The following is a 54,176-nucleotide window of genomic DNA, read 5'->3' as shown; positions in this document are numbered from 1 at the left end:
GTAGCGAATGCGACTTTCATGTCGTCGGTCCTTTCTCCTGAAACGTCAATGCAGTGGCGCCACGACGGCGGTGTCGATCGATGCCTGTTCGAGGTCCTTCCAGGGATCGAGCCAGGTGTCGGGCGTCGGCTGATGGTTGTCCTCGCGATCGGCGATGATCAGATTGGCGAGCGCAAAGATCAGATCGCGCGTGCCGCGATAGCCGACCGTCAGGAGATGCCCTGCCCCGAGCCGATCGAACATCGGAAAGCCGATCCGGTAGAACGGGATCTTGAGGCGGGCGGCGGCCTGGCGGCCGTGCGAATGCGTGAGCATCAAGCCGCAGTCGCGCTCCTTTGCCAAGTTTTCGAGATCCTCGAGATCGCCGATCAGCACTTCATCGCAGGGCATCCGCTCGAGCACCGGCGACTGCGTCGTGGTGACCGCCACCGACACATGCGCGCCCATGTCGTGCAGCATGCTCGCGACGTCGAACAACAGATCCGGCTCGGCGCCAACAGCGAGCTTGCGGCCGCCAATGTGGAAATGCGCATCCAGCATCGCGTCTGCGAGCTGGCCGCGCTGCCGGCGATATTTCGCCGGCACCGGGCGTCCCGAGATCTCGCTGAGGAACGTCATGAACTCGTCGTTCGGCAGCAGCCCGCAGAGCCGCTCGAACAGCCGATACGGCACGCCGGTCCTGGCCTGCATCGCTTCCGCCGCTCGCTTCATTTGCGCCCCGATCGCGATCGTCCAGGACGCGCTGCCCATGGTCGCAATCTCTTCCAGGCCGATGCCGCCGATCGTTGTCGGCGTGAACTCGTCGGGGATGTGGCCGTCGAGCGAGCCGCCGATGTCCGGCAGGAACGACGGCTCCAGACCGAAATCCTCGATGATGGTGCGCAGCTCCTCGATATCCCCCGGCGTCAGATGGCAGCCCGGCAGCACGTTGACCCGCGCCGGGTCGCGACGGGTCGAGGTCGGCTTGTCGACGAGCACCTCGACCATCTTGGCGACGGTCTTGTCCCAACCGTCCTGGAACGCGTCCTTGAAGTCCGGCGTCGAGACATAGACCAGCGGATAGGTCGCAAGCTCCGGATGTTTCTCGCGGATCAGCCTGATGTAGCCGTCGACGTCGTCGCCCTTGGTCTCGGTGACGCCGGTCGAGCAGATGCCGATGATCTCCGGCTTTTGTCGCTTGTAGATGTTGAGGATCGCCTGCTCGACATTCTCATAGCCGCCGAGCACGGTGGCGACCTCGCTCATCGCCGTCGTCTGCATCGGCACCGCTTCCTTGAAGTGGCGCACGAACAAGGTCAGGCCGAACGAGGTGCAGCCCTGCGAACCATGCAGCAGCGGCATCGCGCCGCGCAGGCCGAGGAAGGCGAACGAGCCGCCGATCGGCTGGCTCATCTTGAGCGGATTGACCGCGCAGGCCTTCTTTCCAATGGTGACCTTGGCCATGAGCGCCGCCCTACTCCGCCGCCTGCAGCAGCTCGGCCGGCGCCTTGAACGTCGCCAGGATGTCCTCGACCCGCCCGGCGCAGGCGCCGCAGCCGCCCGAGGCGTTGGTGTGCTCGCGAACGCCGGCGACATCGGCGAGGCCATGGGCCTTGATCGCGTCCTCGATGGTGCCGAGATCGACCGACTTGCAGTGGCAGATCTTCTTGGCGCGTCGCGCGGCTTCCGCGGCGACCGGATCGGCCGCCAGCGCCGCCGCTTCTGCATTGACCTGGGCAATCGCCCTGGCCTGCCAGTTGCTGTCGGCCTGCTCCCAGGGCGCCCGCTTGCGCAGCTGCTCCCACATCGGGTTGTAGATCGCCTTGTCGATCTCCGCGACCAGCTTCACCATCCCGATATAGCCCATAAAGGCGTGGGAGCGCTCCTGGTTGATGTCGAGCCAGGGCATCGCCGCCTTCAGCGCCACGAATTGCGACTTGCCGCCCGAGAGCATGATGTCGGCCTTGGCGTCCTTGAGCATCTTGTACATTTCGCGCGGCGCCATATCGTCGATCATGTGCGCGTCCTGGCCCATCAGCTCCTTGATGCGCTCCTTGTCCTCCTTGGTGGACTTCTTGACGGAGGTGCCGACCAGCTCCATGCCGGCCTCCTGCAGCGCCGCTACGACTGACCACGACTTCACGCCGCCGGTGATCAGCAGCACCTTCTTGCCGGTGAGCCGCTTCTTGAACGGCTCGATCGCCGCCCAGGCCTTGGCCTCCTCGCGCGCGATCACCGCCTCGGTGCGGTCCAGCAGATCGGCCGGCGCGCCGCGCTCGACCAGGAGGCGCGCGATCTCGCGCAACGAGTCCGAGGAGTCCTGGATGCCGTAGAACGATCCCTCGAAGAACGGAATGCCGTAGCGTTCCTCCATCTTGCGGGCGACGTTGATCATCGCCTTGGAGCACACCATCATCGCGGCGCGGGCGCGGTGCGACGAGGCGACGTCCTTGTAGCGGCCGTCGCCGGAGATGCAGGCGGAGATGCGGATGCCGAGTTCGTCGAACAGCGGCTTCACCTGCCAGAGCTCGCCGGAGAGATTGTATTCGCCGATGATGTTGAGGTCGTAGGGCGTTGTGACCTCCGGCTCGACGGTGCCGATGACGTGGTCGAGCAGCGCCTCGCCGGCGAGCTTGTTGCCGAGATTCTTCGGGCCGACGAAGCCGGGCGAGTTGACGGGGATGCAGGGCTTGCCAAATTTGGCCGAGGCCGCCTTGCAGACGGCATTGATGTCGTCGCCGGTCATGGCGGGCACGCACGTCTGGTAGACGAAGACCGCCGGCGGATCGTACTTCTCGATGATTTCCTTGATCGCCTTGTACAGCCGCTTCTCGCCGCCGAACACGACGTCGGTCTCGTTGATGTCGGTGGTGAACCCGGTGCGCCAGATCTGCGAGCCCGACGAGGCCGCGCCGCGGTTGTCCCAGGAATTCCCCTCGCAGGCGATCGGCCCGTGCACGAGATGCGCGACGTCGGTCATCGGCTGCAGGGCGACCTTGGCGCCGTCGAACGCGCAGCCACCGGCCGCACCGCCCGGCTGAAGCTGCTTGGTACAGCCCTTCTTGCGCTCGGCCTCGGACTTGTTGGCGTTCTTGCCGCAACCCGGCTCGTTGAAGACGTTCTGGATCGTGGCAGACAGCGAGCTCATCGGCTTCTCCTGTTGACGGACCTTCTGCGCGTCTTTTGGCCGAGGAGGCTCAGGCTTTCAGTGCCTTCCCCATGAGCCTCGTCGTCCAGATCGAGACGCGGCGGCCCTTAAGGGACCGCCGCGCGCCGTGTCCTAGCGGATGATGTCGAAGCTGTAGTCCGACTTGGCGGGCACGTTGGTGTTGCGGTCGATCTCGTCGAAGATCTTATCGAGGATCGTGACCAGCACGTTCAGACCGCCTTGATAGCCCCACACCGGATAGCGGTGCTTGTGGTGACGATCGAAGATCGGGAAGCCGATGCGGATCAGCGGCGTGCCGGTGTCGCGCTCGAGATACTTGCCGTAGGTATTGCCGATCAGGAAATCGACCGGCTCGGTGAACAGCAGCGAGCGCATGTGCCAGAGATCCTTGCCGGGATACACTTGGCAGTTCTTGCCGAACGGCGAGGAGTCGAACACCGCCTGGACCTTCTCGGCCCAGTCCTTGTTGCCGTTGGTGGCGAGCACGTGGGTCGGCTCGGCGCCGAGCTCGAGCAGGAACGCTGCGAGCCCGAGGCAGAGATCCGGATCGCCGTAGATCGCGAACTTCTTGCCGTGGATGTGAGCGCTGGAGTCGGCGATCGCGTCGACCAGGCGGCCACGCTCGAGCGCGAGCTGCTCCGGAATCTCCTTGCCGGTGATGCGTGACAGCGCCATCACAAAGGCGTCGGTGCCGGTCACGCCGACCGGATGGTTGAAGGAGACGACCTCCTGACCGTGGTTCTTGATGAACGGCAGGGTCTTCTCGGTGCAGAAGTGCTGCATCGAGATCGTCGCCTTGGCGTGAATCGCGTTGGCCGCGTCCTCCAGCGTAGTGCCGCCATCATACATACGGAACTCGCCGTCGGTCGGCGTGTCGAACACGTTCGAATTGTCGCCGAGGATCGTGTACTCGATCCCCATCGCCTCGAAGATGTGCTTCACTTCCTTAATGTTGCCGACGGTGTAGCCATCGAAACCGCCGATGAAGTTGATCTTCTCGTTGGGAACGCGCTCCAGCTTCGGCGCGGTGCCGGCCTTGCCGTCCCAGAAGTGCTCGAGAATGCCCTTCATTGCATTGTCGTAGCCGGTGACATGGCTGCCGACGAAGGCAGGCGTATGGGCGAAAGGCACATCGAACTCGGCGGGAACCGAGCCCTTCTCCTTGGAGGTCTTGATGAAGGCGTTGAGGTCGTCGCCGATGACTTCCGCCATGCAGGTGGTGGAGACCGCGATCATCGACGGCTTGTACATGTTGTAGGCGTTCGCAAGGCCGTCGATCATGTTGTTGAGGCCGCCGAAGACGGCTGCGTCCTCGGTCATCGACGACGACACGCAGGAGCTCGGCTCCTTGAAGTGGCGCGACAGATGGCTGCGATAATAGGCAACGCAGCCCTGCGAGCCGTGCACGAACGGCAGCGTCTTTTCGAAGCCGACGGCAACGAACACGGCGCCGAGCGGCTGGCAGGCCTTCGCCGGGTTGACGGTCAGCGCCTCGCGGGCGAAATTCTTCTCGCGATATTCGGGTGTCTTGGCCCATTCGCGGATGCGCTCGACCTCGGCGGGATCGCGCGGATTCTCGAACATCTTCTTCTTGTTCGCCAGCATCTGCTGGTATTCGGGACCACGGAAAAGCTCGAAGTGATCGAGCACATGTTCGGCACTCTGCGTCATGGGATAACCCTCTCTATGTTCCTGTGTCGATCAGGGAGCACTGGCTCTCCGCCGAAGGAGAGCCAGGCCGTGGGTGGTGGTGCTTACTCGGCCGCCTGAAGCAACGGCTTGGGCGCCTGCTTCCAGGGCGCCTTGGCCATCTTCCAGACCGGCGAGTTGATGGCCATGTCCATGTCGCGGGCGAAGATCGCGAACCCGTCATAGCCATGGTAGGGACCCGAGTAGTCCCAGGAATGCATCTGGCGGAACGGCACGCCCATCTTCTGGAACACGTACTTTTCCTTGATGCCCGAGCCGACCAGGTCCGGCTGGACCTTCTCGACGAACTTCTCGAACTCGTAGCCGGTGACGTCGTCGTAGATCAGCGTGCCATCCTTGACGTAGTGCTGGGCGGTGCGCTGATAGTCGTCGTTGTGGCCGAACTCATAGCCGGTTCCGACGACCTCCATGCCGAGATCCTCGTAGGCGCCGATCACGTGGCGCGGACGCAGACCGCCGACGAACAGCATCACGGTCTTGCCTTCGAGGCGCGGCCGATACTTGGCGATCACGGCGTCCATCAGGGGCTGGTACTTGGCGATGACCCGCTCGGCACCTTCCTTGATCTTGTCGTCGAAATAGCTGGCGATCTTGCGCAGCGATTCGGCGATCTTGCTCGGTCCGAAGAAGTTGTATTCGCACCACGGAATACCGTACTTCTCTTCCATGTGGCGCGAGATGTAGTTCATCGAGCGGTAGCAGTGCAGCACGTTGAGCTTCGCCTTCGGCGTCGCCTCGAGCTCTGCCAGCGAGCCGTCGCCCGACCACTGGGCGATCACGCGCAGGCCCATCTCCTCGAGCAGGATCCGGGACGACCAGGCGTCGCCGCCGATGTTGTAGTCGCCGATGATCGCGACGTCGTAGGCCGACGGCTCGAAGCGCGGCGCGGCATCGGCCGGGAGCTTGTCGAACACCCAGTCCCGGATGGCGTCGTTGGCGATATGGTGACCCAAGGACTGGGAGACGCCGCGGAAGCCTTCGCAACGCACGGGGACGATGGTCTTGCCGTCATACTCCTTCGACTTGACCTTGGAGACCGCCTCGATGTCGTCGCCGATCAGGCCAATCGGGCATTCCGACTGCACGGTGATGCCGTTGTTCAGCGGGAACAGCTCCTGGATCTCGTCCATGATCTTGGCGAGCTTCTTGTCACCGCCGAAGACGATGTCCTTCTCCTGGAAGTCGGAGGTGAACTGCATCGTCACGAAGGTGTCGATGCCGGTCGTCCCGATGTAGTAGTTGCGGCGCGCCGCCCAGGAGTACTGGCCGCAGCCGACCGGGCCATGGCTGATGTGGATCATGTCCTTGATTGGGCCCCACACCACGCCCTTCGATCCGGCGTAGGCGCAACCGCGGATGGTCATGACGCCGGGGATCGACTTGATGTTCGACTTGACGCCGCAATCCGACTTGCCGTTCTCATGCACGTTGAGATGCTTGGCGCGGCGCTTGGCGGTCTTTTCCGGATAGACCTTCAGGACCTCGGCGATCAGTTCCTTGTTGCGCGCCTTGATCTCGGCGACGCTTTGTTTCTCGGTGACGCTCATCTGGCTTTCCTCGATGATCGGTTGCGGAGGTGATCCGGCCCTTGGAGATGAAGGGCCGGAGCACCGGTGGCGGTTACGCCGTTGCGGCGAGCTCGGCGGCAGTCTTTCCGATCTGGGTCTCGTCGACGGCCTTCATGATGCCGTGCTCCATCAGCATGTCCTCGAGCTCGTCCATCGTGATCGGGGTCGGGATGATGCCCTTGCCGCCGTTGTTGTGGATCTTCTGCGCCAGCGAGCGGTAGTGCCCGGCCTGGACCGAATCCGGCGCATATTCCAGCACGGTCATGCGGCGCAGCTCGGCGTGCTGCACGATGTTGTCGCGCGGCACGAAGTAGATCAGCTGGGTGCCGAGCTTCTTGGCGAGAGCCTCCGCCAGCTCCAGCTCCTTGTCGGTCTGACGCTCGTTGCAGACCAGGCCGCCCAGGCGCACGCCGCCGGAATTCGCATATTTCAGAATGCCCTTGGAGATGTTGTTGGCGGCATACATCGCCATCATCTCGCCGGACATCACGATGTAGATCTCCTGCGCCTTGTTCTCACGGATCGGCATCGCGAAGCCGCCGCACACGACGTCGCCGAGCACGTCGTAGGACACGTAGTCGATGTCCTCGTAGGCGCCGTTCTCCTCCAGGAAGTTGATCGAGGTGATGACGCCGCGGCCGGCGCAGCCGACGCCCGGCTCCGGACCGCCGGACTCGACGCAGCGGATGTCGCGATAGCCGACCTTCATGACCTCCTCGATCTCGAGGTCCTCGACGCTGCCCGCGGCAGCGGCCAGGCTCAGGATCGTGTCCTGCGCCTTGGCGTGCAGGATCAGGCGGGTCGAATCCGCCTTGGGGTCGCAGCCGACGATCAGGATCCGATGACCCATCTCGGCGAGCGCCGCGAGCGTGTTCTGCGACGTCGTCGATTTGCCGATGCCGCCCTTGCCGTAGAATGCGATTTGTCGAAGTGATGACATTCTGCTCTCCATCAACCGATTGCCAATGTCCCGCATGCGCCTTGCATCGCGAGACCGCGTCCTCTCTCCAGAACCGGCAGACGGGTTATTGGGAAGGAGAGCATCGCTCGTCCGAAGCGTCGGCGTGCACTCAGCCCTCAACCATTGCCTGAGCCCAGTTTTGCAACGGCTGTGCCAGAGCTTTGGAATCGTTAAAAAGGCCATGTTTTGAAAGAGATGCGGCCAAGCTCGGCGCTAGGATGGACTTGTTGCAAATCCGACATCGGGGGATTTCACCCGACGCTCCCGCGCCGTGCTGTCCGAAACGACACATGCCGCCGCGGCTCCGAGCGGCGCTTCCGTAGAGAACACCGCGGAGCGCTCGCGTGGGGCCGGTCAGGAGCGGCGGTACGGAGTTTGCTTGATGCAGATCAAACCCGCTTTCGAACGGGCCAGCAGGAGTACTTTTGATGGCGAGCAAGGCGCGCGTCTTTGTCATTGAAGCCGATCAGGTGATCCGCTCGGCGCTGGGCTACATTCTCAGTGAGCGTCACGAGACCTTCACCTTCGCGGAGACCGCCGACGCTTTGACCAAGGCGGCACGGACCTCGCCCGACGCCGTCCTCATCGGGATGAGCATCCTGGAGGACGACGGCGCCGAGACGGTCGGCATGCTCGCCCGGAAGATGCATCAGGCCGGCATCATCGTGGTCGCGGGATCGACCCGGTCGCCGCTCGCGCTGGCCGGCCTACGGCAGGGCGCGGAAGCCATCATCGCCAAGCCGATCACCTTCGACGGCGTCACGCACGCGGTCGATTCCGTGCTGGCGCGGCGCGGCAGCGAGCCGGACATGACGGCATAGCTGGCCGCCGCATCTACGGAGATCTGCCGATGACGAGGAGAGGATGATGTTGAGGACGACCCAGACTGCGACGCCGGGGATACCGGACATCGAGGACATCGTCGAGAATTTCGCGCTGCTCGACGACTGGGACGACCGCTACCGCTACGTGATCGAGCTCGGCCGCGGCCTGCCGCCGCTGTCTGACATCGACCGCAATGATGGCAACAAGGTGCAGGGCTGCACCAGCCAGGTCTGGCTCGCCACCGCCGTGCGGCACGACGCCGCAGCGCCGGTGCTGCATTTCGTCGGCGACAGCGACGCGCACATCGTGCGTGGCCTGGTCGCGATCCTCCTGGCGATGGTCTCCGGCCGCACCGCGCCGGACGTTCTCGCCGCCGATCCGATCGCCCTGTTCGAGAAGCTGGGCCTGCGCGAGCATCTCACGCCCCAGCGCTCCAACGGCTTCCGCTCGATGGTCAGCCGCATCAAGGCGGATGCGCAGGCGGCGCTGGCGTCGGCGGCATAGGTTTTGATTTGTTGCTTTGATGAAGCCGCTAAAGCGCGGCACATTCAGTCTTCGCCTCTCCCCGCGTGCGGGGAGAGGCCTGATTGCATCGAAGATGCAATCAGGGTGAGGGGGACTCTCCGCAAGTCTGGTGCGTGTGGAGAGTCCCCCTCACCCCAACCCTCTCCCGCACGCGGCGCGAGGGAGCGCACCGCCAGCTTGGCGAATGCTCGATTCCGACTCGCCAGATGCGAGTCAGTAGGAACTCTGCCAGGACGGCGCGAGTGCTCTTAAGAGAAAAACTCCTGTGCCTTCTTCAGCGCACGTACCAGCACATCCACCTCTTCGCGCGTGTTGTACATCGCGAACGACGCGCGGCAGGTTGCGGTGACGCCAAAACGCTCCAGCAGCGGCATGGCGCAATGGGTGCCGGCGCGGACCGCGACGCCGGAGCGGTCGATGACGGTGGCGAAGTCGTGGGCGTGGGCGCCCTGCATCTCGAACGAGACGATGGCGCCCTTGTCGGCGGCGTTGCCGATGATGCGCAGCGAGTTGATTTCGCGCAGCTGCTCGGTGGCGTAGGTGACGAGATCATGCTCATGCGCCGCGATGCGCTGCTTGCCGATCGAGGCAACGTAGTCGATCGCGGCGCCCAGCCCGGCGGCCTCCACGATCGGCGGCGTGCCCGCCTCGAAGCGGTGCGGCGGATCGCCATAGGTGACCCAGTCCCGCGAGACCTCGCGGATCATCTCGCCGCCGCCGTTGAACGGCGGCATCGCTGCCAGCAGCTCGCGCTTGCCGTAGAGCGCGCCGATGCCGGTGGGGCCGTAGATCTTGTGGCCGGTGATGCAGTAGAAATCCGCATCGAGATCGCTAACGTCGACCTCCATGTGCACGGCCGCCTGCGAACCGTCGACCAGCACGGGAATGCCGCGCGCATGCGCGATGCGGATGACCTTCTTGACCGGGACGACGGTGCCGAGCACGTTCGACATCTGCGTCATCGCCACCATCCTGGTGCGCGGCGTCAGCAGCTTCTCGAATTCGTCGAGCAGGAAGTTGCCGTCGTCGTCGACGGGAGCCCATTTGATCACCGCGCCCTGGCGCTCCCGGAGGAAATGCCAGGGAATGATGTTGGCGTGGTGCTCCATGATCGACAGCACGATCTCGTCGCCCGGACCGATCCGCTCGCGGCCGAAGGTCTGCGCCACCAGATTGACCGCCTCGGTGGCGCCGCGCGTGAAGATGATCTGCTCCGGACTTTCGGCATTGAGGAACGCCGCGACCTTGGCGCGGGCGCCCTCATAGGCCTCGGTCGCGGCGTTCGCGAGATAATGCAGCCCCCGATGCACGTTGGCGTATTCGGACGTATAAACCTGGTTCATCCGGTCGAGCACCGCCTGCGGCTTCTGCGCGGACGCGGCGTTGTCGAGATAGACCAGCGGCTTGCCGTGGACCTGCATGCCGAGGATCGGGAAATCCGCGCGGATGCGGCCAACGTCGTAGCCGCTTCCCTGCACCGCTGCATGCATCACCTACTCCCGTTGTCCGAGCCAGCCCAGCATCGCCTCCGTCAGCGCCGCCCGCACGCTCTCATTGGCGGCGCCCTCGATGATCTCGCCGACGAAGGCCTGGATCAGCAGCGCCTTGGCTTCCTTCGGCGGAATGCCGCGCGCCATCAGATAGAACAGCAGGCCGTCGTCGATCGCGCCGGTCGTGGTGCCGTGGCCGCACTGCACGTCGTCGGCGAAGATCTCGAGCTCCGGCTTGCTGTCGGCTTCGGCCTCGTCGGACAACAGCAGCGCCCGTGACATCATCTTGGCGTCGGTCTTCTGCGCGCCGGGGCTGACCGTGATCTTGCCCTGGAACACCGCGCGCGCGGTGTCGCCGACGACGGCCTTGAAGGTCTCGCGGCTCTGGCAGTTTTCCGCGGCATGCTCGATCGCGAGCGTCGTGTCGGCATGCTGGGTGCCCGACAGCAGCGTTCCGCCGCGGATATCCGCAACAGTGCCCTCACCCGCGATGTGCACGAACAGCTGATTGCGCACAAGGCTGCCGCCGGCGACGAAGCCGAGCTGATTGAAGGTCGCTCGCGCGCCGATATTCGCGAGCAGCGAGGAGACGTGCAGCGCGCTGTTGCCCTCCCGGGTCACCTTGACATGGTCGATCCGCGCCTCGTCGCCGACGACGAGCTGCATCGCGGTGTTGACCTGATATTCGCTGCCGTCGGGCCCCTGATGCGACTCGACGATGGTGGCGCTGGCCCCAGTTCCGATATTGACCAGCGACCGCGTGTACATCGAGGTTGCGACCCAGTTCGTCGTGACGAACGCGACGTGGATTGGCCGGCTCAGCGCCGTGCCCGGCGCCACCAGGATCACGACGCCATTGGCAGCCAGCGCGGTGTTGAGCGCCAGCGCCGGATCGTCGTCCGGCACGACCGGACCGAGCCGCTGCGACAGCAGCGGCTTGTCGGCCGCGAGCGCGTCGGCCATCGGCTGGATGGTGAGGCCGGGCTCGAGATCGGCGAGGTCGGACAGCTCGGGCACGAAGGCACCGTCAACGATCATCAGCTTGCGGAAGCCGGTGCCCGCGAACAGGTCGCTCGCCTCGCGCGCCTTGGTCTTGGCGGCGTCATCGGGCAGTGAGGCCAGCCGCTTGGCCTCCTTCATCTGCGTGCGCAGATCGGTGTAGCGCCAGGCCTCGACGCGCCGATGCGGCAGGCCGACCGCGTTGAAGCGGTCAAAAGCGGCGGCGCGCACCGCCGTGATCTCCTCGCCGCCCGGCAGATAACGGCGGGCGCCCTGGTACAGATCGGCCAGCCCGAGCTCGGCCTTGGTCTTGCGGATCGCGACGCCCATGCTCATGCTCCGCCCTACGCCGCTTCGCTCTGATACTGGGCGTAACCGGTCGCCTCGAGCTCGCGCGCGAGGTCCGCGGTCCCGGTGCGGACGATGCGGCCCGCCGCGAAGACGTGAACGATGTCGGGCACGATGTAGTCGAGCAGCCGCTGATAGTGGGTGATGACGATCATGCCCCGCTCGGCCGAGCGCAGCGCATTGACGCCGCTGGCGACGACCTTCAGGGCGTCGATGTCGAGACCGGAGTCAGTCTCGTCGAGCACGCAGAGCGAGGGCTGCAGCAGCGCCATCTGCAGGGTCTCGTTGCGCTTCTTCTCGCCGCCGGAGAAGCCGACATTGAGCGGCCGCTTCAGCATGTCGGCGTCAATGTTGAGCGTCTTGGCGATCTCGCGCACGCGCTTGATAAGATCCGGCGACGACAGCTCCTCTTCGCCGCGCGCCTTGCGCTGGGCGTTGAAGGCGGCCCGCAGGAACGTCAAGGTCGCGACACCCGGGATCTCCAGCGGATATTGGAACGCCAGGAACACGCCCTTGGCGGCGCGCTCATCGGCCTCCATTGCCAAGAGGTCCTCGCCGTTGAGATAGACCTCACCGGCGGTGACCTCGTAGCCGGGCTTGCCGGCGAGCACGTAGGACAGCGTCGACTTGCCGGCACCGTTCGGCCCCATGATGGCGTGGATCTCGCCCTTGTTCACGGTCAGGTCCAGGCCCTGGATGATCTTGCGCCCCCCGGAGATCTCGGCATGGAGCCCCTTGATTTCGAGCAAGGCCGTCATCGAACACTCCTTGTGATGTTGTTGCCGCGCGACGCCGTCATCCAACCGAACCTTCGAGCGAGATCGAGATCAGCTTCTGCGCCTCGACCGCGAACTCCATCGGCAGCTGCTGCAGCACGTCCTTGACGAAGCCGTTGACGACGAGCCCAACCGCCTCTTCCTGCGACAGACCGCGCTGGATGCAGTAGAACAGCACGTCCTCGGAGATCTTGGACGTCGTCGCCTCGTGCTCGAACACCGCCGACGAGTTCTTGGCCTCGATGTAGGGCACGGTGTGCGCGCCGCATTTGTCGCCGATCAGCAGCGAATCGCAGGCGGTGAAGTTGCGGGCGCCAGAGGCCTTGCGATGAGCGCTGACGAGGCCGCGATAGGTGTTCTGCGACTTTCCGGCGGCGATGCCCTTGGAGATGATCCGGCTCGACGTGTTCTTGCCGAGATGGATCATCTTGGTGCCGCTGTCGACCTGCTGGAAGCCGTTGGAGATCGCAATCGAGTAGAACTCGCCGCTGGAATTGTCGCCGCGCAGGATGCAGCTCGGATACTTCCAAGTAATCGCGGAGCCGGTCTCGACCTGGGTCCAGGAGATCTTCGAATTGGTGCCGCGGCAGTCGCCGCGCTTGGTGACGAAATTGTAGATGCCGCCGACGCCCTCCGAATTGCCAGGGTACCAGTTCTGCACCGTCGAGTACTTGATCTCGGCATCATCCAGCGCGACCAGCTCGACGACGGCGGCGTGCAGCTGGTTCTCGTCGCGCTGGGGTGCCGTGCAGCCTTCGAGATAGGAGACGTAGGCGCCCTTGTCGGCGATGATCAGCGTCCGCTCGAACTGGCCGGTGTTGCGCTCGTTGATGCGGAAATACGTGGACAGCTCCATCGGGCAGCGGACGCCCGGCGGGATGTAGACGAACGAGCCGTCCGAGAACACCGCCGAGTTCAGCGTCGCGAAATAATTGTCGGTCGTCGGCACGACCGTTCCGAGATATTTCTGCACCAGGTCCGGATGCTCGCGCAGCGCCTCGGAGATTGGCATGAAGATCACGCCGGCCTTCTTCAGCTCCTCCTTGAAGGTCGTCGCCACCGAGACCGAATCGAACACGGCATCGACCGCGATCTTGCTGCGCGGCGTGGCCGCCTCGCCATCGGCGTCGGCTTCCGCGCCTCCAGCCGGGCGCTCGACGCCTTCGAGGATCTCGACCTCGCGCAGGGGAATGCCGAGCTTCTCGTAGGTCTTGAGGATCTCCGGGTCGATCTCGTCGAGCGAGGCCACCTTCTTCTTCGGCTTCGGCGCCGCGTAGTAATAGAGATCCTGATAGTCGATCTTCGGGTATCCGACACGCGCCCAGCTCGGCTCCGTCATGGTCAGCCAGCGGCGATACGCCTCCAGCCGCCATTCCAGCATCCAGGCCGGCTCGTTCTTCTTGGCCGAGATGAAGCGGATGGTGTCTTCCGACAGCCCCTTCGGAGCCTTCTCGGATTCGATGACGGTCTCGAACCCGTAGCGATATTGATCGACGTCGATGCCCTTGACCCGATCAATGGTCTCCTGAACCGCTGCCATCTCTCACTCCGCTTGCAATGTTTCCGCCGCGGCCCGCGTCAAGCGGGGACGCAGGTGTCCGGCACCGGACAGACGGCGGCGCATTGCGGCGCATCGAAGTGGCCCTCGCACTCCGTGCACTTCTTCGGATCGATGATGTACATGTCGTTCTTGAGCCGAATGGCCGCATTCGGGCACTCGAACTCGCAGGCCCCGCAGACCGTGCATTGTGAGGCGATGATCTTGTAGGCCATGTGCAGCTCCCCGCGATCCGTGCGACATCGAGCGATGTCATTCGCGCGATATCTTTCAAGCGCCGTGCCAGAGAGCATTTGGTTGATTTCTAAGGAGGATTCTAAACGTCGCAGGTCGCGGCGAGCTGTCGCTCTCCCGACAGCATGTCGCAAGTGCGACAGGGCGGGAGCAGCGTGTCGTCGGAGTCGAGGTCTCACTGCGCAATTGTCCGATGTCACCTCGCGCGCGAACGCCGGTCGTGACCCAGGTCGCTCCTCCGTCATTCCGGGGCGTGCGCAGCACGAGCCCGGAATCCACCGTGCGGCAGATCGCGCGGCGAAATGGATTCCGGCTCGTCGCGCTTCGCGCGTGCGTCGCCCCGGAATGACGGAGGAGATTGGGGCAACGCCGGAGCGTCAAAGTCCAAACGAAGAAGGGCGCGCTACTGCGCGCCCTTCGATCCCATCAAGCCGCGCCGCTCAGAACCGCTTGACCTCGATGTTGTGCTTCTTCAGCGCGTAGCCGATCTGACGCGGCGTGAGGCCGAGCAGGCGGGCGGCCTTGGCCTGGACCCAGCCGGACCGCTCCATCGCCTGCACGATTCGGTCGCGCTCCGGCACGGCGCCGCCCTCCGAACTATCGGAATACTCGCCGTCATCGGCATCGATCGCCGGCAACTCGACGGGAGCCTCGACCGGCGCCGAGGTCCGCGGCAGGATCGGCAGCGGCACGATCGGCTGGCCGCGCGGCGGCGGCGGGGTCACCGTGTTGCCCTTCCACAGGATCGCCGACATGCACTCGTTGCGGCTGCAGGCGAAGTCGTCCATACCGATCGCCGAGCCCGTCGCCATGGTCGCGGTCCGTTGCACGCAGTTCTCCAGCTCGCGCACGTTGCCGGGGAAGCCGCAATGCATCAGCACCTCGATCGCGCTGACGTCGAACGTCAGATCGCGCTCGTTCTCGCAATTGAAGCGGCGCAGGAACTCGCGCGCCAGCTGCGGAATGTCGCTGCGACGCTCGCGCAGCGGCGGCAGTTTGATGGGCACCACGCTGATCCGGTAGTAGAGGTCGGCGCGGAACTCGTTGCGCGACACCGCCTCCTCGAGGTTGCGGTTGGTGGCGGTGACGATGCGGACATCGACCTTGATGGTCTGGTTGCCGCCGACGCGCTCGAACTCCTGCTCCTGCAACACCCGCAAGAGCTTGGCCTGGAACGCCGGCGAGATCTCGCCGATCTCGTCGAGGAACAAGGTGCCCTTGTCGGCCAGCTCGAAGCGGCCTTTGCGCGCGTTGATCGCACCGGTGAAGGCGCCCTTCTCGTGGCCGAACAGCTCCGACTCCAGCACCGTCTCCGGCAATGCGGCGCAGTTGATCTTGATGAACGGCCGCTTCGCGCGATTGGACAGTTCATGGATCGCCTTCGCCACCAGCTCCTTGCCGGTGCCGGATTCGCCCCGCAACAGCACCGGCGCATTCGACTTGGCGACGACGTTGATCTTTTCCAACAGTGCGCGCAGCGCCGGGCTGTCGCCGACGATGCCGTCGACCAGCACCTTCTTGCGATCCTTCGGCGCCGGCTTCAGCTCCGACAGCTCCTTCTGCAGCCGGTGGCTTTCCGCCATCAGCCGCTCGCGGTCCCGCGCGACGACCCGATGAAGCTTGATGGTCTGGCCGATCAGGTTGGCGACCATGGTCAGAAAGCGGACGTCGGAATCGAGCCGGAACACGGCGCGGCCGTCCCAGACACGGTCGATCGTCAGCGTGCCGACGACGCGCTGGTCGATGCGGATGGGAACGCCGAGGAAGGAGACGCGGGTGTCGGCGCAGGCGCCGAGCGTGACCGCGTCGGCGGCGCTGAAGGCGGGATGATCGGCGACGTTCTCCGCGATCAGCGGCACGGCGGTGGCGACGATCTGGTCGATCGCCTTCTGCGGCAGACGTTCGCGATAGCGCTGATCGCTGCCTTCGCTCCACCCGGCCCCGACTGCGAGATCGGGAATGCCGTCATCGGCGAGCAGCGACACCACGCCGTGGCGCATCTGCATGAAGGACTGCAGCAGGTTGACGACGTTGGCGAGGGTGATCTCCAGCCGCGTCGGCGCGGCGAGGATTTTCGAGATTTCGAAAATTCCGGTCAGCGCGATCTCGCTGAGCGGGATCGGCACGGCGTTGGACCTGACGTCCTGAGCTTCGACCTGACGTGTTTCCGTTTGGACCATGGTCGCTTCTCTGATCGTCACGAACGCCTTGGTGAAGCCGCCCGTGATTGTAGGTGTTCTAACATCCTCCCTTAACTGCAGATGATTGTCGTGCCTAACTTTGCTGCATTGCCGCAGAAGTAGTGTGCAACGGACAGGCCAGAAAAGCTGCAGGCTTTCATGATGTTAACAAATTAGTTTACACCCGTCGCGATGCGTGCATTGCACGTCCGCACGGGCGGCAAAACGGTGCGCCTGACGATTTCGCGTTGTCTACTCGACACCTGATAGCTGCGCATCCGCCGGCCTGTTTGCGACCGGATCGCAACGGACGACACCTGAACACCAACTTTCCACTTGCGGCCCGCCGCTCGTCTCCTTGCGGCCAGCCAAGGCATGACGCGTTCACATCCGCGTGTCGGCCGCGCGCGGCGGTGATCAACCTAGAGGTGCTGCCCCCCATTGATCTGAATCTCCTCGCCGGTCACGTAGCTCGCCGCATCCGAGCACAGGAAGAACAGCACCTTGGCGACCTCTTCCGGCGCGCCGATCCGGCGCATCGGAATCAGCGGCGAGAACCGCGCCTCGGTCTCCGGCGACACCATCTCGGTCTTGATCTCGCCTGGGGCGATGGCGTTGACGCGGATGCCATGCGGCGCGAAATCGTGCGCCATCTCGCGGGTCAGGCAGGCGAGCGCCGCCTTCGAGGTCGCATAGGCAGTGCCCGCAAACGGATGGACGCGGGTGCCGACGATCGACGTCACGTTGACGACCGCGCCCTGCCCGCGCTTCAGCTCCTCGAACAGCCCGCGCGCGAGCAGGATCGGTCCGAGAAAGTTGACGTGAAAGACGGTCATCCAGGTCTCGACCGAGGTCGCGAGCGAATCCAGCCGGCCACCGTCCTCGGCCTTCGGCGAGATCGCCGCATTGTTGATCAAGGCATGCAGCGGCGCGCCGTCGAGCCGCTGCTTGATGTCGGCAATCGCACGCGGGATCGCCTTGCGATCGCTGAGATCGACCTGGACGTGGTTGTCGGGACCGGCGTCCCACGGACAGCGGCCGCCGTCGAACGGCTGGCGCGAGCAGGTGATGATGCGCCAGCCGGCGTCGGAGAAAAGCTTTGCGGTCGCATGACCGATGCCGCGCGAGCCGCCGGTCAGCACGAGCGTTTTCTGCTCGGCGCGCGCGGGCCGCTCGGCGGCCGCCACGTCTCGATGGAACGGGCACGCCGCGATGGTCTGAGCCGCCTCCATGACGGGTTCGCGGACGTCCTGGTCGAGATCGAGGCTCACCTCATCCGTCCTGATCCTGCGCCGCAACGCCACCAGGACGCCGGCTGCCAAGCTTCGGCTGCTGCCTTTACCTCAGACGTGATCTGGGCGCAGGCTCCGTAACGATCGGAAATACCAGGGGTATCGCCATGCGCCGGTTGTGCAGATTCCGGGCCAGCGAAAACGGCGGGCAAAGCAGCTTTTCCTGTCGGGTTCGCGACAGATTGGCGGGTTCTGGACACATCCAGCGTCGGCTTTTGTGCCGCGTCCTTTGCAGGACCTTCACAGAGCGATCGTTTTCAGAACGATGCCTGATGGTCCAACTCTTGCTCGACGGATCTGATCATTCGAACTGGAAGACCGCTTGTCAGTCGCACGACCGACAGCCACGAGACGCCAACACCGTATGGACCAGGACATGGGGACGAATGCAGTGCGCTTCGCCGTGGTCCTCGGGACCAACGATGTCGCGTCGGCGATCGGCGTGCATCTGCATCGTGCGGGCTTCTGCGTGGTGCTGTCGCATGATCCCAATCCGCCGGTCATGCGCCGTAAGATGGCGTTTCACGACGCCCTGTTCGGCGACACGGTCCGCATCGAGAACGTGACGGGCGAGCGCATCGAGAGCACGATGGAGGTGTTCAAGGCGCTCGGCAATCCCCGGCACGTCCTTGTCACTCCACTCGGGTTGCTCGATCTCCTGCCGGTCCGTACCATCGACGTCCTGATCGACGCGCGGATGCAGCGGCGCGCGGTGACCCCGAATTTGCGCGGCATGACGCGGCTCTCGATCGGCATCGGTCCGGGCTTCTCGCCATCAGCCAATTGCGATATCGCAATCGAGACCCGGCCGGGCCGGCTCGGCCAGATCGTGCGCGAGGGCTGGACGCTGGCAGCGGATGAAGTCGGCGCGCTCGTCGGTGTCGAGCGCCTGGTGCATTCGCCGCATGAGGGCCGATGGCATACCCCGATCGAGATCGGCACGCGCATCTACAAGGGCTTCGTGATCGGCCATCTCTCCGGCGCACCGGTCACGGCCCCCTATGACGGCATCCTGCGCGGCATCGTCCGCGACGGCAGCGACGTGCCGGCCGGCGTCGCGCTCGCCGAGATCGATGCCCGCGGCCGTCATGCGCAGTGGACCGGGATCGATGCGCAGGGACAGGCGCTCGCCCAGGCGACGTTGGCCGCAATACGGCTGCACGCCGCGAACCGCATCGGGACGACCGCAAGCGTGCCCGCGCATCAGGTCGCTTCGAACGATTCTGACTAGCCCGCGCCGTGCGCGCCGACCTTGGCATCCCGGTTGCTTATCGTTTGCAGGAGCGAGCAACAGCCATGATCATCTGTTCCTGCAACGTCATCAGCGACACGGCCATTCGCGACATCGTCACGGCGGCCGACATCGTCTTCGGCTCGCCGGCGCAAGTGTATGATTGTCTCGGCTGCACGGTCCAATGCGGCCTCTGCTCGCGCTCGGTGAAGCGGATTCTCGACGAGCGACAGGGTGATACGGCCGCTGCGGCGGTGTGGCCGGTGCAGGCCGAGCCCGCGCCGTGCGCGATGATGTCCGCCGCGTAGCACCGGCATGCGTATGACGTGCCGACGCACGGACTTGTCGGATGTCGGACAAATGCGACAGCAGACGATGTGCACTGGTCCTCAGATGACCGGCTTGCCGCCGGTGACGGCGACCGTCGTCCCCGACGTGTAGCTCGACAGGGGATCGGCGAGCATCACATAGGCGGTGGCCAGCTCGGCCGGCTGGCCGGGGCGCTTCATCGGCACCTGCTGGCCAAACGTCTTCACCTTTTCCTCCGGCATGGTCGAGGGGATCAATGGCGTCCAGATCGGACCAGGCGCCACCGCGTTGGCGCGGATGCCCTTATCGGCCAGCATCTGGGCGAGACCCGCGGTGAAGTTCTGGATCGCGCCCTTGGTGGTGGCGTAGGCGAGCAGCGTCGGATTGGGCATGTCGGAATTGACCGAGGCCGTGTTGACGATCGCGCTCCCCGGCTTCATATGCGGCACGGCCGCCTTGGCGAGATAGAACATCGCATGGATGTTGGTGCGGAACGTCATCTCCCATTCTTCGTCCGAGATGTCGCCGACGTCGCTGAACGTCGCCTGATGGGCGGCGTTGTTGACGAGAATGTCGACGCCACCGAGCTCATCGACGGCGCGCCGGATGATGGCCCTGCAATGCGCGGGGTCCTGGATGTCGCCGGGCATCAGCACCGCCTTGCGGCCCTCCTTCTCGACCAGCGCTTTCACCTCCCTGGCATCATCGTGCTCCTGCAGGTAGGCGATCAGGATGTCGGCGCCCTCGCGCGCATAGGCGATCGCGACCGCACGGCCGATGCCGCTGTCGCCGCCGGTGATGACGGCCTTCTTGCCGGTCAGTTTTCCCGAGCCCTTGTAGCTGGCCTCGCCATGGTCGGGCCGCGGCTGCATCGCCGCGGTCGTTCCCGGCATGGCCTGTGACTGCGGCGGAAACGGCGGTTTGGGATGATGATCGGACATCTTGATCTCCTGCAGGTTGCTGCAGCTTCAATCGCAGCGCCGGGGCGGCGTTCCTGCCGCCGCGGCGCGCGGATCGCGCGGAACGTGAGCACACCGCGCGCATTGCCCTGATGCGAACAGCGAGAGGATCAGGCGATGGCAAAAGACCTCCCCATCAACGGACGCGAGCCCGACCGCTCGGAGGACGACATCCAGCGCGATCAGCTCGGCCCGCGCGGCGTGCCGGGCGCGAAGGATCCGGCGAAGATGACGCCGCAGCGCGACAAGAAGACGCCGGATGATGTCGATCCGGGTCACACCGCGTGACGGCACGGGTCCCCGTCAACGGAGAGACGCCTTCATCTCGGCGTTGTTCATCTCATCCTTGCTGAGGCGATACGGACCATGGTCCCGGCTGCGGCCGGCCCCTCCCTCCTTCCCTTGAAGGGCAGAGAGAGGCAGCGCTGCGGCTCGCAACGACGGCCGGGTTGAACGAGGCCTTCCTCGACACTGCCGGAGTTCATCGATCGCGCGAGAGCGGCCACCTCCGCCCACCTCAATGCGTTTTGCTCTCGCCCCACTTCTCGAGGTCCTTCGCCGCTTCCGAGCGCTGCTCCTTCTCGGGCTTCTCGGCCCAGGGCTTGTCGGTCTGCTTCATCGAGCCCCAGTCGCTTTCCTGGCGCGGATCGTCCTTCGGCGTTTCCTTGCTCATCAGTTCGTCCTTTTTTCTGCTCGCACTCACCCCGGCAGGATCGTCGGCGGCGGCGCCGTCGCCTCGTCGTGAAGCTCGCTCATCTCGCCGATCTCACGCTCGGCCTGATACCAGAACTCATCCTCGCGGCCGTCAGGCCGGCCGGCCTGCTCCCAGAGCTGGTGAGCGCGCCTGCGAATCCTCTCCTGAAGTTCAGTGTCGCTGGTCCGGTCCATGGTTCTCCCTCGCATGAGGCTGCGTCGGCGGCGTGACCTTGCGTGGCAATCATCCGAACGAGACGAAGTTCCAAGGCACGGCGCGCACGGGCGATCCGCCGCAGCGGCGCGGCGAGAGAACGCGGCGCACCGCCTCTTCAGCTCAGATTGCCCGGCATGAAGCAGCGGATGGAAGTGCCGAGCGATCCCTTGATCGGCCACACCATGGTGCGCCCGGCACGGTTGGGCTCCGTGATGACGGCATCGTCCGGCACGACGATCCATTGACCGTCGAGCCGCACCCGGTAATGCGTGCCTTCGAGGTCCCAATCCGGATCGGACACCGCGAAGCCGTCGGCGTCCGAACAGCACGGGCCGCGACCGCTTCTGAGGCTGTCGAACCAGCCCTTGAGTGGCGAGTTGGCGTAGCGGCCGTCGTCACGCGCGACGGCATTGTGGAACGACAGCGCGGCCAGCAAGGCTGCGCCGCTCAGCATAGGCAAGGTTCTGGACATCTGATCACCGCGAGCTGCCGGCGCGTGCTCCGGATTGCGGCTCACGCCCATCGCAAGTAGCTCGTTGAATGCGCCGTCCGATCGTTGGTTCCTAGCCCACGGCTCACGCTGCATCCGCCGGCACCATGGCCTCGATCGTGACGCCCGTGCCGGTAGAAGCCACCGTGAGGGTGCCGCCGAGCGCCAGCAGCCGCTCGCGCATGCCGGTGAGGCCGAATCCGAGCTTGTGCTCCGGGCTGAACCCGCGGCCGTCGTCGCGGACGCGCACCCGCGTGTAGCTGCGGCGATGACCGGCCGTGGTCTGCTGCAGCGGCTCGATGGTGACGTCGACCGTGGTGGCCTCGGCGTGGCGGAACACGTTGGTCAGCGCTTCCTGCACCACCCGGTAGATCGTCAGCTCCGCCGTCTCATTGCTGCGCGCGACCGTGTCGGTGAACCTGGTCTCGATCGCGACCTCGGGCCGCGACTCCCGCCACAGCCGCACCAATGCGCCGAGCGCTTCGCGCAGGCCCAGCTCGGCGAGACCGACGGGCCGCAGCCGCTCGAGGATGCGGCGGTTGAACTGCTGCACGGCGTTGACCTGGTCGAGGATCGCCTGGCCGTGCCGGCGCATCGCCGCGACGTCGAGCGTCGCAGCGTCCGGCAATCGCATCAGCGCGCTGGCATGGGCGCGCAGCGCGAACAGATGCGGCCCGAACTCGTCGTGCAGCTCGCGCGCGATCTCCTTGCGCTCGTGGTCCTGCAGCGACACCGTGCGCTCGGCCAGGCGGCGCTTCTCCTCCACCGCCTCACCGAGCGCGCCGGCGAGATGGTTGAGCTTGGCGCAGAGCGCCGCGAGCTCGGGCGCGCCGCCCGGCTTGACGCGGGTATCGTAGGCGCCGGCCTCGATCTGGCTCATCGCGTCCGACAGATCCGAAAGCGGCGCCAGCGCGCGACCGACCACGAGCATGGTGATCGCAAACAGCGCCAGCCCGACCAGCGAGCCGACGACGAGCTGGGTGACGATGCCGTCCCAGATTTCCGCGATCTCGTCGTCGGGGTGCGACGTGATCACCAGCGTTTCGCTCCGCCCCGCGACGATGACCGGCATGCTCACCGAGGTCTTGTCGGGATGCACCAGTGCGATGAACCATGCCGGCGCCGCGCGGCCGACGCCCGGAGAGGGCGGGGTCTGCACCGGCATGCCCTGCCGTCTCACGCTGACGTGACGAAGCTGTCGGAGATCGCCGACGATCCGATCGAGGCGCGCGCTCGGATCCGGCGCGTCGTTGACCTCGTCCATGATGGTCTCGACAAAGGCCCGCGTCAGGCGGATGACGCTCTGGTCCTCCGCCAGCACGCGCGGCGCCGCCTCCAGCACGAGACGGCCGATGTTGATGGCGAGGCCCAGCGTCAGCAGCAGCGCCAGCAGCACGTTGATGCGGGTCCGCAACGACCAATTCTGCCACATTCTCTCCGCCTCACGGCCACCGTGTTTCATGCGCACTCACATTGACAGACAAATCCGCCGGCGATCTAATTGCAACATCATGCAATATCGCGCAGCATGCATCCATGATGCATCGCAACAATGACGCGAGTTGGAAGTCCGGGACCCCAAGGCCATGCGCGTACTGATCGTCGATGACCATCCCATTGTGGCATCAGGCTGCCGGGCCCTGCTCTCGACCGATCCGGACCTCGAGCTGCTCGAAGCCGCCGATGCCGAGAGCGGCGAAGCCAGCTTCATCGCGCGCCGGCCGGACGTCTGCGTCGTCGACATCAACCTGCCGACCGTCTCCGGCTTCGAGCTCGCGCGGCGCATCCTCGCCCACGATGCCAATGCCCGGCTGATCATGTTCAGCATGAACGACGATCCGGTGTTCGCCGCGCGCGCCATCGACATCGGCGCCAAGGGCTACGTCTCGAAGAGCGGTGATCCGAACGATCTCGCCGAGGCGATCCGCGAGGTCGCCCGCGGCGGCAGCTATCTGCCGCCTGCGATCGCGCGCAGCATCGCCTTCGCGGGCGCCGCGGTCGCGCAGAGCCCGCTGGCGAAACTGACCTCGCGGGAGCTCGAGATCCTTCGCCTGCTCAGCGCCGGCAAGAGCCTGTCGGAGATTGCCTGGCTGATCCACTCGTCCTACAAGACCGTCGCCAACACCTCCTCGATCATCCGCCAGAAGCTCGGCGTGCGAACATCCGGCGAGTTGGTGCGTTTGGCGATCGAGAACGGCGTCGCTTGACTCGTCCCGATTGAACGACGCAGCCTGACACGCGTTGGCGGCACGCGCGCCAGCGGCCCGACATCATTGCCGAACAGGTGATCCCATGACCCTCACGACCGTCTCCCAGAACAAGTCCCATGGCGGCGTCCAGGGCGTCTACCGCCACGCCAGCCAGGAGACCAAGACCGAGATGACGTTCTCGGTGTTCGTGCCGCCGCATGCCGACGGCGCGAAGCTGCCGGTCGTCTGGTATCTCTCCGGCCTGACCTGCACCCACGCCAACGTCACCGAGAAGGGCGAGTTTCGTGCCGCCTGCGCCGAGCTCGGCCTGGTCTTCGTGGCGCCCGACACCTCGCCGCGCGGCGACGGCGTGCCGGGCGATCCCAACAATGCCTATGATTTCGGCCTCGGTGCCGGCTTCTATGTCGACGCGACCGAGGCGCCGTTCGCGAAGAACTACCGGATGTGGAGCTACGTCACCGAGGAGCTGCCGAGCGTGGTCGCGGCGAACTTCCCGGTCGATCCGCGCCGCCAGTCGGTGATGGGCCACTCGATGGGCGGCCATGGCGCGCTCACGGTGGCGCTGCGCAACCCGGACCGCTACCGCGCGGCCAGCGCGTTCTCGCCGATCGTCGCGCCCTCGCAGGTGCCGTGGGGCGAGAAGGCCTTGGGCGGCTATCTCGGCGCCGACAAGGCGGCGTGGCGCAAGCACGACGCGGTGGCGCTGATCGAGGACGGCGCGCGCGTCTCCGACCTGCTGGTCGATGTCGGCACCGCCGATCAGTTCCTGACGCAGCAGTTGCGCCCGGAGCTGCTCAAGGCGGCCTGCGACAAGGCCCACATCCCGCTGCTGCTGCGCAAGCAGGAGGGCTACGACCACAGCTACTACTTCATCTCGACCTATATGGCCGATCATCTGCGCTGGCACGCGGCGCGGCTCGCACGCTGATATCAGCCGCGGACGTGATTTGCCCGACGGGTGCGATGACGCGCCCGTCGAGGCGATCTTGTCGTGCCCGGTGCCCGGATTCCACGTGCGCGACGACGGGGATTTCGCTCGGCGCCACAAGGCGATCCCAGTATCCAGCCCGGCGGCAACAAAAATTTCACTTTCGTTTTTCCGGAAATCGTGATTGTTTAGCGCCATCCCGCCTCGTCGAGAGGGCGTATCGCGGTCGTCACGAACGTGGAGGTGGGATGCGGTGGACGCCGGCGGCGCGCAGCATGCTCAGGGCATCACATGCCCCGTGAGAGCGTGCGGACGAACGCGTCACGGCGTACGGCCAAGTCGCGTGGTCCTGGCATCCCGATGCCGATGCCTCCGCGGCGGCGCGCTCACAGCCTGTCGTCGCGCACGGTGACCAGAACGCCCGGCGCACCGGGGAGAACGCGAAGCAACCGTTAAGACCATCCGCGCAGGGAGGGCCGGGATGTCCCAGCCGAACCTGTGGTACCTGCCGCCTGCATTTCTTGTCGCAGGCGGGCCATGGGGGCGGCAGGCTCCCGGCCTTCCCTGCGCCTCTTGTTTTCCAAGGGGCGACCGGCACGCAAAGCTCGGGCGTCATCCGCCGCGAGAATGCACCGTCATATCTCGTCGGCTACTGCGCCTGCGGCGCACCGTAGTTCGGCGCCAGCAGGCGGTTGCGGACCAGCCAAGCCATGGTGCGCGTCCAGGATTCGTCGGTGTTGCCGCGCATATCCGCAGTCATCGCCGCGACCGGCTTGCCGGTGTGAACGTCGCGCAGATAGATGTTCATGTTGAGGATGAGATTGGAGACCTTCTGCACCGTCCCGGTGATGGCGAGATCGGCGCCGATGTCGCCCGCGAGCTTGACGTCGCAGCCGCCGCAAGCCTGCAGATTGCTGTGGTGCGCCGCATCGTTGACGGGAGCGATGTCGAGCACGCGAAAACGTCCGGAGTCCTGCAGCGCCGCGCGCAGTTGCTCCGCCGCATGCGCCAGCCTGTTCTGCTCGTCCTGGCGCGGGCCCTGCACCTCGCCCTGCAGGCTCGTGTCGATCAGCTCGAAGTCGAACACCGCCACCTTGGTCGGCTCGGCATGCACTGATGTCGCAGACATCAGGATCAGGAACGCGGGGAGAACGGCAGGTTTCAAGGTCGTGATCCGAAATGACGCGACAGCGGCCAAAAGTGGGGTTGAAAGCTAGGCCAATTCGTTCATCTTGCAAGACGAAACCTCGCCGGACAAGGACGAGGGAACAATGGGAGGACGTGTGGTCCTGGGAGTTCTGGCCCGATCTCTGATGGGCGCGATCGGCCTCATCGCCGCCGCAATTGCCGCCAGCGCGGCGGATCCGGTCGACATCGCGATCGGCTATCTCGGCCGCGCGAGCGTGCCGCAGACCTTGTCGCCGCTCGACCAGCCTGCGGCCGATGATGGCGTGGCCGGCGCGAGGCTCGCGATCGAGGACAACAACACCACCGGCAAGTTCCTCAACCAGCGCTTCACTTTGATCGACCGCCGCGTCAAGGATGACGAGGACGCCGCGCAGGCCGCCAATGAGCTCGCCGGCAAGACGGGATTCGTCCTCGTGGACCTGCCGGCGGATGCGGTGCTGAAGGTCGCAGATGCGTTGCGGGGCCGCGGCGTCACCCTGCTCAATGTCGGCGCCACCGACGACCGCCTGCGTGAGCAGGACTGCCGCGCCAACGTCATCCATGTCGCACCGACGCGCTCGATGCTCGCCGACGGCCTGGCGCAATATCTGGTCTGGAAGCAGTGGAAGCGCTGGCTGCTCGTCACCGGCTCGCACGACAACGACAGACTGTTCGCCGACGCGCTGCGCCGCGCCGCCACCCGCTTCGGCGCCAAGATCGTCGAGGAGCGGACCTTCGAGGACACCGGCGGCGCGCGCCGCACCGACAGCGGCGTGACCTTGATCCAGCGCCAGATGCCGGTGTTCACGCAGAAGGCGCCGGCCTATGACGTGCTGGTCACCGCCGACGAGAGCGAGGTGTTCGCCAACTATCTGCCCTACCGCACCTGGGATCCGCGCCCGGTCGCGGGCTCCGCCGGCCTGCGGCCGACGAGCTGGGATCCGGCGCAGGACCAGTGGGGGGCGACGCAGTTGCAGAACCGCTTCATGAAGCTCGCCTCGCGCCGCATGCACGCCTTGGACATGCAGGCCTGGATGGCCGTGCGCATGGTCGGCGAGGCCGCCTCGCGCACCAACTCCGGCGACGCCAAGACGATGGCCGACTACCTCAAGGGCCCGAACTTCACCATCGCCGCCTTCAAGGGCACCCGCCTCTCCCTGCGCGACTGGAACCTGCAATTGCGCCAGCCGATCCTTCTGGCCGACGGCCGCATGATCGTCTCGGTCTCGCCGCAGGAGGGCTTCCTGCACCAGGTCTCCGAACTCGACACCCTCGGTGTCGACCGCCCCGAAACCAAGTGCAAGCTGCAATGATGTCGGATCGAACCATGCTGATGAGAATGCCTAGTCCGACATGCCGGGCCGACATGCGTGCTGGTGTGGAGCCTTCCGCACACGCGCGTCCCGAAGGGCGATCGCAGCTTTGCAAGCGCTTCGGCACAGCAGTCAGCCTGCTCATCGCCGCACTCGTCATGGCCCATGCAGCCCCCGCCTCCGCCTACGTCGCCTTCGTCTCCAACGAGAAGGGCAACACCGTCTCCGTCATCGACACCGACACCTGGACGGTCACCAAGACCATCAAGGTCGGCCAGCGGCCGCGCGGGATCGCGTTCACGCGCGACGGCAAGTTCGTGATGGTGGCAGTCGGCGACGACGACACCATCCAGGTGATCGATGCCAAGAAGATGGAGGTGGTGGATACCCTGCCCTCCGGCCCCGATCCCGAATTGTTCGCGCAGGACGCCGCCGGCAAGACGCTCTATGTCGCCAACGAGAACGACAACACGGTCACGGTGCTCGACCTCGAGAAGCGCGTCCGCATCGGCGACGTCCAGGTCGGCGTCGAGCCGGAGGGCATGATGCTCAGTCCGGACGGCAAGATCCTGATCTGCACCTCCGAAACCACCAACATGGCGCATTTCATCGACACGGCGACCCGCAAGATCGTCGCCAACGTGCTGGTCGATGCGCGGCCGCGCTTTGCCGAGTTCAAGAGCGACGGCTCGGAGCTGTGGGTCTCGGCCGAGATTGGCGGCACCGTCTCGATCATCGACCCCGCCAAGCGCGAGGTCACCGGCAAGATCAAGTTCGCCGTGCCCGGCCTGCGCAGCGAGGCGATCCAGCCGGTCGGAATCGCCCTGACCAAGGACGGCAAGACCGGCTTCGTCGCGCTCGGCCCCGCCAATCGCGTCGCCATCGTCGACGGCACCACCCACGAGGTGAAGAAATATCTCCTGGTCGGCCAGCGCGTCTGGCACATGGAGTTCACGCCGGATGAGAAATATCTTCTGGTCACCAACGGCGTCTCCAACGATGTCTCGGTGATCGATGTCGCCGCGCAGAAGGTGATCAAGACCATCCAGGTCGGCGAGCTGCCCTGGGGCATCACGATTGCACAACCATGACGACGCAGAACGCACCCGCTCTCGACGCCACAGGCGCCACCCCGCAGCCGGCCTCCGACCAGGTGCCGGCGCTGTCGGTCGCCGGCGTCAGCCATTCCTACGGCGCACGCAAGGCGCTCAACGACGTCAGCTTCGCCGTCCGGCCCGCGAGCTTCACCGCCCTGCTCGGTCTCAACGGCGCCGGCAAGAGCACGCTGTTCTCGCTCATCACGCGGCTGTTCGCGGTGCAGACCGGCCAGATCGGCATTTTCGGCCATGACATCGGCCGCACGCCGGGCGAGGCGCTGCGGCTGCTCGGCGTCGTGTTCCAGCCGCGCACGCTCGATCTCGATCTGTCGCTGACGCAGAACCTGCTCTACCACGCCGCGCTGCACGGCATCTCGCGCCGCGAGGCCCGCGCGCGCAGCGAGGAGCTGCTGGCGCGCATCGGCCTCGCCGACCGCGCCGGCAGCAAGGTGCGCGACCTCTCCGGCGGCCAGATGCGCCGGCTGGAGATTGCTCGCGCCCTGCTGCACCGGCCGCGCCTCTTGCTGCTCGACGAGGCCACCGTCGGCCTCGACGTCAAGGCCCGCGCCGACATCGTCGGCCATGTCCGTCAGCTCGTCGCCGAGCAGGGCATCGGCGTGCTCTGGGCGACGCATCTGTTCGACGAGATCGCGGCGACCGACGATCTCGTGGTGCTGCATCAGGGCCGCGTGCTGGCGCGCGGGCCCGTCCCGCAGGTCATCGCCGAGGCCGGTGCGACCGACGTCAACGCGGCGTTCGCGCGGCTGACGACCCAGGCCAGTCCGGCGCGGAGCTCCGAGCCATGACCGTCACCACCGTGCACGCGCCCACACCCACACGCAGCGGCTTTTCGGCCGGCGAATACATCACCTGCCTCACCGGCATCGTCTGGCGCGAGGGCCTGCGCTTCCTGCATCAGCGCGAGCGCTTCGTCTCGGCGCTGGTACGGCCGCTGGTCTGGCTGTTCATCTTCGCCGCCGGCTTCCGCCAGGTGCTGGGCATCTCGATCATCCCGCCCTACGAGACCTATATCCCCTACGAGGTCTATATCGCGCCCGGCCTGATGGCGATGATCCAGTTGTTCAACGGCATGCAGTCGTCGCTGTCGATGGTCTACGACCGCGAGATGGGCAACATGCGCACCTTGCTGGTGAGCCCGCTGCCGCGCGGCTATCTGCTGTTCTGCAAGCTGCTCGCCGGCACCGCCGTCTCGGTGCTGCAAGTCTATGCGTTTCTCGCCATCGCCTGGTTCTGGGACATCACCCCGCCGCCGATGGGCTATCTGACGGTGCTGCCGGCGCTGATCCTGTCCGGCCTGATGCTCGGCGCGCTGGGCATGCTGATTTCCTCCGGCATCAAGCAGCTCGAGAATTTCGCCGGCGTCATGAACTTCGTGATCTTCCCGATGTTCTTCGCCTCATCGGCGCTCTACCCGCTCTGGCGGGTCGAGGAAGGCAGTCCCTGGCTGGCTTATCTCTGCGAAGCCAATCCCTTCACCCACGCGGTCGAGCTCATCCGCTTCGCGCTATATGGCAAGCTGAACTGGGTTTCGCTCGCGGTGGTCGGCGGCTGCACCGCCGTCTTCATGATCGGCGCGATCCTGGCCTACGATCCGTCGCGGGGGTTTGTCAGGCGCGGTCCCGGAGGCGAGGCATGAGGTTCAGAACGACACTGGCGGCCGTCGCCATCGCTGCGTCGGCAGGTGCTGCGCAGGCCGCCGATCCGCGCTATCCGGATTGGCCCTGCCCGCAGGCCAAGGTGCCGGAGATCTCGATCGCCGCCGTGTGGTCCGGCCCGCCGATCGACGATGTCGGCGCGAGCTGGAAGGAGGATGCGAAGGTGGCCGAGCTCGTCGCCAAGCTTGCCGCGCGCCGTATCCCGCTGGAGCAGGCCCAGAAGGACATCGCCGATTTTCTCACCGGTACGGCCGAGGAGAAGATACGCAAGGGCAAGCTGCTGTTCGCCGGGCTGTTCGACACGCTGAACGCGCAGCGGACATCGGTGATGAACGGCCTCGAGCGCGTCATGCGCAAGCAGCGCGAGGCCGTCGACAAGGTGCGCGGCGACACCATCGCCCTGCAGGAGATGCACAGCGGCCCCAACCCGGATCAGGCCAAGGTCGAGGAGATGACCAACCAGTTGAACTGGGAGACGCGCATCTTCGAGGACCGGCGTCGCGTGATGAAGTTCGTCTGCGAGGTCCCGACCGCGATCGACCAGCGCCTGTTCGCCCTGGCGCGCGAGATCCAGCAGGACATGGAGTAGCTGATTTGATGCGCTACCGCCGCCCTCTCCGCTCACTCCTCAGGCCGCGGCTCGGGCTGCGTCTGCTGCAGCGGCAGGTCGGCGCGGCTCCAGGCGTCGGTCCCGTCCGGATACCACGCGACATTGCGGTAGCCATAGGTCAGCGCGCGCTTGGCGGCATTCCACGACATCCAGCAGTCCTCGAGGCAGTAGAACACGAGCAGACGACTCAAATCGCCCTCGGAAGCGCGGGCAAGGCCGCGCTTCAGATAGTCCTCGGTCTGGGGCGCCAGCACCCCGTAGCCGGTGTCGGGCAGCCAGATGCTGCCGGGAATGTCCAGGCGCGGCTGCTCGCGCCACACCGTGCCGGCCGGCAGGTTCTTCGGCTTGGGCGGCCGCGGCAACACATCGACGAAGACGGCGGACTTCGCGCGCCAGATCGCCTCGGTCTCCCGCGTCGACAGCACGCGCGCCCCGCTCAGGGTCGTCGGCACCGGCGCGCGATAGTTCTCGGTGCGATAGCTGTCCGGCTCCGGCACGAGATCATCGGCCCGCACCGCCACGGCGATCAGCAGCACGCCTGCCAATGCCGCAGCGCTGAGCCGACCGATCATGGCTTCGCCGCAGCCTCGGCGGTGATCAGATGATTGCTCTCGTCCAGCAGCGGCACCCCGAAGTCCAGCAGGATCTTGTTGATCTCCCCCTGGTTCTCCTGGATCAGCTTGTTGAGCTGACGGCGCCAGTTCTGGTCCGCGCCACGGACACCCATGGCGATGCGATAGATCAGCTTCGGCCCGCTGGTCTCCTTCACCAGCGGCGTGACATGCAGTTGCGGGCTCGCCTGCTTGGCATAGTAGCCGGCCATCGGCCCCCACAGCACGCCGGCATCGATCTCGCCGGACTTCAGATCGTTGATCATCGCCTCTGCCGAGGAATCGACGCGGGTGTCGATCATCAGCGGATAGGGCTTTGCGGTCGGCATCAGCCCGGCCAGCGCCATGTTGGTTGCCGGCGGCGTGCCCGCCACGATGCCGATGTGCCTGCCCTTGAGCTTGGCATCCTCCAGCGTCGTCACATCGGCAAGATCGGAGCCCGGCTTGGTCACGATCGCATAGGCCGTCCGGTAATAGGGACTGGTGCTCTGCACCAGGTCGTCCCCTTGGGGAAAGCCCATGATCACGTCGCAACGGTGCGAGCCCAGCGTCATGCGCACGAATCCGGTGGCCTGCGGAAAGAATGTATAGTCGACCTTCTTGTGCAGCTTGGCGGCAAAGAGCTCGGCCAGCTTGTTCTCGAAGCCGTCGCCCTTCTCGTTCGAGAACGGCAGGTTGCGCGGATCGGCGCAGACCCTGAGCACCTTGGGATCGACCAGCTCGATCGACAGGTCCAGGCCATCATTGCTCTGCGCGAAAGCGGTGGCCGGTCCGAGCAGAGTGAGCCCCGCGGCAACGGCCAGCGAGCAGGCAAGGTTGTGACGCTTCGTCATCCGTATTTCCATCCCTATCGAACGCATCGCGGTATTTTTGAAAATGCTAGGCCGCCGGCCGCTCCGGTGCAACAGCCGCCGTCATCGCGAAGAGTTGACCCATTGCTGCACCGCAACGTCCATCGCCTGACGCACACCTCTCACGCGAGCAAGGCAAGCCGATGGTGAGACAACTGATCATCGCGATCACTGCCTGGGGGGCGCTGGCGCTCGGCAGCGGCGCTCTTGCCATGCCGCCGGAACTCGAGGTCAGCGAGATCGCGCCCGGCGTGTTCGTTCACATCGGCCAGACCGCGCTGATGAACGCGGCGAACGAGGGCGCCATCGCCAATGTCGGTTTCATCGTCGGCAACGACGCGGTCGCCGTGATCGACACCGGCGGCAGCGTCCGCGAAGGCCGCGCGCTGCTGGCAGCGGTCCGCGCCCGTACCGCCAAGCCCGTGCGCTACGTCATCAACACTCACGCCCATCCGGATCACGCATTCGGCAACGCGGCATTCGAGGGCGACGGCACGCGCTTCGTCGGCGCCAAGAACCTGCCGCGCGCGCTTGCAATGCGCGGACCGCACTACATCGAGGCGTTCCGGCGCCTGATGGGCGCCGAGCTGATCGACGAGGTCCGTCTCGTCCCCCCGTCGATCCTCGTGGACGACGAGATGATGCTCGACCTCGGCGGCCGTACCCTCACGCTCAAGGCCTGGAGTACCGCTCATAGCGACTGCGACCTGTCCGTCTATGATGACCGCAGCCGGACCTTGTTCGCCGGCGATCTCGTATTCCTGCGTCACATCCCGGTGATGGATGGCAGCCTGCGCGGCTGGATCGCCGACATGGCCGCGCTCGCGACCATCCCGGCCGAGCGCGTCGTTCCCGGCCATGGCCCTGTCAGCCCGTGGCCACTGGCGCTCAGTGACGAGCGTCGCTACCTCGATACATTGGCCCACGACGTTCGCGGGCTGATCAAGGCAGGCAGGCCGATCGCGGACGCCGCTGGGGCCGCGGGATCGGAGCGCGGCAAATGGGAGCTGTTCGACGACTACAATGCCCGCAACGCAACGGCGGCATTCTCGGAAATGGAATGGGAATGAGGGCGGCAACGCGCTATGATTGTTAATTCACCCGACTGCCCGAGGAGGATTGCGCCATGATCCGGCTCCACCTGCCGTCCACCCTGCTTCTCGGGGCCTGCCTCGCGTTTGCGTTCGCACCTGCGAAGGCCGCTGATGGTTACGATCCCTGGCCGGGACTGGTCCAGGACATCTTCAACAACAAGGCGATGCAGGACGGCACCAATGTGCTGTCGATCGAGATGCCGACGCGCGCCGAGGATGCCTCGGTCGTTCCGGTCACCCTGCGCAGCAAGCTGTCGCCCGCCGACGAGCGCCGTATCAAGACCATCACGCTGGTGATCGACCAGAATCCCGCGCCGATGGCGGCCAAGTTCACGCTTGGCGCGGACGCCAATGTGACCGCGATCTCGACGCGGGTCCGCGTCAACAACTACACGGATGTGCATGCCGTGGCCGAGCTGACGGATGGTCAGCTCTATGTGGTCAAGACCTTCGTCAAGGCGTCCGGAGGCTGCTCGGCGCCGGCGGCGAAGAATCCGGACGAGGCCAAGGCGCGCATCGGCCAGATGCGCTACCGGCAGTTCACGCAAAGCAGCGACGGCGCCACGAGCGGCATCCGCGAAGCGCAGGTCATGGTCGGGCATCCCAACAATTCCGGGCTCCAGATGGATCAGGTGACGCAGCTCTACATTCCGGCCTTCTTCATCGACCGGCTGACACTGTCGCAGGACGGCAGTCTGGTGCTGTCGGTCGAAGGCGGCATCTCGATCTCTGAGGATCCCAACATCCGCTTCACCTACGTGTCGAACGGTGCCAAGCAATTCCATGCGGAGGCGAAGGATACGCAGGGCCACGTGTTCGAGCACGATTGGCCGGCCGACGGTTCAGGAACTTGATGCGGCAGAGCGGCAGCGCTTCAGAAGCATCTCACTTCGGCTTCGGCCTGCGCCCGGCGGAGATCGTTCAGCGCGTTGGCGGCCTGCTCGGACGTGCGGAACTGGGTGCCGAGATTGCTGTGCACCTGGGACATGCTGAGGACGGTCTCGGCCGTGACGTAGCGCTCATAGGGAATGATCGAAGCGATCACGTCGATCGAGCAGGAGCACTGCGCGATCGCCTCCCTGGTCTCGCCATTCGCCTTCATGCAGCCGAACACATATTCGGCCCGCGCCGAGGTCGGATAGTCGTTGAGCTCCTCGGCACGAGCCGGCCCGCACAGCGCAATCGTGGCAATGAGAGTGGCGACAATCGGTCCTACCGGAACAGCACTACGCATCACAGTCCTCCGCGGCATCGCAGCCGAAGCTATGCTAAGGGAATGAGGCTGAAAAGAACACCTCTCGAGAAAATGCAGACGGGCTCATGACGCAGATCGGTCGTTTGTTGATGGCGATTGTCGCCTGCGCCCTGCTGCCGGTCACGGCATGCTGCGCCGCCGAGACCGTCAAGGTTGCGGTGCAAAAGACCGGCACCTTCGCCTGGGAGCTGGCCGTGATCCGCGCCCGCCAGCTCGACAAGCAGGCGGATATCGCGATCGATGCGGTCGAGCTCGCGAGCCCGGAGGCCGGCAAGATCGCGCTGCGGGCCGGCAACGCCGACATCATGGTGTCGGACTGGCTGTGGGTATCGCGCGAGCGTGCGCTCGGCGCCAAGCTCACCTTCTATCCCTATTCGAGCGCGCTCGGCGCGGTGATGGTGCCGGCGACCTCACCGATCAAGACGCTTGCCGATCTGAAGGGACGCAAGCTCGCGGTGGCCGGCGGCCCGCTCGACAAGAGCTGGCTGCTGCTCCAGGCCACGCTCAAGCGCGACGGCGTCGATCTGAAATCGCAGGCGACCATCACCTACGGCGCGCCGCCGCTGCTGGCCGCCAAGCTGGCCGACGGCGAGATGGATGCGGGCTTGAACTACTGGAATTTCTGCGCGGCGCTGGAGGCCAAGGGCTTCCGCCGGCTTGCTGGCGTCGAGGACCTGCTGCCGCCGTTCGGCGCCAAGGGCCGCACCGCGATGATCGGCTACGTCTTCGACGAGGACTGGGCCGCCAAGCATCGCGATCTCGTGACACGCTTCCTGTCCGTCACGGCCAAGGCCAAGGAGATCCTGGCGACGTCGGATGCCGACTGGCAGACGATCGCGCCGCTGACCGGCGCGCCTGACGAGGCGACGTTGCGCGCCTATCGCGACCGCTATCGCGAGGGCATTCCGCACCGGCCGATCGCCGAGGAAGAGGCCGACGCCCGCATCCTCTACGACGTGCTGGCTTCGATCGGCGGCCGCGATCTGGTCGGCCCGTCTCCGGAGCTCAGTCCCGGCACCTACTACAGGGCGGATGCGAGGGATTAGTGCTGCGCTTGTTGTCCTTTGCGCTTCTGCTGGCCACCTGGTGGATTGCCGCGGCTGTCGCCGGCAGCGCCAAGCTGCCATTGCCATCGGCCGTGCTTGCGGTTGCGGTGACGGAAGCGCGGTCCGGCGCGCTGTTTCTGCATCTCGGCGCAACGCTCGCCCGCGTCGCCCTCGCCTTCACTCTGTCGATGGCACTCGGCTCGGCGATCGGCTTTTTGATGGGGCGCAGCCAGCTCGCCAACCGCCTCGGCGATCCCTGGCTGATCCTGCTGCTCAATCTGCCCGCGCTGGTGGTGATCGTGCTCGCCTATATCTGGGCTGGTCTCACCGAGGTCGCTGCGATCGCGGCGATCGCGATCAACAAGCTGCCGACCGCCGTCGTCACCTTGCGCGAAGGCGCCCGCGCGCTCGATCCATCGCTCGACGAGATGGCCAAGGTGTTTGCCTTTTCGCGCGGACGCATCCTCCGCCACGTCCTGCTGCCGCAGCTTGCGCCCTATATTGCGGCGGCCGCGCGCTCCGGCCTGTCATTGGTGTGGAAGATCGTGCTGGTCGCCGAGTTGCTCGGGAGGCCCAACGGCATCGGCTTCGAGATCGGCGTCGCCTTCCAGCTGTTCGACATTCCGTTGCTGCTCGCCTACTCGCTCAGCTTTGCTGCCGTGGTGCTGGTGATCGAGGCCGTTATCGTCCAGCCGTTCGAGCAGCGTGCATCGAGGTGGCGGCTCCGTGCGGCTTGAGGTCGATATCAGGTCCAAGAGCTACACCAGCGCCGCCAATGGCAAGCGCCAGGAGGTGATTGCTGGCATTGCCTTTTCGCTGGAGCGGGGCGAGGTCGGCGTCGTCGTCGGCCCCTCCGGCTGCGGCAAGAGCACGATGCTGCGGATCCTCGCCGGTCTGGACAACGACTATCAGGGCCATGTATCGCGGCCCGAGGGAGCCCGGCTGGCAATGGTGTTCCAGGAGCCGCGGCTGCTGCCGTGGCGATCCGTCGAGGCCAACGTCCGGCTGGCAGCGCCCGGTGTCGCGGAGGACAGGCTGGCCGCCATCTTCGGCGTGCTCGAGCTCGAGGGACATCGCAGCCATTTTCCAGGCGAGTTGTCGCTCGGCCTCGCCCGCCGTGTCGCGCTGGCGCGCGCCTTTGCGGTCGAGCCGGATTTCCTGATTCTCGACGAGCCGCTGGCTTCGCTCGACGACGCGCTCGCCGCGCGGCTGCGCGAGGAGATCGCGACGCTCGTGGCCTCGCGCCCCATGATCACGCTGCTGGTCACCCACAGCATGGACGACGCGGCACGGCTCGGCGACCGGATCTTCCTGCTGTCCTCACGCCCTGCCCGTCTGCTTCATTCAGTCCCGATCGACCTGCCGCGCGCGCAGCGCAACAACGACGTGGTCGCGGTAATCAAGGCCGATGTGGCGCGACTGGATTTTTCCGTGTCATAGTCATGGCAAAGGACATCGGACCCCAGGGAAAACGCCATGAGACGCGCATCCGCCGTGACGGCGATCATTCTGTTCGGCATCCCGCTCGCGGCCGCCGCACAAAGCAAAGGCATCCGGCTCTGGAATCTGACCACCGCAACGATGACCGGCTTTCAGCTCTCGCCGGCCGGCCAGAACAATTGGGGACCGAATCAGACGCTGAACGACAAGGACAAGGAGCTCGATCACGACGAACGGCTGAAGCTCACTGGAGTCGAGCCTGGGCGCTACGACGCCAAGGTGAGCTATGCCGGCGAGCGGCAGTGCATCGTTCGCGGCCTCGAGATCAAGGCCGACGCCGTGGTTTCGGTCGCCGACAAGGACCTCGAGGAGTGCACGAAGTAAGCAGCCAGCGTGCCGACGGCCAAGCCGGCCTCAGGCCTTGTCGTTGCTGTGGGGATATTCGCAGCGCCATCGCACTGCAGTCCATTTCGGGTGCTCGCCGATCCACTGGGCGATGTAGGGCGGCGCCTTCATCGCGCATTGCTGCAGCGAGGCACCGCCATCCGCGAAAACGAGATGCTGCTCCTCGCAGGTGGCCGGAGACAGGACTGCGCAGACGGTGATGACGAGATCGATGGAGCTCATGGCTCGTTGTCCTTCGATAAGCCTGAAACAGCTTATCTGAAACTACGACATCCGGCTGCATCAGTTTCTCCTCGCGCAACAAATTATGCAGAACCAAGGCTGGAACGACTATCCCTGGGCGAAGCCGCCCCTGACGCTTGATCCGAACCGGCAGATCGGCTGCAATGGAAGCGGTCGATCGACCTCAAAAGAGCGAATGCGGAGGAAGCAGATGCCCAAGGTTCTCGTACTCTACAAGACCCCCAAGAGCGCCGAGGCGTTCGACAAACACTATATGAACGTCCATGTGCCGCTGGCGAAGAAGATTCCCGGTCTGAAGAGCTACGATATCAGCCGGGGCCCGGTGAATGGGCCGGCGGGAGCCACCAACATCCACCTCGTTGCCACCCTGATATTCGATTCGATGCAGGCGCTGCAGGCGGGAATGGGCTCTGCCGAAGGCAAGGCGGCGGCGGGCGATCTGCCCAACTTCGCCGATGGCGGCGTCGACCTGTATATCTTCGACACGCAGGACGTTTGATCGTCACCAACGTTCGGCGGTGTGCCCGTCATACCCGATCGGCCGAGAGGCCGGTCGCCGGGACGATCTCGCGGACCGTCCATCGAATGGATCCGCCAAGCCAGTCAGAAGCGAATTGCGCTCCTCGTGGCTTGGCAGATCGCTACGCGTTACTTGCGCGCAGCACAGGCGTACATGTTGATTTCCATGCCAACCGGCACTTCGACGATCTTCGGTGTCTTCCAGGCCATTTCAAGCTCCCAAGTTCGACTATCATTGACTGACGCATTGCTCGCGCCAACATCGAAGCTAGGACCGCATCGGGGGGAACGCAAGACTCCATAACCGTGGAGCATTTCCCCAGCGGTTGTCGATCGATTGAACGAAACAAAATCCAGCCGCCTGGCTGGACGCCGTTCCGCCTCAATCCTCGTAGGACGTTGCCCCTGAGCGGGACGGCATCTTCCCTCACGCACCGCCCGGCTGCACGTAGCAGAACACATACCGATTGCGGCTCAGGAAGATGATGCCGTGCCCCGTCGGATTTCCCCTGTCCCACTTCAGCTTGTGATCGGGGACCTCGATCTCGGTACCGACATCGATATGCGGGCGGCCACGCGGCTCATCGGGACGGTCATCGGTAATGATGACATAGGTCTTGCCGTCGCGGACATGGATCTCATCGGCAAAGTAGGCGTCGGCCTCACCGCAGCACGATGCCGTCGGCACGTCGGGCTGCATCAGCGCCTCGTACCATTGACGCAATGCAGGATCGACCGCTCCCCACTGACCGAGATCACGCGCACTCGCACTCACCCAAAGGCAACAAAGCATGCCGAGCCAAAGGATGGTTCGTCTCATCCGCCTACTCCTCTGTTATCCCGGCATGATGCGGCGAAGCAATGTTTGTGCCGCAACGCAACATCGGAGCGGTGCGATCATGCCGACCCAGATCCGCGAGCAGAGACAACGGGGATCGGCTGCTCTGTCCCGATCGAACGAGGACGGCTTCCCGATGCGCAGAGGGCGGTTGCCACCTTTTCGTATTGACGGTTCCCGATTTCGAGCGGAGTGTTGTGCCCGCAGCGTCAGGATAGGCGCGCATAAAAATCTCGGAGGAAATGAATGAAGCGGATCGCGCTGGCCGCAGGCCTCGCTATTTTTGCATCACATGGTGCAAGCGCGCAGAGCGCCGATCAGTTGGTCAAGGGTGCAACTGATACGGCGAACGTTCTCAACTACGGCATGGGCTACAATCTGCAGCGGTTCAGCCCGCTCACCCAGATCAACAAGGACACCGCCAAGAACCTGGTGCCGGTCTGGAACTACAGTTTCGCCGATGACCGCAGTGAGGAGTCGCAGCCGCTGGTGTACCAGGGCGTGCTCTACGTCACGACCCACAATGCGACGATGGCCGTCGACGCCAAGACCGGCAAGCAGATCTGGAAAAGCAAGATCGACTATCCCGCCGAGACGCCGCGCGTGGTCTGTTGCGGCATCATCAATCGCGGCGCCGCGCTGTACGACGGCAAGGTGTTCCGGACCACGCTCGATGCCAACGTGATTGCGCTTGATGCCAAGACCGGCAAGGAGCTGTGGCGTCAGAAGGCCGCTGACATCAAGGAAGGCTACTCGATGACCGTCGCGCCGCTGGTCGCCGACGGCGTCGTGCTGACTGGCATCTCCGGCGCCGAGTTCGGCACCCGGGGCTTCATCGATGGTTGGGATCCGGCGACGGGCAAGCATTTGTGGCGCACACACACGGTCCCAAGCCCGGATGAACCCGGCGGCGACACCTGGAAGGGCGACACCTGGAAGCTGGGCGGCGGCTCGACCTGGATCACCGGCTCCTACGATCCCGAGCAGAACACCGTGTTCTGGGGCGTCGGTAATCCCGGACCGTTCAACGCGGCGGTGCGCCCGGGCGACAACCTCTACACCTGCTCGGTGCTCGCGCTCGATCCGAAGACCGGCAAAATGAAGTGGCACTTCCAGTTCTCGCCGAACAATCCGTTCGACTACGACGCGGTCGCGGAGATGGTGCTCGCCGACATGAACGTCGAGGGTAAGCAGACCAAGGTGCTGATGAACGCCAACCGCAATGGCTTCTTCTATGTGCTCGATCGCACCAATGGGAAGCTGCTCGCGGCCAACCCCTATGTGAAGGTGAACTGGGCCTCCAGCATCGACCTGAAGACGGGCAAGCCGGTCGAGACCGATGTGACGCGCGATGCCCGCGAGGGCAAGAAGGTCACGGTCTATCCGTCGATTCTCGGCGGCAAGAACTGGGAGCCGATGTCGTTCAATCCGCAAACCGGGTTGGCCTACGCCAACACGCTCGTGTTCGGCGGCCACTACAAGACCGAGCCTGCGACCTACAAGGCCGGCGAGTGGTACCTGGGCATGGACCTGACGGATCTGTGGGATTGGCCGGAAGGGCCGCGCGGTCAGCTCAAGGCCATCGATCCGATGACCGGCAAGACCAAGTGGGAGCAGCCGAGCGACATCCCGCGCTTCTCCGGCGTGCTGTCCACGGCAGGCGGCGTGGTGTTCTCGGGCAAGCTGACCGGCGAATTCGAGGCTTTCGACGCCGACAGCGGCAAGAAGCTGTGGCAGTTCCAGACCGGCTCCGGCATCGAAGGCCAGCCCGTCACCTGGCAGCAGGATGGCGTGCAGTATGTCGCCGTCACCTCAGGCTACGGCGGCGTCTACTCACTGTTCTCCGGTGACGAGCGCCTCGCCAACGTTCCGGCAGGCGGCTCGCTGTGGGTCTTCGCGGTCAAGAACTGAGTGCGGATTGCCCGTGAGACAGAACATGTTCATGAAAGCGGCGGCGGCCTTCGCCGCCGTCGTGGCGATGTCGGCCGTCCTGTCGACGACTGCCCTCGCCCAACAACAAGATGGCAGCGCCGCACATAGCCAGGTGGACATCGGCAAGACGACGTTCGCTCAGAAGTGCTCGCACTGCCACGGCCCCAACATGGTGAACTCCGGCACGGTGACGCCCGACCTGCGTCGGTTTCCCGATGACCAGCCTCGTTTCGTCACCACGGTGAAGCAGGGCAAGAACGGTCGCATGCCGCCCTGGGGCGACATTCTCAGCGATGACGAGATCACCGCGCTGTGGGCCTATGTCTCGAGCCGGAGAGCGCAGTGATGCGCCATCTCTGCCGTTGGCTGACTGCCTTGATGATCTCGACAGTGTCGTCAGCCGCCTTAGCCGCTGACGACGTGCTGCGCATCTGCCTTGACGAAAATCTTCCGCCGCTCTCGGTCCATCATCGTGGCAAGCCCGGCAACGGTTTCGACGTCCTGCTCGGTCAGGCAATCGCCGACCGCCTTGGCAGAAAGCTCGAGATCCAGTGGTACGAAAGCAAATTGGACGAAGATTCCAGTCCAGCGCTGGAGGCGAACGCACTGCTCTCGGACGGACGCTGCTCGCTGCTCGGCAGCTATGCGTTCACCCAGGACGGATTGGTCGCGCCCGGCGTCAAGACAGCCAAGCTGCCGGACTTCGATGGCGCCACCCGCGACGACCGCCGCCGCCGCGTTCCGCTCGGCACGCTGATGCCGAGCAAGCCATACATGTTCTCAACACTGACCGTCGTTCTCGGACCTTCCGCGAAACAGCGCCCGATTACCGACATCGGCGACCTGGCAGGGCTGCGGCTGGCAATCGAGAGCGGCACGTTGGCGGATGCAATCCTGATGACGTTCGACAAGGGACGGCTGATCGACGACATCACGCATTTGATTCCCACGCGGGATGATCTGCTCGGGGCGCTCGAACAGGGCAAGTTCGATGCGACCCTGCTCGATGGCAGACGTTTCGATGCGTATCGGGCGGCTCATCCCGACACCAGGCTCGGCGGGTCGGGCTACAGCTATCCGATCGGCGTGAACCGCGGTTATGTCGGGCTGACCAGTTCGGCCGAACTCATCGCATCGGTCGACAAGGCCTTGACGGAACTCGACGCTTCCGGGGCCCTGGCGAATCTCGGTCGGTCCGCCGGACTGACCTACCTTCCACCGCGCGAGCCGGTGATTCTCGGTGATGCATTCCAGAGGATCATCCGGAGCGGCGCACGCTAGCGCGGCTACCTCACGACCGCTCAGCGGGCCGCAGTCTTATGAACCGACGACGGCACGACGCCGAAATATTTGCGGAAGACACGGCTGAAGTGCGACGAACTCGAAAAACCCCACGAGAACGCGACATCAGTGATGGTCTTGCCGCTCTGCGTCTCCAGTTCCTGCCGGCAATGCTGAAGCCGGGCCCGCCAGATGTAGTCGCTGACCGTCATGCCACGGTCGCTGAACACCATGTGAAGGTAGCGCTTGGTGCACCCCAGAGCCGCCGAAATCTGATCGATGCACAGATCGGGATCGCGCAGATGCTCGCGGATGAAGGCTTGAGCGCGGATATAGACCGCCTCAGGTCCCGCCCGATCCAGCATTCGATCGGCTTCACGCAGCGGCAAGAGCAACAGATCGATGAGCGATTCGGCGACGCTGACGGCCGAGTTGGGCGAAAGCCGGGTCGCCTCATCGAACGCGGCATGGGTGACATCATGCGCAATCCGACCGGTCCCGCTCCGCGCAGACAGCTTGTATGCAGGCATCTTTTCCGACCGGAAGCCGCGCTCCTGCAATAGCTCCTTCGGCACGATCACGACGTCATGGCGGGTCAGCGCGGGGCTGATGATGGTGTGCGGTAACGAGACGTCATAGGCGAGACAATCGCCCGGGCCGATCTCGATCTGGCGGCCATCCTGCTCGAAATAGGACGTTCCATAGGTCTGGAACAAGATCTTGATGTAGGGATGTGCGGCCTTTTGCGCACGCGCATAGGTATGCGCAATACGGTGCTGGCTGGCCTCGATCTGGCAGAGCTTCAGGCGCGACACCGTCGTGAAATTGATGCGCCCCTCGAACGAGGCCCCCTCCAGCGGATCGACATCGAAACGTCCGCACAGGTCGGTCAGTGCATCTGACCAACGCTGGATCTGGCTCTTCGGTGAGAATCCCGAAGTATTAAGCGAGCGGATCGTGTCGGACATGTTTCATCCACCGATTCATGATCGAAACGCAACGGGTCCGCCGCCGGACGGCGAACGAGACTGTAGCAAGATTGCTCCCATTTTAAGGCCGCGACTTTCGCGGCGCACTTCGTTCCATAACTTCCCTCGCATGATCCTCCGCCTTCGTCTCTGTAAGGTCAAGGGAAACGTCAACCTTCGGTGGAACCGCGGTGCTGTAAATTGATGCTCCGCAGCAAGAATGGCGCTCATGTTGCGGACCAGCAAAGCAAAATCTCCTTCAAAAACTTCTATTCGCTTCACTCTTGAGCAAGCTCTTTTCTCTTTTGGGCAAGTTTCCCGGTCAGGAAGTGGATAATCAATGATGCCGAAAACGAATACTGGGCCGCGTGCTGCGGAACCTCAGTTGAACCCGGGAGGAAAGACGATGCGAAGAGTGCTACTCGCAACATGTCTGACGTCAGTCGCGGCGCTTGCCGCGGGTGGCGCGTGGGCCAGTGAAGAGCTGGTCAAGATGTCGGCCAACCCGAAGGACTGGGTGATGCCGGCGGGAGACTACGCCAATACGCGTTACTCCAAGCTCAATCAGATCAACGCTCAGAACGTCGGCAAGCTGCAGGTCGCGTGGACCTTCTCCACCGGCGTGCTGCGCGGCCACGAAGGCGGACCGCTCATCATCGGCAACTTGATGTATGTGCATACGCCGTTCCCGAACAAGGTGTATGCGCTCGATCTCGCGCAGGACAACAAGATCGTCTGGAAGTACGAGCCCAAGCAGGATCCGAACGTCATTCCGGTGATGTGCTGCGACACCGTCAACCGCGGCGTCGCCTATGGGGACGGCAAGATCTTCCTGCATCAGGCCGACGACAAGCTGGTGGCGATCGACGCCAAGACCGGCCAGCACGTCTGGACCGCCGTCAATGGCGATCCGAGCAAGGGACAGACCGGAACCTCGGCTCCGCTCGTGGTGAAGGACAAGGTGTTGGTCGGCACGTCCGGCGGCGAGTTCGGCGTCCAGTGCAGCATGACCGCTTACGATATCAAGAGCGGCAAGCAGGTCTGGAAGGCGTACTCCGAAGGTCCGGATGACCAGATCCTGTTCGACGCCAACACCACGGCGCTCGGCAAGCCGGTCGGCAAGGACTCGAGCCTGAAGACCTGGCAAGGCGATCAGTGGAAGACCGGCGGCGGCTGCACCTGGGGCTGGATCTCCTACGATCCGCAGCTCGACATGGTCTATTACGGGTCGGGCAATCCCTCGACTTGGAATCCGAAGCAGCGTCCCGGCGACAACAAGTGGTCGATGACGATCTTCGCCCGCCATGCCGACACCGGCGTCGCGAAGTGGGTCTATCAGATGACGCCCCACGACGAGTGGGACTATGACGGCGTCAACGAGATGATCCTGTCCGACCAGTCCATCAACGGCCAGCCGCGCAAGCTGCTCACGCACTTCGATCGTAACGGCCTCGGCTATACGCTCGACCGTGCCACGGGCGAGCTGCTCGTTGCCGAGAAGTTCGACCCGAAGGTGAACTGGACCACCGGCGTCGACATGGACAAGAACTCTGCAACCTACGGCCGTCCCAAGGTCGTCGATCAGTACTCGACCGACAAGCAGGGTGAGGACGTCAACACCAAGGGCATCTGCCCGGCGGCGCTGGGCACCAAGGACGAGCAGCCGGCGGCCTACTCGCCGGATACGCAACTGTTCTACGTGCCCACCAACCATGTCTGCATGGACTACGAGCCCTTCAAGGTGAGCTACACCGCAGGTCAGCCCTATGTCGGCGCAACCCTGTCGATGTATCCGCCGGCGGGTGAGACCCATATGGGCAACTTCATCGCCTGGGACGGCAAGACCGGCAAGATCGCCTGGTCGAACAAGGAGCCGTTCTCGGTGTGGTCTGGTGCGCTCGCGACGGCTGGCGGCGTGGTGTTCTACGGAACGCTCGAAGGCTACCTCAAGGCGGTCGATGCCAAGACGGGCAAGGAGCTCTACAAGTTCAAGACCCCGTCCGGCATCATCGGCAACGTCACGACCTACGAGGCAGGCGGCAAGCAGTATGTCGCCGTGCTCTCGGGTGTCGGTGGCTGGGCCGGCATCGGTCTCGCGGCGGGCCTGACGGATCCGACCGCCGGTCTCGGTGCGGTCGGCGGCTACGCAGCGCTGAGCAACTACACCGCCCTGGGCGGCGCGCTCACCGTGTTCTCGCTCCCGCAGCAGTGAGCTAGGCACCTGCTTCCGGCGCATGGATCTCGTCCATGCGCCGGTTCGCCTGCCCCAGAAAATTAAGGGAAGACGCCCTTGCGTAGAATCTGTTTTGCGGTCGCCACGGCTCTGTTCCTGGCAACCGGCGGGATGACTGTCGCCGAAAATGCCTGGGCGGAAAGTCCGGGAGATCCTGCGGCCGTCAAGTCCGAGGACGGGAAGTACTTCGATAAGGATGGCAATCCGACCTACAAGGTGGGCGCCGACGGATCGGTCGACTGGTACACCTACTCGGGATACCGCCGCTATCATTCCGAATGCCACGTCTGCCACGGGCCCGACGGCATGGGATCGACTTATGCGCCTGCGCTGAAGGACTCGGTCAAGACCATGAGCTACGGCGATTTCATCGGTGTCATCGCCAGCGGCCGCAAGAATGTCAGCACGTCCCAGGAGAACGTCATGCCGGCTTTCGGCGACAATCCGAACGTGGCCTGCTACATGGACGACCTCTACATCTACCTGCGCGCCCGCGGCAATGACGCGGTAGGACGCGTTCGCCCGGCCAAGCACGAGGACAAACCGCCAGCCTATACGGAAGCGGAGAACTCCTGCATGGGCAAGAAATGACTGACGACGGGGACCGCGCCTGAACAGTTTCCCTGGGCAGCGTCGCGGGCTCAAGAGAATGAAAGAGGAGTTTGAGACATGAAGACGCGCGCCGCGGTCGCTTTCGAAGCCAAGAAGCCGCTGGAGATCGTCGAGGTTGACCTCGAAGGGCCGAAGGCCGGCGAGGTGCTGGTAGAAATCAAGGCTACCGGCATCTGCCACACCGATGCCTACACGCTCGACGGTTTCGACAGCGAGGGCATCTTCCCCTCGATCCTCGGCCATGAGGGCGCCGGCATCGTGCGCGAGGTCGGCCCGGGCGTGACCTCGGTCAAGCCCGGCGACCACGTCATTCCGCTCTACACACCGGAATGCCGCCAGTGCAAGAGCTGCCTCAGCCGCAAGACCAATCTCTGCACCGCGATCCGCGCCACGCAGGGCAAGGGCCTGATGCCCGACGGCACGTCGCGCTTCAGCTACAAGGGCCAGGCCATCTACCACTACATGGGCTGCTCGACCTTCTCCAACTTCACCGTGCTGCCGGAGATCGCGGTCGCGAAGATTCGCGAGGACGCGCCCTTCGACAAGAGCTGCTATATCGGCTGCGGCGTCACCACCGGCGTCGGCGCGGTCGTCAACACGGCCAAGGTCACGCCCGGCTCGAACGTCATCGTCTTCGGCCTCGGCGGCATCGGCCTCAACGTGCTCCAGGGCGCGCGGATGGCGGGCGCCGACAAGATCGTCGGCGTCGACGTCAATGACAGCAAGGAGGAATGGGGCCGCCGCTTCGGCATGACCCATTTCGTCAACCCGAAGAAGGTGACCGGCGACATCGTCCAGCACCTGGTCGCGCTGACCGACGGCGGTGCCGACTACACCTTCGACTGCACCGGCAATACCACGGTGATGCGCCAGGCGCTGGAAGCCTGCCATCGCGGCTGGGGCGAATCGATCATCATCGGTGTCGCCGAGGCCGGCAAGGAGATCGCGACCCGCCCATTCCAGCTCGTCACCGGACGCGTCTGGAAGGGCACGGCGTTCGGCGGCGCGCGCGGGCGCACCGACGTTCCCAAGATCGTCGACTGGTACATGAACGGGAAGATCGAAATCGACCCGATGATCACCCACACGCTCAAGCTCGAAGACATCAACAAGGGCTTCGACCTGATGCATGAGGGCAAATCGATCCGTTCCGTCGTCGTGTTCTGACCCCAAGCACGCAAAACTGAGGAGGATTGCGCCATGACTGTCCACATCCATCCGTCCGTCGATAACGGCGTCAAACAGGGAAGCGGCCATTTCGCCGGCGGCACGCTGGTCTGCAAATGCCACGACCGGCCGGTCAAGGTCGGCATCAAGGGCGATGTCGCGCATAACCACGCGTGCGGCTGCACCAAATGCTGGAAGCCCTCCGGCGCGACCTTCTCGGTCGTTGCCGTCGTGCCGCGGCAGAACGTCACGGTGCTGGAGAACGGCGACAAGCTCAAGATCGTCGATCCCTCCGCCGTCATCCAGCGCTATGCCTGCACCGGCTGCGGCACGCATATGTATGGCCGCATCGAGAACACGGGCCACCCGTTCTACGGCCTCGACTTCATTCACCCCGAGCTGTTCCAGGAGCAGGGTTCGGCCGCGCCGGGCTTTGCGGCCTTCGTCTCCTCGGTGATCGAGTCGGGCGTGAAGCCGGAACAGATGGGCGAGATTCGGGCGCGATTGAAGGAGCTGGGGCTCGAGCCCTATGACTGCCTGTCGCCGGCCCTGATGGATGCGATTGCCACCCACGTGGCGAAAGCAAAGGCGGCCTGACGGCCGCCACGGACCAAGCGTACAACTGAAGCGTTCCTTCCTGAAGACTTGGTGCCTCGCCTGCCCCACGCCGGCGAGGCATTCTTTTTTTGTCGCCGCTTTGGTCAGGCGGCCGCCATTGTCGTCGGCGCATCGCCCATTGTTCCGTATTTGCATTGCAGCGGGCTGCACGCGCAGCGCTCGTCTGCTCTGACACCACACGCGCCTGTGTAGACCGATGCCTGTCCCGGTCTGCTATCATCAGTAGTCTTCCGACAACTCTCAATTGATCCGGCGCGTGCACGTAAGGACATGTGGTCCCGCGCGCGTCCACCAACGATCAGAACCAGCGACCATTGGTCCGACAGAGCGAGGGCGAACATGATCAAGGTGAAAATCAACGGACAGGAGCAGAGCTGGGATGGCGATCCGAGCCTGCCGCTGCTGTGGTATCTGCGCGACGAGCTGGGTTTGACCGGAACGAAATACGGGTGCGGCGCAGCGCTGTGCGGCGCCTGCACCGTGATGGTCGACAAGGAAGCGGCGCGCGCCTGCATCACCGCAGTGTCGGATGTCGCGGGACGAGAGGTCACCACCATCGAAGGTCTGCATCCGACCGGAGATCATCCGGTGCAGAAGGCATGGCGGCAGGTCAACGTGCCGCAATGCGGCTTCTGCCAGGCCGGACAGATCATGCAAGCGGCCGCACTCTTGAACGAGAATCCCAAACCGTCGCATGACCAGATCAGGGATGCGATGGCCGGCAACATCTGCCGCTGCGGCTGCTATCAGCGCATCGAGAATGCGGTCCATCTGGCCTCGACGGGGGTGTGATCATGAACATCATCGCAAATCCCGACATCGCAAAGTCCGCGTCTCGCCGCGGCTTCGAGCGGCATCTCAAGGTCGAGAACGTCTCGCGCCGTACCATCCTGCAGACGCTGGGCCTCGCGGGCGGGTTCGTGCTCGCGGCTCCCTTGCTGTCGCGCCCGGCGTTTGCCGCCTATGAAACCGGCGCCGGCAAGATGCCGCACGGCACCGTGGTCGATCCTAAGGTTTTCGTTTCGATCGCCCCCGACGGCATCGTGTCGATCCTCGCCCACCGCTCCGAGATGGGCACAGGCGTGCGTACCAGCCTGCCGCTGATCGTGGCGGAGGAGATGGAAGCCGACTGGTCGCGCGTGCGCGTCGTGCAGGCCCCCGGCGACGAGGTGAAGTTCGGCAACCAGGATACCGACGGTTCGCGCAGCACGCGGCATTATCTGCTGCCGATGCGACAGATCGGCGCCATGGCGCGGGCGATGCTCGAAGCCGCGGCGGCCCAGCGCCTCGGCGTGCCGCCGAGCGAAGTGAAAGCCGTCAATCATGAGGTCGTGCACAGCGCCAGCGGCCGCCGCCTCGGCTTCGGCGAGCTCGCGGCCGATGCCGCCAGTCTGCCGGTGCCTGCGGTTGACACCGTGCAGCTGAAATCGCCGAAGGACTTCCGCTATCTCGGCAAGGGTCAGGTCAGCATCGTCGATCTGCACGACATCACCGTCGGCAAGGCGCGCTACGGCTCCGATGTCCGCCTACCCGGCATGAAATACGCAGTTATCGCCCGGCCGCCGGTGACCGGCGGCAAGGTCAAGTCGTTCGATCCGGCCGAGGCGCTGAAGGTGCCCGGCGTCGAGCAGGTGATCGAGGTCAAGGGCTGGCCCTGGCCGTCGAAGTTCCAGCCGCTTGGCGGCGTCGCGGTGATCGCGCGCAACACCGGCGCCGCGATCAAGGGCCGCGACGTGCTCAAGGTCGAGTGGGACGACGGCGCCAACGCGAGCTACGACTCTGTCGCCTATCGGGCCGAGCTCGAGGCCGCCGCGCGCCAGCCGGGCCTCGTCGTACGCGAGGAAGGCGACGTCGAGGCCGCGCTGAAGTCGGCCGACAAGGTGATCACCGGCGAGTACTACCTGCCGCATTTCGCCCATGCCAGCATGGAGCCGCCGGTCGCGGTCGCCGACGTCAAGGGCGACAAGGCCGAGATCTGGGCGCCTGTGCAGAGCCCCGGCGGCACGCACGAGGATGTCGCCAAGACGCTGCAGATCCCGCCGGAGAACGTCACCGTCAACGTCACCCTGCTCGGCGGCGGGTTCGGGCGGAAGTCAAAATGCGACTTCGCGCTCGAGGCTGCCCTGCTGTCGAAGACGCTGGGCGCACCGGTCAAGGTGCAGTGGACACGCGATGACGACCTCCATCACGATTTCCTGCACACCGTGTCGGTGGAGCGCATCGAAGCCGGGCTCGACAAGAGCGGCAAGGTGGTGGCCTGGCGCCACCGCAGCGTCGCGCCGACCATCCTGTCGACCTTCGCGGCGGGCGCCGATCATGCCGCGCCGTTCGAGCTCGGCATGGGCCTCGTCGACATGCCGTTCGAGATCGCCAACATCCAATGTGAGAATCCCGCCGCCAAGGCGATGACCCGCATCGGCTGGTTCCGCTCGGTCTCGAACATCCCGCGCGCCTTCGCCGTGCAGTCGATGGTCGGCGAGATTGCCCACGCGACCGGCCGCGACCAGAAGGACACGCTGCTCGATCTGATCGGCACTCCGCGCGTCCTGAAGCTCGCCTCGGTGAAGGATCTCTGGAACTACGGCGAGCCCTACGAGAGCTATCCGATCGACACCGGCCGGCTGCGCCGCGTCGTCGAGTTCGTGGCCGAGAAGGGCAATTGGGGCCGCTCGGTGCCCAAGGGCCACGGCCTCGGCATCGCCGCGCATCGCAGCTTCGTCAGCTACATCGCCACCATCGTGGAGGTGTCGGTCGACGACAAGGGCAAGCTCGTGGTGCATCAGGTCGACACCGCGATCGACTGCGGCACCTTCGTCAACCCCGAGCGCATCGCCTCGCAGCTCGAAGGCGCCGCGATCATGGGGCTGAGCCTCGCCAAATATGGCGAGATCAGCTTCAAGAATGGCCGGGTGCAGCAGCGCAACTTCGACGACCATCCGGTGGTCCGAATCGACGAGGCGCCGCTGGTCACCAACGTGCACATCGTGCCCGTTGATGCCGACACGCCGCCGAGCGGCGTCGGAGAGCCGGGCGTGCCGCCATTCGCGCCGGCGCTCGCCAACGCGATCTTTGCCGCCACCGGCAAGCGCCTGCGCGCATTGCCGATCGGCAATCAGCTCGCGACCTGAACTTGCAGCAATCAGCAGATCATCGGCCGGAGCGATCCGGCCGATGATCACGCCAGAAGAAGCAGGATCAGTCAGCGCCCGTAGCGCACCGAGGCATAGCGGCCGATCACGGCGGACGGCGAGGTTTGCATCACCGCGCTCGAGACCGGCGTCACCGGCACCTTCCGCCTCACCGTGCGCAAGGACATGGACATCACCTGGCCGTTCGCCGAGAACGCCACCCACCTGATGTCGATCGGCCTCGACGAGGATCTCGATGACGCCGCCAAGCAGGCGGTGCGCGAGATGGTCAAGCACGTCTGCGCCCGCACCAACCTGTCGCGCAACCAAGCCTACATGCTGTGCTCGCTGGCCGGCAATCTGCGCGTCACCCAGCTGGTCGACGGCAACAAGGGCATCCACATGCTGCTGCCGAAATCCTATCTGTAGGCCCTCCTCTACCGGTTCACGAAGTGGTCGTGCGCGGTCAGCACGACCTGGCCGTTGGCATCGACCGCCTGGAAGGTGACATCGGCATCCACAGACTCGGGCATGGTCAGCGTCACCCGCAGCGCCTCCGAGCCGTCCGGCTCGACCTCGATCGCATCCGCCGCCGCATGGCCGACGATGGCGAGCGCCGCATCGATGCCGCTGATGCCGAGCCTGAAGCTCTGCACGGCGGACGACTTGTTGAGCAGCTTCACCGTGTAGCCGTTGCGCACCGAGCCATCCGACAGCCGCACCGACATCGGATCGCGATCGTGCTGCACCGACAGCACGGCGGTGGTCTTCGTGACGAACGAAACCGCGATCACGCCGGCCACAGCGACGCAGGCGAGCGCGAGGCCGATCGTCTTCGGCCGCACCAGCCGTGAGACACGCGGCTCGCCGACACGGCCACGCTCGATGTTGCGCCAGCTCTCGTAGTCGATCAGGCCGCGCGGACGGTCGAGCTTGGCCATCACGCCGTCGCAGGCATCGACGCAGAGGCCGCAATTGATGCAGGCGAAGCTCGGCCCCTGGCGGATGTCGATGCCGATCGGGCAGACGGCGACGCAGGCGCCACAATCGACGCAATCGCCGGCCGGCAGCCCCTGCGACCGCGCCTCGGCGGCCTTCTTCGCCGACATCCGGGTCTCGCCGCGATAATCGCGATAGTTCACCGTGAAGGCTTCCGTATCCCAGATCGCGCCTTGAAGACGCGGCCACGGGCACATGAAGGTGCAGACCTGCTCGCGCGCGAAACCGGCGAGGCCATAGGTCGTGCCGGCGAACACCAAGGTCCAGGTCAGCGCGGTCGCCGACATCTCGCCATGCAGGACATCGCGCACCAGCTCCGGCGCATCGGTGAAGTAGAAGATCAAGGTGCCGCCGGTGCCGAGCGCGATCGCCATCCACAGCGCGTGCTTGGTGGCGATCTGTGCGATACGCCGCGCCGTCAGCGGCGCGCCGACGTTCTTCAGCCGCTGCCGGCGGTCGCCCTCGACGAGGCGCTCGACCAGCAGGAACAGATCGGTCCACACCGTCTGCGGACAGGCGAAGCCGCACCACAGGCGGCCGGCCAGCGCGTTGACCAGGACGAGGATGAACGTCGCCAGTAGCATCGCCGCAGTGATGAGATAGAGATCCTGCGGCCAGATCTCGGCGGGGCCAAGATAGAGCTTTCCGTGGGCGAAATCGAGCAGCACGGCCTGGTCCGGCGCATTCGGCCCGCGGTTCCAGCGCACGAACGGCGTGATGTAGTAGACGGCGAGCGTCAGAACGAGAATCAGCCATTTCAGCCGCCGGATTGGCCCCTTGACGCCCTGCGGAACCACCGGGCCGCCAGCGCTGCGCAACGACCGTGCCGGGCCGCGGGCCTGACCCTGGCCCCTGCTTTGGCCCTGGCCCTGCGCCATGCGCCGCGTCTTGGCGTGATCGATCTCGATGGTGATGGCCACGGCTGCCCTCGTTCGCTCGGCTGATGCAGGGCAACGATAGGCGGCGGTGCCGGGCGGCTCTTTGTCGGGCCACAAACTTGCGAACGGCTGGCAGCGCCTGTTTGCGCGGGAACAACGATAGTTCCCGTCCGGCAGGCGATGAGAGGCGCGGCGCCGCGAGCGCCACGGCGGCAGTCGCAGCATCCGGAGGGATGGCTGCGGCTGCCGCGCTTGTTGGATAGCGCGCGTAGCGACGCTCGCTGCTCGCCTCTCCCCGCGCGCGGGGAGAAGGAGCGTATCGGTATTGCGGCGGCGAATTCCGTTCCGATCGGCAGCGTCAACGTGCTGCACACGACGTGTGATCCAGCCCCTCTCTCAAACAATCTTGATCGACATGTCCGGCAGGCCCTCGAGCTTGCACAAGAGCACGTCGCCCTTGACGACCGGGCCGACATTCTCCGGCGTGCCGGAATAGATGATGTCGCCGGCCTTCAGCTCGAACGCCTCGGACAGTTTCGCGATCTGCTCGGCGACGCTCCAGATCATCTTGGTGAGGTCGGAGTTCTGCCGGACCGTGCCGTTGACCGCGAGCGAGATCGCGCCCTTGGTGAAGTGGCCGACCTTCGCCACCGGATGGATCGGGCCGAGCACGGCGGCATGATCGAAACTCTTGCCGATCTCCCATGGCTTCTTCTCGGCGGCCATGCCGTTCTGCAGGTCACGGCGGGTCATGTCGAGGCCGAGCGCGTAGCCATAGACATGATCGAGCGCGGACTCGGCGGGAACGTTGGTGCCGCCGGATTTCAGCGCCGCGACCAGTTCGACCTCGTGATGATAGTTCTTGGTCAGCGACGGATAAGGATGATCGGCGACCTCGCCGATCGCGACGTTCTGGATCGCGTCGGTCGGCTTCTGGAAGAAGAACGGCGGCTCGCGGTTCGGATCGGAGCCGCGCTCGATGGCATGCGCCGCGTAGTTGCGCCCGATGCAGTAGATGCGGCGGACGGGGAACACGCCCTGCTCGCCGGCGATCGGAATGGTGGTCTCCGGCACGGCGAAGATCGGCTTCGGCCCGGCCTGTGCAGCGGCAGGGTAGGTGTCCGTCATGATCGCAGCCGCTGCCGCGGCGCTGCCGGCGACGAGGAGATCGCGGCGTGAGGTGTCTGCCATGGGGTTCCTCCTGGATCAGCCGTTGCGGCCGGCTGATTTGTTGGTGGTGGCGCGCCAGCATCGGCGCCCCGCTCAACTGATAAGCATATCCAGTATGCCAGCGCCACCATGCGCGCACGCGCCGTCGCCCTCGCAGCGCAACACGCGCCCGAAGCGATGCTCGAGACCCTCGCCGGAAACGCGAGGGCGCAGGGAAGGCCGGACCTCGACTGAGGCCCGTGGCCCGCCTGCGGAAAAATGCAGGCGGCAGGAACCACAGGTTCAGCCGGACAGACCGGCGGATTCAATTGGTCGTCGCAACACTCGATGAGGAGGTTGCGATGGGCATTCGAAAGAAACGGTCAACGCGGGGC

Annotated in this window: 56 protein-coding genes and 1 pseudogene (1 of these 57 running past the window's edge); 29 read left to right on the top strand and 28 right to left on the bottom strand. The window is 65.0% G+C overall.

The genetic code is table 11. The annotated features are described in order from the left end of the window. From nifX to nifH, 6 genes are all read right to left on the bottom strand, one after another. A protein-coding gene (nifX, locus tag QX048_RS30905) for a nitrogen fixation protein NifX (protein WP_315713153.1) crosses the window boundary here: on the bottom strand, positions 1 to 20 show its 5' end (the start). It extends 376 nt beyond the left edge of the window; only the first 20 of its 396 coding nucleotides appear in the window; its start codon is at positions 18 to 20; its stop codon lies beyond the left edge, outside the window. Positions 21 to 45: 25 nt separating this feature from the next. Further along, on the bottom strand, positions 46 to 1,443 hold the full coding sequence (gene nifN, locus QX048_RS30900) for a nitrogenase iron-molybdenum cofactor biosynthesis protein NifN (RefSeq protein ID WP_315825174.1): 1,398 nt from the start codon (positions 1,441 to 1,443) through the stop codon (positions 46 to 48). A 10-nt stretch (positions 1,444 to 1,453) separates the two neighbouring features. Continuing rightward, positions 1,454 to 3,127: a nitrogenase iron-molybdenum cofactor biosynthesis protein NifE gene (nifE, locus tag QX048_RS30895; protein ID WP_316200829.1), complete on the bottom strand. Its 1,674-nt coding sequence runs from the start codon at positions 3,125 to 3,127 to the stop codon at positions 1,454 to 1,456. A gap of 132 nt (positions 3,128 to 3,259) precedes the next feature. Beyond that, positions 3,260 to 4,819 (bottom strand): nitrogenase molybdenum-iron protein subunit beta, encoded by a 1,560-nt coding sequence (gene nifK, locus QX048_RS30890; RefSeq protein WP_315713159.1) that lies wholly within the window; start codon positions 4,817 to 4,819, stop codon positions 3,260 to 3,262. 83 nt (positions 4,820 to 4,902) lie between these two features. Next, positions 4,903 to 6,405 carry a nitrogenase molybdenum-iron protein alpha chain gene (gene nifD / locus QX048_RS30885; RefSeq protein WP_315713160.1) on the bottom strand — a complete coding sequence of 501 codons (1,503 nt, stop codon included), beginning with the start codon at positions 6,403 to 6,405 and terminating at the stop codon, positions 4,903 to 4,905. 73 nt (positions 6,406 to 6,478) lie between these two features. Further along, positions 6,479 to 7,366 (bottom strand): nitrogenase iron protein, encoded by an 888-nt coding sequence (gene nifH, locus QX048_RS30880; RefSeq protein ID WP_315713086.1) that lies wholly within the window; start codon positions 7,364 to 7,366, stop codon positions 6,479 to 6,481. A gap of 449 nt (positions 7,367 to 7,815) precedes the next feature. On the opposite strand from nifH, the gene QX048_RS30875 reads away from it, so the two are divergent. Both QX048_RS30875 and QX048_RS30870 read left to right on the top strand, forming a co-directional pair. Continuing rightward, positions 7,816 to 8,208, top strand: coding sequence for a response regulator (locus tag QX048_RS30875; RefSeq protein WP_315713161.1), 393 nt, complete (start codon positions 7,816 to 7,818; stop codon positions 8,206 to 8,208). Between the two features lie 46 nt (positions 8,209 to 8,254). Beyond that, positions 8,255 to 8,716 (top strand): SufE family protein, encoded by a 462-nt coding sequence (locus QX048_RS30870; protein ID WP_316200828.1) that lies wholly within the window; start codon positions 8,255 to 8,257, stop codon positions 8,714 to 8,716. 269 nt (positions 8,717 to 8,985) lie between these two features. Here the strand turns inward: QX048_RS30870 and QX048_RS30865 are convergent, their stop codons facing one another. The 7 genes from QX048_RS30865 to QX048_RS30835 form a co-directional block, all read right to left on the bottom strand. Beyond that, positions 8,986 to 10,227: a cysteine desulfurase gene (locus QX048_RS30865; RefSeq protein WP_316200827.1), complete on the bottom strand. Its 1,242-nt coding sequence runs from the start codon at positions 10,225 to 10,227 to the stop codon at positions 8,986 to 8,988. A 3-nt stretch (positions 10,228 to 10,230) separates the two neighbouring features. After that, positions 10,231 to 11,556, bottom strand: a complete 1,326-nt coding sequence (gene sufD, locus QX048_RS30860) for a Fe-S cluster assembly protein SufD (protein ID WP_316200826.1) — start codon at positions 11,554 to 11,556, stop codon at positions 10,231 to 10,233. Positions 11,557 to 11,570: 14 nt separating this feature from the next. Further along, positions 11,571 to 12,332 carry a Fe-S cluster assembly ATPase SufC gene (sufC, locus tag QX048_RS30855; protein ID WP_315768878.1) on the bottom strand — a complete coding sequence of 254 codons (762 nt, stop codon included), beginning with the start codon at positions 12,330 to 12,332 and terminating at the stop codon, positions 11,571 to 11,573. Between the two features lie 37 nt (positions 12,333 to 12,369). Continuing rightward, a complete protein-coding gene (gene sufB / locus QX048_RS30850; RefSeq protein ID WP_315768880.1) occupies positions 12,370 to 13,890 on the bottom strand; it encodes a Fe-S cluster assembly protein SufB in 1,521 nt (506 codons plus the stop codon). Positions 13,891 to 13,928: 38 nt separating this feature from the next. Beyond that, a complete protein-coding gene (locus QX048_RS30845) occupies positions 13,929 to 14,123 on the bottom strand; it encodes a 4Fe-4S dicluster domain-containing protein (protein ID WP_008961670.1) in 195 nt (64 codons plus the stop codon). A 459-nt stretch (positions 14,124 to 14,582) separates the two neighbouring features. Further along, entirely contained in the window at positions 14,583 to 16,322 is a 1,740-nt protein-coding gene (nifA, locus tag QX048_RS30840) for a nif-specific transcriptional activator NifA (RefSeq protein ID WP_315752828.1), read from the bottom strand. Positions 16,323 to 16,744: 422 nt separating this feature from the next. After that, entirely contained in the window at positions 16,745 to 17,593 is an 849-nt protein-coding gene (locus QX048_RS30835; protein ID WP_315825462.1) for an SDR family oxidoreductase, read from the bottom strand. 397 nt (positions 17,594 to 17,990) lie between these two features. Here QX048_RS30835 and QX048_RS30830 point away from each other — a divergent pair, with 397 nt between their 5' ends. Continuing rightward, positions 17,991 to 18,845, top strand: coding sequence for a xanthine dehydrogenase (locus QX048_RS30830; RefSeq protein ID WP_315825179.1), 855 nt, complete (start codon positions 17,991 to 17,993; stop codon positions 18,843 to 18,845). Between the two features lie 65 nt (positions 18,846 to 18,910). Further along, complete coding sequence (locus QX048_RS30825; protein ID WP_315752825.1) at positions 18,911 to 19,153, top strand: bacterioferritin-associated ferredoxin; 243 nt, start codon at positions 18,911 to 18,913, stop codon at positions 19,151 to 19,153. 81 nt (positions 19,154 to 19,234) lie between these two features. Here the strand turns inward: QX048_RS30825 and QX048_RS30820 are convergent, their stop codons facing one another. After that, positions 19,235 to 20,095: an SDR family oxidoreductase gene (locus QX048_RS30820; protein WP_315825180.1), complete on the bottom strand. Its 861-nt coding sequence runs from the start codon at positions 20,093 to 20,095 to the stop codon at positions 19,235 to 19,237. Between the two features lie 135 nt (positions 20,096 to 20,230). Here QX048_RS30820 and QX048_RS30815 point away from each other — a divergent pair, with 135 nt between their 5' ends. Next, positions 20,231 to 20,401 (top strand): hypothetical protein, encoded by a 171-nt coding sequence (locus QX048_RS30815; RefSeq protein ID WP_315713176.1) that lies wholly within the window; start codon positions 20,231 to 20,233, stop codon positions 20,399 to 20,401. Between the two features lie 229 nt (positions 20,402 to 20,630). Here QX048_RS30815 and QX048_RS30810 read toward each other — a convergent pair whose 3' ends face one another. The 4 genes from QX048_RS30810 to QX048_RS30795 form a co-directional block, all read right to left on the bottom strand. Continuing rightward, a complete protein-coding gene (locus QX048_RS30810; RefSeq protein ID WP_008961662.1) occupies positions 20,631 to 20,786 on the bottom strand; it encodes a hypothetical protein in 156 nt (51 codons plus the stop codon). 26 nt (positions 20,787 to 20,812) lie between these two features. Continuing rightward, complete coding sequence (locus tag QX048_RS30805) at positions 20,813 to 21,001, bottom strand: DUF2934 domain-containing protein (protein ID WP_315713177.1); 189 nt, start codon at positions 20,999 to 21,001, stop codon at positions 20,813 to 20,815. Positions 21,002 to 21,138: 137 nt separating this feature from the next. Beyond that, positions 21,139 to 21,495, bottom strand: coding sequence for a hypothetical protein (locus QX048_RS30800; RefSeq protein ID WP_315825181.1), 357 nt, complete (start codon positions 21,493 to 21,495; stop codon positions 21,139 to 21,141). Positions 21,496 to 21,598: 103 nt separating this feature from the next. Then, the gene (locus tag QX048_RS30795; protein ID WP_315825182.1) at positions 21,599 to 22,945 is read right to left on the bottom strand and encodes an ATP-binding protein; all 1,347 of its coding nucleotides are present in this window, start codon (positions 22,943 to 22,945) and stop codon (positions 21,599 to 21,601) included. 154 nt (positions 22,946 to 23,099) lie between these two features. Between QX048_RS30795 and QX048_RS30790 the strand changes: the two genes are divergently transcribed. Next, positions 23,100 to 23,720, top strand: coding sequence for a response regulator transcription factor (locus QX048_RS30790; RefSeq protein WP_315713180.1), 621 nt, complete (start codon positions 23,100 to 23,102; stop codon positions 23,718 to 23,720). An 85-nt stretch (positions 23,721 to 23,805) separates the two neighbouring features. Then, on the top strand, positions 23,806 to 24,651 hold the full coding sequence (gene fghA, locus QX048_RS30785; RefSeq protein WP_315752820.1) for an S-formylglutathione hydrolase: 846 nt from the start codon (positions 23,806 to 23,808) through the stop codon (positions 24,649 to 24,651). A gap of 649 nt (positions 24,652 to 25,300) precedes the next feature. Here the strand turns inward: fghA and QX048_RS30780 are convergent. Further along, a complete protein-coding gene (locus QX048_RS30780; protein WP_315752900.1) occupies positions 25,301 to 25,780 on the bottom strand; it encodes a DUF3280 domain-containing protein in 480 nt (159 codons plus the stop codon). A gap of 142 nt (positions 25,781 to 25,922) precedes the next feature. On the opposite strand from QX048_RS30780, the gene QX048_RS30775 reads away from it, so the two are divergent. From QX048_RS30775 to QX048_RS30755, 5 genes are all read left to right on the top strand, one after another. Further along, the gene (locus QX048_RS30775) at positions 25,923 to 27,131 is read left to right on the top strand and encodes an ABC transporter substrate-binding protein (RefSeq protein WP_315825183.1); all 1,209 of its coding nucleotides are present in this window, start codon (positions 25,923 to 25,925) and stop codon (positions 27,129 to 27,131) included. 158 nt (positions 27,132 to 27,289) lie between these two features. Beyond that, on the top strand, positions 27,290 to 28,222 hold the full coding sequence (locus QX048_RS30770; protein WP_316191423.1) for a YVTN family beta-propeller repeat protein: 933 nt from the start codon (positions 27,290 to 27,292) through the stop codon (positions 28,220 to 28,222). Beyond that, positions 28,219 to 29,034, top strand: coding sequence for an ABC transporter ATP-binding protein (locus QX048_RS30765; protein ID WP_315825185.1), 816 nt, complete (start codon positions 28,219 to 28,221; stop codon positions 29,032 to 29,034). The genes QX048_RS30770 and QX048_RS30765 overlap by 4 nt, the downstream gene beginning before the upstream one ends. Beyond that, entirely contained in the window at positions 29,031 to 29,885 is an 855-nt protein-coding gene (locus tag QX048_RS30760) for an ABC transporter permease (RefSeq protein ID WP_315825186.1), read from the top strand. Before QX048_RS30765 ends, QX048_RS30760 begins: the two co-directional genes overlap by 4 nt. Further along, entirely contained in the window at positions 29,882 to 30,493 is a 612-nt protein-coding gene (locus tag QX048_RS30755) for a hypothetical protein (RefSeq protein ID WP_315825187.1), read from the top strand. The genes QX048_RS30760 and QX048_RS30755 overlap by 4 nt, the downstream gene beginning before the upstream one ends. A gap of 32 nt (positions 30,494 to 30,525) precedes the next feature. On the opposite strand, the gene QX048_RS30750 is transcribed toward QX048_RS30755, so the two are convergent. Beyond that, on the bottom strand, positions 30,526 to 31,086 hold the full coding sequence (locus tag QX048_RS30750) for a PQQ-dependent catabolism-associated CXXCW motif protein (protein ID WP_315713190.1): 561 nt from the start codon (positions 31,084 to 31,086) through the stop codon (positions 30,526 to 30,528). After that, the gene (locus QX048_RS30745) at positions 31,083 to 31,958 is read right to left on the bottom strand and encodes a substrate-binding domain-containing protein (protein WP_315825188.1); all 876 of its coding nucleotides are present in this window, start codon (positions 31,956 to 31,958) and stop codon (positions 31,083 to 31,085) included. Before QX048_RS30745 ends, QX048_RS30750 begins: the two co-directional genes overlap by 4 nt. A 161-nt stretch (positions 31,959 to 32,119) precedes the next feature. Between QX048_RS30745 and QX048_RS30740 the strand changes: the two genes are divergently transcribed. Together QX048_RS30740 and QX048_RS30735 are read left to right on the top strand one after the other, a co-directional pair. After that, a complete protein-coding gene (locus tag QX048_RS30740; protein ID WP_315825189.1) occupies positions 32,120 to 33,046 on the top strand; it encodes a quinoprotein relay system zinc metallohydrolase 2 in 927 nt (308 codons plus the stop codon). 56 nt (positions 33,047 to 33,102) lie between these two features. Beyond that, complete coding sequence (locus QX048_RS30735; protein WP_315825190.1) at positions 33,103 to 33,924, top strand: quinoprotein dehydrogenase-associated SoxYZ-like carrier; 822 nt, start codon at positions 33,103 to 33,105, stop codon at positions 33,922 to 33,924. Between the two features lie 20 nt (positions 33,925 to 33,944). On the opposite strand, the gene QX048_RS30730 is transcribed toward QX048_RS30735, so the two are convergent. Continuing rightward, positions 33,945 to 34,304 carry a hypothetical protein gene (locus QX048_RS30730; RefSeq protein ID WP_315713197.1) on the bottom strand — a complete coding sequence of 120 codons (360 nt, stop codon included), beginning with the start codon at positions 34,302 to 34,304 and terminating at the stop codon, positions 33,945 to 33,947. A gap of 86 nt (positions 34,305 to 34,390) precedes the next feature. Here QX048_RS30730 and QX048_RS30725 point away from each other — a divergent pair, with 86 nt between their 5' ends. From QX048_RS30725 to QX048_RS30710, 4 genes are read left to right on the top strand one after another with little or no spacing between them, the layout of a single operon-like run. Further along, positions 34,391 to 35,371 carry an ABC transporter substrate-binding protein gene (locus QX048_RS30725; RefSeq protein WP_316191424.1) on the top strand — a complete coding sequence of 327 codons (981 nt, stop codon included), beginning with the start codon at positions 34,391 to 34,393 and terminating at the stop codon, positions 35,369 to 35,371. Continuing rightward, positions 35,371 to 36,108: an ABC transporter permease gene (locus QX048_RS30720; RefSeq protein WP_315825192.1), complete on the top strand. Its 738-nt coding sequence runs from the start codon at positions 35,371 to 35,373 to the stop codon at positions 36,106 to 36,108. The genes QX048_RS30725 and QX048_RS30720 overlap by 1 nt, the downstream gene beginning before the upstream one ends. Next, positions 36,098 to 36,811, top strand: a complete 714-nt coding sequence (locus QX048_RS30715; RefSeq protein ID WP_315713203.1) for an ABC transporter ATP-binding protein — start codon at positions 36,098 to 36,100, stop codon at positions 36,809 to 36,811. Before QX048_RS30720 ends, QX048_RS30715 begins: the two co-directional genes overlap by 11 nt. A 36-nt stretch (positions 36,812 to 36,847) precedes the next feature. Continuing rightward, positions 36,848 to 37,195 carry a hypothetical protein gene (locus QX048_RS30710; protein WP_315825193.1) on the top strand — a complete coding sequence of 116 codons (348 nt, stop codon included), beginning with the start codon at positions 36,848 to 36,850 and terminating at the stop codon, positions 37,193 to 37,195. 30 nt (positions 37,196 to 37,225) lie between these two features. Here the strand turns inward: QX048_RS30710 and QX048_RS30705 are convergent, their stop codons facing one another. Next, complete coding sequence (locus QX048_RS30705) at positions 37,226 to 37,438, bottom strand: hypothetical protein (RefSeq protein ID WP_315713207.1); 213 nt, start codon at positions 37,436 to 37,438, stop codon at positions 37,226 to 37,228. A gap of 211 nt (positions 37,439 to 37,649) precedes the next feature. Here QX048_RS30705 and QX048_RS30700 point away from each other — a divergent pair, with 211 nt between their 5' ends. Next, on the top strand, positions 37,650 to 37,958 hold the full coding sequence (locus QX048_RS30700; protein WP_315713209.1) for an EthD family reductase: 309 nt from the start codon (positions 37,650 to 37,652) through the stop codon (positions 37,956 to 37,958). A 149-nt stretch (positions 37,959 to 38,107) separates the two neighbouring features. On the opposite strand, the gene pqqA is transcribed toward QX048_RS30700, so the two are convergent. Both pqqA and QX048_RS30690 read right to left on the bottom strand, forming a co-directional pair. Further along, a complete protein-coding gene (gene pqqA / locus QX048_RS30695) occupies positions 38,108 to 38,188 on the bottom strand; it encodes a pyrroloquinoline quinone precursor peptide PqqA (RefSeq protein WP_009031067.1) in 81 nt (26 codons plus the stop codon). 217 nt (positions 38,189 to 38,405) lie between these two features. Then, positions 38,406 to 38,678, bottom strand: coding sequence for a hypothetical protein (locus tag QX048_RS30690; protein WP_315752808.1), 273 nt, complete (start codon positions 38,676 to 38,678; stop codon positions 38,406 to 38,408). A 384-nt stretch (positions 38,679 to 39,062) separates the two neighbouring features. Between QX048_RS30690 and QX048_RS30685 the strand changes: the two genes are divergently transcribed. From QX048_RS30685 to QX048_RS30675, 3 genes are read left to right on the top strand one after another with little or no spacing between them, the layout of a single operon-like run. Further along, entirely contained in the window at positions 39,063 to 40,727 is a 1,665-nt protein-coding gene (locus QX048_RS30685) for a methanol/ethanol family PQQ-dependent dehydrogenase (protein WP_315825194.1), read from the top strand. Positions 40,728 to 40,752: 25 nt separating this feature from the next. Next, on the top strand, positions 40,753 to 41,094 hold the full coding sequence (locus tag QX048_RS30680; protein ID WP_315825195.1) for a cytochrome c: 342 nt from the start codon (positions 40,753 to 40,755) through the stop codon (positions 41,092 to 41,094). After that, complete coding sequence (locus QX048_RS30675) at positions 41,094 to 42,029, top strand: transporter substrate-binding domain-containing protein (RefSeq protein WP_315825463.1); 936 nt, start codon at positions 41,094 to 41,096, stop codon at positions 42,027 to 42,029. The genes QX048_RS30680 and QX048_RS30675 overlap by 1 nt, the downstream gene beginning before the upstream one ends. 20 nt (positions 42,030 to 42,049) lie before the next feature. On the opposite strand, the gene QX048_RS30670 is transcribed toward QX048_RS30675, so the two are convergent. After that, positions 42,050 to 42,997 (bottom strand): helix-turn-helix domain-containing protein, encoded by a 948-nt coding sequence (locus QX048_RS30670; RefSeq protein WP_315713217.1) that lies wholly within the window; start codon positions 42,995 to 42,997, stop codon positions 42,050 to 42,052. Positions 42,998 to 43,403: 406 nt separating this feature from the next. Between QX048_RS30670 and xoxF5 the strand changes: the two genes are divergently transcribed. From xoxF5 to QX048_RS30635, 7 genes and pseudogenes are all read left to right on the top strand, one after another. Next, positions 43,404 to 45,209 carry a lanthanide-dependent methanol dehydrogenase XoxF5 gene (gene xoxF5, locus QX048_RS30665; protein ID WP_315713218.1) on the top strand — a complete coding sequence of 602 codons (1,806 nt, stop codon included), beginning with the start codon at positions 43,404 to 43,406 and terminating at the stop codon, positions 45,207 to 45,209. A 132-nt stretch (positions 45,210 to 45,341) separates the two neighbouring features. Next, positions 45,342 to 45,821, top strand: a complete 480-nt coding sequence (locus QX048_RS30660; protein WP_315713645.1) for a c-type cytochrome, methanol metabolism-related — start codon at positions 45,342 to 45,344, stop codon at positions 45,819 to 45,821. Between the two features lie 78 nt (positions 45,822 to 45,899). Next, entirely contained in the window at positions 45,900 to 47,009 is a 1,110-nt protein-coding gene (locus QX048_RS30655; RefSeq protein WP_315756267.1) for an S-(hydroxymethyl)glutathione dehydrogenase/class III alcohol dehydrogenase, read from the top strand. A 33-nt stretch (positions 47,010 to 47,042) separates the two neighbouring features. After that, positions 47,043 to 47,606 carry an S-(hydroxymethyl)glutathione synthase gene (gene gfa / locus QX048_RS30650; RefSeq protein ID WP_315713222.1) on the top strand — a complete coding sequence of 188 codons (564 nt, stop codon included), beginning with the start codon at positions 47,043 to 47,045 and terminating at the stop codon, positions 47,604 to 47,606. 360 nt (positions 47,607 to 47,966) lie between these two features. Beyond that, positions 47,967 to 48,419 (top strand): (2Fe-2S)-binding protein, encoded by a 453-nt coding sequence (locus QX048_RS30645; RefSeq protein WP_315825196.1) that lies wholly within the window; start codon positions 47,967 to 47,969, stop codon positions 48,417 to 48,419. A 2-nt stretch (positions 48,420 to 48,421) separates the two neighbouring features. Then, positions 48,422 to 50,755: a xanthine dehydrogenase family protein molybdopterin-binding subunit gene (locus QX048_RS30640; RefSeq protein ID WP_315825197.1), complete on the top strand. Its 2,334-nt coding sequence runs from the start codon at positions 48,422 to 48,424 to the stop codon at positions 50,753 to 50,755. A gap of 105 nt (positions 50,756 to 50,860) precedes the next feature. Then, positions 50,861 to 51,184: pseudogene (locus tag QX048_RS30635) on the top strand (amidase); the annotation flags it as partial. Between the two features lie 8 nt (positions 51,185 to 51,192). Here the strand turns inward: QX048_RS30635 and ccoG are convergent. After that, positions 51,193 to 52,674, bottom strand: a complete 1,482-nt coding sequence (ccoG, locus tag QX048_RS30630) for a cytochrome c oxidase accessory protein CcoG (RefSeq protein WP_315825198.1) — start codon at positions 52,672 to 52,674, stop codon at positions 51,193 to 51,195. Between the two features lie 354 nt (positions 52,675 to 53,028). Then, positions 53,029 to 53,823, bottom strand: a complete 795-nt coding sequence (locus tag QX048_RS30625) for a fumarylacetoacetate hydrolase family protein (protein ID WP_315825199.1) — start codon at positions 53,821 to 53,823, stop codon at positions 53,029 to 53,031. Between the last annotated feature and the right edge of the window lie 353 nt (positions 53,824 to 54,176).

The sequence above is a fragment of the Bradyrhizobium sp. SZCCHNS30572 genome (genome assembly GCF_032484415.1).
GTDB lineage: Bacteria > Pseudomonadota > Alphaproteobacteria > Rhizobiales > Xanthobacteraceae > Bradyrhizobium.
The sequence above is the reverse complement of the archived record's forward strand: the minus strand, read 5'-3'. Positions and strand labels throughout refer to the sequence as shown.

What these genes read in the sequence shown, in the direction of transcription:
- nifN (WP_315825174.1), bottom strand. Translation starts at nt 1,443, where the DNA reads ATGGCCAAGGTCACCATTGGAAAGAAGGCCTGCGCGGTCAATCCGCTC.
- nifE (WP_316200829.1), bottom strand. Translation starts at nt 3,127, where the DNA reads ATGAGCTCGCTGTCTGCCACGATCCAGAACGTCTTCAACGAGCCGGGT.
- nifK (WP_315713159.1), bottom strand. Translation starts at nt 4,819, where the DNA reads ATGACGCAGAGTGCCGAACATGTGCTCGATCACTTCGAGCTTTTCCGT.
- nifD (WP_315713160.1), bottom strand. Translation starts at nt 6,405, where the DNA reads ATGAGCGTCACCGAGAAACAAAGCGTCGCCGAGATCAAGGCGCGCAAC.
- nifH (WP_315713086.1), bottom strand. Translation starts at nt 7,366, where the DNA reads ATGTCATCACTTCGACAAATCGCATTCTACGGCAAGGGCGGCATCGGC.
- QX048_RS30875 (WP_315713161.1), top strand. Translation starts at nt 7,816, where the DNA reads ATGGCGAGCAAGGCGCGCGTCTTTGTCATTGAAGCCGATCAGGTGATC.
- QX048_RS30870 (WP_316200828.1), top strand. Translation starts at nt 8,255, where the DNA reads ATGTTGAGGACGACCCAGACTGCGACGCCGGGGATACCGGACATCGAG.
- QX048_RS30865 (WP_316200827.1), bottom strand. Translation starts at nt 10,227, where the DNA reads ATGCATGCAGCGGTGCAGGGAAGCGGCTACGACGTTGGCCGCATCCGC.
- sufD (WP_316200826.1), bottom strand. Translation starts at nt 11,556, where the DNA reads ATGGGCGTCGCGATCCGCAAGACCAAGGCCGAGCTCGGGCTGGCCGAT.
- sufC (WP_315768878.1), bottom strand. Translation starts at nt 12,332, where the DNA reads ATGACGGCCTTGCTCGAAATCAAGGGGCTCCATGCCGAGATCTCCGGG.
- sufB (WP_315768880.1), bottom strand. Translation starts at nt 13,890, where the DNA reads ATGGCAGCGGTTCAGGAGACCATTGATCGGGTCAAGGGCATCGACGTC.
- QX048_RS30845 (WP_008961670.1), bottom strand. Translation starts at nt 14,123, where the DNA reads ATGGCCTACAAGATCATCGCCTCACAATGCACGGTCTGCGGGGCCTGC.
- nifA (WP_315752828.1), bottom strand. Translation starts at nt 16,322, where the DNA reads ATGGTCCAAACGGAAACACGTCAGGTCGAAGCTCAGGACGTCAGGTCC.
- QX048_RS30830 (WP_315825179.1), top strand. Translation starts at nt 17,991, where the DNA reads ATGGGGACGAATGCAGTGCGCTTCGCCGTGGTCCTCGGGACCAACGAT.
- QX048_RS30825 (WP_315752825.1), top strand. Translation starts at nt 18,911, where the DNA reads ATGATCATCTGTTCCTGCAACGTCATCAGCGACACGGCCATTCGCGAC.
- QX048_RS30820 (WP_315825180.1), bottom strand. Translation starts at nt 20,095, where the DNA reads ATGTCCGATCATCATCCCAAACCGCCGTTTCCGCCGCAGTCACAGGCC.
- QX048_RS30815 (WP_315713176.1), top strand. Translation starts at nt 20,231, where the DNA reads ATGGCAAAAGACCTCCCCATCAACGGACGCGAGCCCGACCGCTCGGAG.
- QX048_RS30810 (WP_008961662.1), bottom strand. Translation starts at nt 20,786, where the DNA reads ATGAGCAAGGAAACGCCGAAGGACGATCCGCGCCAGGAAAGCGACTGG.
- QX048_RS30805 (WP_315713177.1), bottom strand. Translation starts at nt 21,001, where the DNA reads ATGGACCGGACCAGCGACACTGAACTTCAGGAGAGGATTCGCAGGCGC.
- QX048_RS30800 (WP_315825181.1), bottom strand. Translation starts at nt 21,495, where the DNA reads ATGTCCAGAACCTTGCCTATGCTGAGCGGCGCAGCCTTGCTGGCCGCG.
- QX048_RS30795 (WP_315825182.1), bottom strand. Translation starts at nt 22,945, where the DNA reads ATGTGGCAGAATTGGTCGTTGCGGACCCGCATCAACGTGCTGCTGGCG.
- QX048_RS30790 (WP_315713180.1), top strand. Translation starts at nt 23,100, where the DNA reads ATGCGCGTACTGATCGTCGATGACCATCCCATTGTGGCATCAGGCTGC.
- fghA (WP_315752820.1), top strand. Translation starts at nt 23,806, where the DNA reads ATGACCCTCACGACCGTCTCCCAGAACAAGTCCCATGGCGGCGTCCAG.
- QX048_RS30780 (WP_315752900.1), bottom strand. Translation starts at nt 25,780, where the DNA reads ATGTCTGCGACATCAGTGCATGCCGAGCCGACCAAGGTGGCGGTGTTC.
- QX048_RS30775 (WP_315825183.1), top strand. Translation starts at nt 25,923, where the DNA reads ATGGGAGGACGTGTGGTCCTGGGAGTTCTGGCCCGATCTCTGATGGGC.
- QX048_RS30770 (WP_316191423.1), top strand. Translation starts at nt 27,290, where the DNA reads ATGGCCCATGCAGCCCCCGCCTCCGCCTACGTCGCCTTCGTCTCCAAC.
- QX048_RS30765 (WP_315825185.1), top strand. Translation starts at nt 28,219, where the DNA reads ATGACGACGCAGAACGCACCCGCTCTCGACGCCACAGGCGCCACCCCG.
- QX048_RS30760 (WP_315825186.1), top strand. Translation starts at nt 29,031, where the DNA reads ATGACCGTCACCACCGTGCACGCGCCCACACCCACACGCAGCGGCTTT.
- QX048_RS30755 (WP_315825187.1), top strand. Translation starts at nt 29,882, where the DNA reads ATGAGGTTCAGAACGACACTGGCGGCCGTCGCCATCGCTGCGTCGGCA.
- QX048_RS30750 (WP_315713190.1), bottom strand. Translation starts at nt 31,086, where the DNA reads ATGATCGGTCGGCTCAGCGCTGCGGCATTGGCAGGCGTGCTGCTGATC.
- QX048_RS30745 (WP_315825188.1), bottom strand. Translation starts at nt 31,958, where the DNA reads ATGACGAAGCGTCACAACCTTGCCTGCTCGCTGGCCGTTGCCGCGGGG.
- QX048_RS30740 (WP_315825189.1), top strand. Translation starts at nt 32,120, where the DNA reads ATGGTGAGACAACTGATCATCGCGATCACTGCCTGGGGGGCGCTGGCG.
- QX048_RS30735 (WP_315825190.1), top strand. Translation starts at nt 33,103, where the DNA reads ATGATCCGGCTCCACCTGCCGTCCACCCTGCTTCTCGGGGCCTGCCTC.
- QX048_RS30730 (WP_315713197.1), bottom strand. Translation starts at nt 34,304, where the DNA reads ATGCGTAGTGCTGTTCCGGTAGGACCGATTGTCGCCACTCTCATTGCC.
- QX048_RS30725 (WP_316191424.1), top strand. Translation starts at nt 34,391, where the DNA reads ATGACGCAGATCGGTCGTTTGTTGATGGCGATTGTCGCCTGCGCCCTG.
- QX048_RS30710 (WP_315825193.1), top strand. Translation starts at nt 36,848, where the DNA reads ATGAGACGCGCATCCGCCGTGACGGCGATCATTCTGTTCGGCATCCCG.
- QX048_RS30705 (WP_315713207.1), bottom strand. Translation starts at nt 37,438, where the DNA reads ATGAGCTCCATCGATCTCGTCATCACCGTCTGCGCAGTCCTGTCTCCG.
- QX048_RS30700 (WP_315713209.1), top strand. Translation starts at nt 37,650, where the DNA reads ATGCCCAAGGTTCTCGTACTCTACAAGACCCCCAAGAGCGCCGAGGCG.
- pqqA (WP_009031067.1), bottom strand. Translation starts at nt 38,188, where the DNA reads ATGGCCTGGAAGACACCGAAGATCGTCGAAGTGCCGGTTGGCATGGAA.
- QX048_RS30690 (WP_315752808.1), bottom strand. Translation starts at nt 38,678, where the DNA reads ATGCAGCCCGACGTGCCGACGGCATCGTGCTGCGGTGAGGCCGACGCC.
- QX048_RS30685 (WP_315825194.1), top strand. Translation starts at nt 39,063, where the DNA reads ATGAAGCGGATCGCGCTGGCCGCAGGCCTCGCTATTTTTGCATCACAT.
- QX048_RS30680 (WP_315825195.1), top strand. Translation starts at nt 40,753, where the DNA reads ATGTTCATGAAAGCGGCGGCGGCCTTCGCCGCCGTCGTGGCGATGTCG.
- QX048_RS30675 (WP_315825463.1), top strand. Translation starts at nt 41,094, where the DNA reads ATGCGCCATCTCTGCCGTTGGCTGACTGCCTTGATGATCTCGACAGTG.
- QX048_RS30670 (WP_315713217.1), bottom strand. Translation starts at nt 42,997, where the DNA reads ATGTCCGACACGATCCGCTCGCTTAATACTTCGGGATTCTCACCGAAG.
- xoxF5 (WP_315713218.1), top strand. Translation starts at nt 43,404, where the DNA reads ATGCGAAGAGTGCTACTCGCAACATGTCTGACGTCAGTCGCGGCGCTT.
- QX048_RS30660 (WP_315713645.1), top strand. Translation starts at nt 45,342, where the DNA reads ATGACTGTCGCCGAAAATGCCTGGGCGGAAAGTCCGGGAGATCCTGCG.
- QX048_RS30655 (WP_315756267.1), top strand. Translation starts at nt 45,900, where the DNA reads ATGAAGACGCGCGCCGCGGTCGCTTTCGAAGCCAAGAAGCCGCTGGAG.
- gfa (WP_315713222.1), top strand. Translation starts at nt 47,043, where the DNA reads ATGACTGTCCACATCCATCCGTCCGTCGATAACGGCGTCAAACAGGGA.
- QX048_RS30645 (WP_315825196.1), top strand. Translation starts at nt 47,967, where the DNA reads ATGATCAAGGTGAAAATCAACGGACAGGAGCAGAGCTGGGATGGCGAT.
- QX048_RS30640 (WP_315825197.1), top strand. Translation starts at nt 48,422, where the DNA reads ATGAACATCATCGCAAATCCCGACATCGCAAAGTCCGCGTCTCGCCGC.
- QX048_RS30625 (WP_315825199.1), bottom strand. Translation starts at nt 53,823, where the DNA reads ATGGCAGACACCTCACGCCGCGATCTCCTCGTCGCCGGCAGCGCCGCG.